The organism is Pseudoalteromonas marina, assembly GCF_000238335.3.
Taxonomy (GTDB): Bacteria; Pseudomonadota; Gammaproteobacteria; order Enterobacterales; family Alteromonadaceae; genus Pseudoalteromonas; species Pseudoalteromonas marina.
Genome location: NZ_AHCB03000005.1, coordinates 1,038,088 through 1,095,758 on the forward strand (window position 1 = coordinate 1,038,088; position 57,671 = coordinate 1,095,758).

At 39.1% G+C, this 57,671-nt stretch carries 51 protein-coding genes (1 of these 51 running past the window's edge); 31 read left to right on the forward strand and 20 right to left on the reverse strand.

Features of this window, described 5'->3' with window-relative positions:
• The 3 genes from PMAN_RS04955 to pabB all read right to left on the reverse strand — a co-directional run.
• Positions 1–542, reverse strand: the 5' portion of a protein-coding gene (locus PMAN_RS04955; protein WP_010557570.1) for an L-serine ammonia-lyase. The gene continues 835 nt to the left of window position 1, outside the view; the window shows 542 of its 1,377 coding nt (coding positions 1–542); it begins with the start codon at positions 540–542; its stop codon lies beyond the left edge, outside the window.
• A 101-nt stretch (positions 543–643) separates the two neighbouring features.
• A complete protein-coding gene (locus tag PMAN_RS04960; RefSeq protein WP_010557571.1) occupies positions 644–1,219 on the reverse strand; it encodes an NUDIX hydrolase in 576 nt (191 codons plus the stop codon).
• 2 nt (positions 1,220–1,221) lie between these two features.
• The gene (gene pabB / locus PMAN_RS04965; protein WP_010557572.1) at positions 1,222–2,571 is read right to left on the reverse strand and encodes an aminodeoxychorismate synthase component I; all 1,350 of its coding nucleotides are present in this window, start codon (positions 2,569–2,571) and stop codon (positions 1,222–1,224) included.
• 169 nt (positions 2,572–2,740) lie between these two features.
• Between pabB and PMAN_RS04970 the strand changes: the two genes are divergently transcribed.
• From PMAN_RS04970 to PMAN_RS04990, 5 genes are all read left to right on the forward strand, one after another.
• A complete protein-coding gene (locus PMAN_RS04970) occupies positions 2,741–4,267 on the forward strand; it encodes a fumarate hydratase (protein ID WP_010557573.1) in 1,527 nt (508 codons plus the stop codon).
• Positions 4,268–4,692: 425 nt separating this feature from the next.
• Entirely contained in the window at positions 4,693–5,733 is a 1,041-nt protein-coding gene (locus tag PMAN_RS04975) for a Leu/Phe/Val dehydrogenase (protein ID WP_010557574.1), read from the forward strand.
• A gap of 132 nt (positions 5,734–5,865) precedes the next feature.
• Entirely contained in the window at positions 5,866–6,504 is a 639-nt protein-coding gene (locus tag PMAN_RS04980) for a CatA-like O-acetyltransferase (RefSeq protein WP_168371075.1), read from the forward strand.
• 104 nt (positions 6,505–6,608) lie between these two features.
• Complete coding sequence (locus PMAN_RS04985) at positions 6,609–7,433, forward strand: M90 family metallopeptidase (protein WP_010557576.1); 825 nt, start codon at positions 6,609–6,611, stop codon at positions 7,431–7,433.
• A gap of 99 nt (positions 7,434–7,532) precedes the next feature.
• Entirely contained in the window at positions 7,533–10,718 is a 3,186-nt protein-coding gene (locus tag PMAN_RS04990) for an amidohydrolase family protein (protein WP_010557577.1), read from the forward strand.
• A gap of 119 nt (positions 10,719–10,837) precedes the next feature.
• Here the strand turns inward: PMAN_RS04990 and PMAN_RS04995 are convergent, their stop codons facing one another.
• Positions 10,838–11,206, reverse strand: coding sequence for a hypothetical protein (locus PMAN_RS04995; RefSeq protein ID WP_008127699.1), 369 nt, complete (start codon positions 11,204–11,206; stop codon positions 10,838–10,840).
• A 150-nt stretch (positions 11,207–11,356) separates the two neighbouring features.
• Between PMAN_RS04995 and PMAN_RS05000 the strand changes: the two genes are divergently transcribed.
• Both PMAN_RS05000 and PMAN_RS05005 read left to right on the forward strand, forming a co-directional pair.
• On the forward strand, positions 11,357–12,109 hold the full coding sequence (locus PMAN_RS05000; RefSeq protein ID WP_006792373.1) for a Nif3-like dinuclear metal center hexameric protein: 753 nt from the start codon (positions 11,357–11,359) through the stop codon (positions 12,107–12,109).
• Positions 12,110–12,481: 372 nt separating this feature from the next.
• Positions 12,482–13,054 (forward strand): DedA family protein, encoded by a 573-nt coding sequence (locus tag PMAN_RS05005; protein WP_006792374.1) that lies wholly within the window; start codon positions 12,482–12,484, stop codon positions 13,052–13,054.
• Positions 13,055–13,198: 144 nt separating this feature from the next.
• On the opposite strand, the gene PMAN_RS05010 is transcribed toward PMAN_RS05005, so the two are convergent.
• The 3 genes from PMAN_RS05010 to PMAN_RS05020 form a co-directional block, all read right to left on the reverse strand.
• On the reverse strand, positions 13,199–13,975 hold the full coding sequence (locus tag PMAN_RS05010) for a YdcF family protein (protein WP_033035821.1): 777 nt from the start codon (positions 13,973–13,975) through the stop codon (positions 13,199–13,201).
• A 41-nt stretch (positions 13,976–14,016) separates the two neighbouring features.
• Positions 14,017–14,904 (reverse strand): LysR family transcriptional regulator, encoded by an 888-nt coding sequence (locus tag PMAN_RS05015; RefSeq protein WP_006792376.1) that lies wholly within the window; start codon positions 14,902–14,904, stop codon positions 14,017–14,019.
• Positions 14,905–15,454: 550 nt separating this feature from the next.
• Positions 15,455–17,824 (reverse strand): bifunctional diguanylate cyclase/phosphodiesterase, encoded by a 2,370-nt coding sequence (locus PMAN_RS05020; protein ID WP_010557579.1) that lies wholly within the window; start codon positions 17,822–17,824, stop codon positions 15,455–15,457.
• A 200-nt stretch (positions 17,825–18,024) separates the two neighbouring features.
• Here PMAN_RS05020 and pyrC point away from each other — a divergent pair, with 200 nt between their 5' ends.
• From pyrC to PMAN_RS05065, 9 genes are all read left to right on the forward strand, one after another.
• Positions 18,025–19,080, forward strand: a complete 1,056-nt coding sequence (gene pyrC / locus PMAN_RS05025) for a dihydroorotase (RefSeq protein WP_010557580.1) — start codon at positions 18,025–18,027, stop codon at positions 19,078–19,080.
• Positions 19,081–19,577: 497 nt separating this feature from the next.
• On the forward strand, positions 19,578–19,781 hold the full coding sequence (locus PMAN_RS05030) for a cold-shock protein (RefSeq protein WP_006792379.1): 204 nt from the start codon (positions 19,578–19,580) through the stop codon (positions 19,779–19,781).
• Positions 19,782–20,822: 1,041 nt separating this feature from the next.
• Positions 20,823–21,593 (forward strand): DUF3450 domain-containing protein, encoded by a 771-nt coding sequence (locus PMAN_RS05035; RefSeq protein WP_010557582.1) that lies wholly within the window; start codon positions 20,823–20,825, stop codon positions 21,591–21,593.
• Positions 21,594–21,599: 6 nt separating this feature from the next.
• Entirely contained in the window at positions 21,600–22,964 is a 1,365-nt protein-coding gene (locus PMAN_RS05040) for a MotA/TolQ/ExbB proton channel family protein (RefSeq protein WP_008131371.1), read from the forward strand.
• Positions 22,964–23,488 (forward strand): MotA/TolQ/ExbB proton channel family protein, encoded by a 525-nt coding sequence (locus tag PMAN_RS05045; RefSeq protein WP_004588135.1) that lies wholly within the window; start codon positions 22,964–22,966, stop codon positions 23,486–23,488. Before PMAN_RS05040 ends, PMAN_RS05045 begins: the two co-directional genes overlap by 1 nt.
• A gap of 14 nt (positions 23,489–23,502) precedes the next feature.
• Positions 23,503–23,907 carry an ExbD/TolR family protein gene (locus tag PMAN_RS05050; RefSeq protein WP_006792384.1) on the forward strand — a complete coding sequence of 135 codons (405 nt, stop codon included), beginning with the start codon at positions 23,503–23,505 and terminating at the stop codon, positions 23,905–23,907.
• Complete coding sequence (locus tag PMAN_RS05055) at positions 23,907–24,518, forward strand: energy transducer TonB (protein WP_010557583.1); 612 nt, start codon at positions 23,907–23,909, stop codon at positions 24,516–24,518. Before PMAN_RS05050 ends, PMAN_RS05055 begins: the two co-directional genes overlap by 1 nt.
• A gap of 11 nt (positions 24,519–24,529) precedes the next feature.
• A complete protein-coding gene (locus PMAN_RS05060; protein WP_010557584.1) occupies positions 24,530–25,789 on the forward strand; it encodes a tetratricopeptide repeat protein in 1,260 nt (419 codons plus the stop codon).
• A 61-nt stretch (positions 25,790–25,850) separates the two neighbouring features.
• Positions 25,851–26,897 (forward strand): hypothetical protein, encoded by a 1,047-nt coding sequence (locus tag PMAN_RS05065; RefSeq protein ID WP_010557585.1) that lies wholly within the window; start codon positions 25,851–25,853, stop codon positions 26,895–26,897.
• A 318-nt stretch (positions 26,898–27,215) separates the two neighbouring features.
• Here the strand turns inward: PMAN_RS05065 and PMAN_RS05070 are convergent, their stop codons facing one another.
• Together PMAN_RS05070 and PMAN_RS05075 are read right to left on the reverse strand one after the other, a co-directional pair.
• Positions 27,216–27,557, reverse strand: a complete 342-nt coding sequence (locus tag PMAN_RS05070; RefSeq protein ID WP_010557586.1) for a TraR/DksA C4-type zinc finger protein — start codon at positions 27,555–27,557, stop codon at positions 27,216–27,218.
• Between the two features lie 61 nt (positions 27,558–27,618).
• Positions 27,619–28,599 carry a tRNA-dihydrouridine synthase gene (locus PMAN_RS05075; RefSeq protein ID WP_010557587.1) on the reverse strand — a complete coding sequence of 327 codons (981 nt, stop codon included), beginning with the start codon at positions 28,597–28,599 and terminating at the stop codon, positions 27,619–27,621.
• 233 nt (positions 28,600–28,832) lie between these two features.
• Between PMAN_RS05075 and PMAN_RS05080 the strand changes: the two genes are divergently transcribed.
• The 12 genes from PMAN_RS05080 to adk all read left to right on the forward strand — a co-directional run bounded on the left by PMAN_RS05080 (position 28,833) and on the right by adk (position 41,064).
• Positions 28,833–29,318, forward strand: a complete 486-nt coding sequence (locus tag PMAN_RS05080) for an HvfA family oxazolone/thioamide-modified RiPP metallophore (protein WP_010557588.1) — start codon at positions 28,833–28,835, stop codon at positions 29,316–29,318.
• A gap of 66 nt (positions 29,319–29,384) precedes the next feature.
• Positions 29,385–30,242, forward strand: coding sequence for an HvfB family MNIO-type RiPP peptide maturase (locus tag PMAN_RS05085; RefSeq protein ID WP_021032454.1), 858 nt, complete (start codon positions 29,385–29,387; stop codon positions 30,240–30,242).
• Positions 30,243–30,278: 36 nt separating this feature from the next.
• Positions 30,279–31,031 carry an HvfC family RiPP maturation protein gene (locus PMAN_RS05090; RefSeq protein WP_010557590.1) on the forward strand — a complete coding sequence of 251 codons (753 nt, stop codon included), beginning with the start codon at positions 30,279–30,281 and terminating at the stop codon, positions 31,029–31,031.
• A gap of 71 nt (positions 31,032–31,102) precedes the next feature.
• Entirely contained in the window at positions 31,103–31,225 is a 123-nt protein-coding gene (locus PMAN_RS19210; RefSeq protein WP_008132255.1) for a hypothetical protein, read from the forward strand.
• A 169-nt stretch (positions 31,226–31,394) separates the two neighbouring features.
• Complete coding sequence (gene apt, locus PMAN_RS05095) at positions 31,395–31,940, forward strand: adenine phosphoribosyltransferase (RefSeq protein WP_006792394.1); 546 nt, start codon at positions 31,395–31,397, stop codon at positions 31,938–31,940.
• 3 nt (positions 31,941–31,943) lie between these two features.
• Complete coding sequence (gene dnaX / locus PMAN_RS05100; RefSeq protein WP_010557591.1) at positions 31,944–34,439, forward strand: DNA polymerase III subunit gamma/tau; 2,496 nt, start codon at positions 31,944–31,946, stop codon at positions 34,437–34,439.
• A gap of 59 nt (positions 34,440–34,498) precedes the next feature.
• Entirely contained in the window at positions 34,499–34,825 is a 327-nt protein-coding gene (locus PMAN_RS05105; protein ID WP_006792396.1) for a YbaB/EbfC family nucleoid-associated protein, read from the forward strand.
• Between the two features lie 6 nt (positions 34,826–34,831).
• Positions 34,832–35,440, forward strand: a complete 609-nt coding sequence (recR, locus tag PMAN_RS05110) for a recombination mediator RecR (RefSeq protein WP_010557592.1) — start codon at positions 34,832–34,834, stop codon at positions 35,438–35,440.
• Between the two features lie 173 nt (positions 35,441–35,613).
• The gene (locus tag PMAN_RS05115; protein ID WP_010557593.1) at positions 35,614–37,515 is read left to right on the forward strand and encodes an MFS transporter; all 1,902 of its coding nucleotides are present in this window, start codon (positions 35,614–35,616) and stop codon (positions 37,513–37,515) included.
• Positions 37,516–37,520: 5 nt separating this feature from the next.
• A complete protein-coding gene (locus tag PMAN_RS05120; RefSeq protein ID WP_010557594.1) occupies positions 37,521–38,228 on the forward strand; it encodes an RluA family pseudouridine synthase in 708 nt (235 codons plus the stop codon).
• A 103-nt stretch (positions 38,229–38,331) separates the two neighbouring features.
• Complete coding sequence (gene htpG / locus PMAN_RS05125) at positions 38,332–40,245, forward strand: molecular chaperone HtpG (protein WP_008127682.1); 1,914 nt, start codon at positions 38,332–38,334, stop codon at positions 40,243–40,245.
• Between the two features lie 174 nt (positions 40,246–40,419).
• Positions 40,420–41,064: an adenylate kinase gene (gene adk, locus PMAN_RS05130; RefSeq protein WP_006792401.1), complete on the forward strand. Its 645-nt coding sequence runs from the start codon at positions 40,420–40,422 to the stop codon at positions 41,062–41,064.
• Between the two features lie 55 nt (positions 41,065–41,119).
• On the opposite strand, the gene tpx is transcribed toward adk, so the two are convergent.
• Entirely contained in the window at positions 41,120–41,701 is a 582-nt protein-coding gene (gene tpx, locus PMAN_RS05135; RefSeq protein WP_006792402.1) for a thiol peroxidase, read from the reverse strand.
• A 228-nt stretch (positions 41,702–41,929) separates the two neighbouring features.
• On the opposite strand from tpx, the gene PMAN_RS05140 reads away from it, so the two are divergent.
• The gene (locus PMAN_RS05140; protein WP_010557595.1) at positions 41,930–42,934 is read left to right on the forward strand and encodes a response regulator; all 1,005 of its coding nucleotides are present in this window, start codon (positions 41,930–41,932) and stop codon (positions 42,932–42,934) included.
• 3 nt (positions 42,935–42,937) lie between these two features.
• Positions 42,938–43,909 (forward strand): sensor domain-containing diguanylate cyclase, encoded by a 972-nt coding sequence (locus tag PMAN_RS05145; protein WP_010557596.1) that lies wholly within the window; start codon positions 42,938–42,940, stop codon positions 43,907–43,909.
• Between the two features lie 46 nt (positions 43,910–43,955).
• Here PMAN_RS05145 and PMAN_RS05150 read toward each other — a convergent pair whose 3' ends face one another.
• From PMAN_RS05150 to PMAN_RS05165, 4 genes are all read right to left on the reverse strand, one after another.
• The gene (locus PMAN_RS05150) at positions 43,956–45,470 is read right to left on the reverse strand and encodes a SpoVR family protein (RefSeq protein WP_010557597.1); all 1,515 of its coding nucleotides are present in this window, start codon (positions 45,468–45,470) and stop codon (positions 43,956–43,958) included.
• 17 nt (positions 45,471–45,487) lie between these two features.
• Entirely contained in the window at positions 45,488–46,771 is a 1,284-nt protein-coding gene (locus PMAN_RS05155) for a YeaH/YhbH family protein (RefSeq protein WP_010557598.1), read from the reverse strand.
• Between the two features lie 30 nt (positions 46,772–46,801).
• Positions 46,802–48,724: a PrkA family serine protein kinase gene (locus PMAN_RS05160; RefSeq protein WP_010557599.1), complete on the reverse strand. Its 1,923-nt coding sequence runs from the start codon at positions 48,722–48,724 to the stop codon at positions 46,802–46,804.
• A 208-nt stretch (positions 48,725–48,932) separates the two neighbouring features.
• Complete coding sequence (locus tag PMAN_RS05165; protein WP_010557600.1) at positions 48,933–49,514, reverse strand: superoxide dismutase; 582 nt, start codon at positions 49,512–49,514, stop codon at positions 48,933–48,935.
• Between the two features lie 265 nt (positions 49,515–49,779).
• Here PMAN_RS05165 and PMAN_RS05170 point away from each other — a divergent pair, with 265 nt between their 5' ends.
• Positions 49,780–50,118 carry a Grx4 family monothiol glutaredoxin gene (locus PMAN_RS05170; RefSeq protein ID WP_010557601.1) on the forward strand — a complete coding sequence of 113 codons (339 nt, stop codon included), beginning with the start codon at positions 49,780–49,782 and terminating at the stop codon, positions 50,116–50,118.
• Positions 50,119–50,208: 90 nt separating this feature from the next.
• Here PMAN_RS05170 and PMAN_RS05175 read toward each other — a convergent pair whose 3' ends face one another.
• The 6 genes from PMAN_RS05175 to PMAN_RS05200 all read right to left on the reverse strand — a co-directional run bounded on the left by PMAN_RS05175 (position 50,209) and on the right by PMAN_RS05200 (position 57,470).
• Complete coding sequence (locus tag PMAN_RS05175; RefSeq protein ID WP_010557602.1) at positions 50,209–51,522, reverse strand: sensor histidine kinase; 1,314 nt, start codon at positions 51,520–51,522, stop codon at positions 50,209–50,211.
• Positions 51,522–52,853, reverse strand: a complete 1,332-nt coding sequence (locus tag PMAN_RS05180; RefSeq protein WP_010557603.1) for a sigma-54-dependent transcriptional regulator — start codon at positions 52,851–52,853, stop codon at positions 51,522–51,524. Before PMAN_RS05180 ends, PMAN_RS05175 begins: the two co-directional genes overlap by 1 nt.
• A 79-nt stretch (positions 52,854–52,932) precedes the next feature.
• Positions 52,933–54,141, reverse strand: a complete 1,209-nt coding sequence (locus tag PMAN_RS05185; protein ID WP_010557604.1) for an ABC transporter permease — start codon at positions 54,139–54,141, stop codon at positions 52,933–52,935.
• An 11-nt stretch (positions 54,142–54,152) separates the two neighbouring features.
• Complete coding sequence (locus tag PMAN_RS05190; RefSeq protein ID WP_010557605.1) at positions 54,153–55,466, reverse strand: ABC transporter permease; 1,314 nt, start codon at positions 55,464–55,466, stop codon at positions 54,153–54,155.
• Between the two features lie 3 nt (positions 55,467–55,469).
• Complete coding sequence (locus tag PMAN_RS05195; protein WP_006792414.1) at positions 55,470–56,180, reverse strand: ABC transporter ATP-binding protein; 711 nt, start codon at positions 56,178–56,180, stop codon at positions 55,470–55,472.
• 36 nt (positions 56,181–56,216) lie between these two features.
• Positions 56,217–57,470 carry an efflux RND transporter periplasmic adaptor subunit gene (locus PMAN_RS05200; protein ID WP_010557606.1) on the reverse strand — a complete coding sequence of 418 codons (1,254 nt, stop codon included), beginning with the start codon at positions 57,468–57,470 and terminating at the stop codon, positions 56,217–56,219.
• Positions 57,471–57,671: the final 201 nt, after the last annotated feature.

Here is a 57,671-nt window from a genome sequence, read left to right on the forward strand (position 1 = left end):
TTTGCGCTACTAAAAGGGTATGGCGCTGGGTTTTCTTCTCTAATATCGAGCGCTGCTTGCTTTTCGTTTTCAAATTCTTCGTCGGTAACAATAAAGCCGCCGCCGATAGAGTAGTACACTTTGCTATAAAGCTTTTCACCATTATTTGAAGCAATAATCTCCATTGCATTAGAGTGCTTTGGGAGCGTTTTACGACGATGAAAAACAATAGCACCTTGCTTAGGAAAGTTGGCTTTGTGTGTTTGGTTTAAATAAATAACTTGTTCTTGCTCGATAGTTAATAAAATATCATCGACTAAATCGGCATCGATTGTTTCTGGGTCATAGCCTGCTAAGCCAAGTACAACAGCTTTGCCAGAACCATGACCTATACCTGTTTGACCTAACGATCCATATAGCTCTACTTTTATATCGGTAACACTTTTCAATAGCTGTTTTTCATGGAGTTCATTAACAAATAAGCGTGATGCGCGCATTGGGCCAACGGTGTGTGATGACGAAGGGCCAATACCAATGCTAAACATATCAAATGCACTGATCATAGTGTGTGTCTCTTATTAATTTACTCAGCCCGAGGCTGCTCTTTGAACGGTCGAGCATAATAACGCGGAATTGTTAGCATGTAACTATTATTAACGAAGATTTAAACTGGTAAGGCTAGTTGTTTTGTAAAGTTTTTTATAATGCTAGCAGTTGCTCCCCAAAGTAACCCATGGGGGGTAACAAACCCCTGCAGGGTGATTTCTTTACCAAAACGTTGAAATGGCAAAGGTTGCCAGTTAGCTTCAGTACTTAATTCATCCAAGGAGAGTAAAAAGCTAGCCTGTACTTCATTGTGATCGTTTACCCACTGCGTATTTTTATTCAAAACACATACGTAGGGACGAATACTAAACCCAGTTAAGGTGGAGTACTCTGGTAAATTGCCAAGGATATTTACATCTTTGTGCGCAATGTTTAATTCTTCTTTCAATTCACGTAGTGCCGTTGTACGAAGCGTTTTGTCGCTTGCCTCAAATTTACCACCGGGTAAGCAAATTTCACCTGGGTGATGATGCAAATAAGTAGGGCGCTTACACAGTAAAATATGTGCATGCCCAGCTACATCTATAATGGGCAGCATAACGGCACTGGCGCGTTTATTTCGAGAGTCTTTTATTTGATTTGGCGCAGCGGTTGGGCTTAATTGAAAACGCGTTTTAATAAAGTCACTATTCAAGATCACCTACTCTTTAATAAAGGTAAAATTTTATTTACCTTATCGTAAGTCTCTTGGTATTCCAATTCGACTTTAGAATCAGCGACAATTCCGCCTCCGGCCCAACAGTAAATATGCTGCTCATAACAAACTAAAGTTCGAATAGTAATACTTGTATCCATATTACCACAGGCACTTAAATAACCTATAGAGCCACAGTAAACACTGCGCTGATGAGGCTCTAGTTCTTCTATAATTTCCATCGCGCGAATTTTGGGTGCTCCAGTAATGGATCCACCAGGAAAAGCAGCCTCGAGTTGATCAACTGCTGTTTTATTGATATCGAGTTCGGCGGTCACTGTACTTACTAAATGGTGTACGGCCGGAAAACTTTCAATTGCGAATAAAGAAGGCACTTTAACGCTGCCGGGTTTGGCTACTTTACCCAAGTCGTTACGAAGTAAATCTACAATCATCACGTTTTCTGCGCGATCTTTGGATGAGTTTGCAAGTTTTAACGCTTGTGCATTATCTTCGTGGGCGTCAGCTTTACGTGCAAGTGTCCCTTTTATTGGTTTAGTTTCTACAATATTGTTTTGAATCGATATAAAGCGCTCAGGCGAAATTGACAAAATAGCGCCTGCAGGATGATTAATAAAACTTGAAAAAGGCGCTTTATTAGCTTCGCGTAATTTAATATACGCTGACCAAGGATCACCGCTATATTGGGCTTTAAAGCGCTGCGCTAGATTAATTTGATAACAATCACCGCTTTTTAAATAGTCTTCAATTACAGCAAACTTTTTGGCGTATTGGGTTTGGCTCATATTAGAAAACCACTCAGACGTTAACTCAAATTTGGCGTCAATCGGAGTTGATGCTAGATATTTCTCGTAAAGCGCGCGTCTTTCAACATGTGGCTGTGAAACATAAAACCACGCATTTTGCTGTCTATCAAAAATGAGTGCATCTAAATAAAGGCCTACAGCCATTTGCGGTAAGTGTATATCTTGCTCTGCTATGGTTGGCATTTTTTCAATTGTACGACCCAAGTCATAGCCGAAATAACCTAGCCAACCTCCATTAAAGGGCAATTCAAAAGGTGCTTTTGTGTTACTGAGTTTGAGCAAATGGGTATTCATTATCTCAAAACAGGTTAGCTCACTTGGCTCGCCATTGAATAATGTTTTGTTATCGCTCACTTCAAGCAAGTGTTCAGGTTCTATGGAAATTATGTCGTAGCGACTATTTACATGGTCGCTATTAGCAGAGTCGAGCAGTATGGCATGAGGCAGATGAGAAAAATGCGAAAATACATCAATACAATTTTGTGTTATTGATAATTTTATACAATTATTTTTATTGTTTAGCATTTACTACCCCTATAAGAACTGGCTCCAAACGGGCTGGGAGGGTATCATAAGTCAAATTTTTTTGGCAGCGTTTAGTATAAAATCAACGTTGTAATTAAAACAGTACAAACCACCGTCACCGGTTTGGTATAGATTACGCTTAAGCGTAAAGCTAACTTAAGGAACCATTATGAGTACAATCCGTCAGCAAGACTTTATTGATAGCATTGAAGATGCATTGCAATATATTTCGTTCTACCATCCACTTGATTTTGTTCAAGCATTAGAAAAAGCTTACAACAAAGAACAAAGTAAAGCTGCTAAAGATGCTATTGCGCAAATTTTAATTAACTCGCGTATGTCGGCTGAAGGCAAGCGTCCGCTTTGTCAAGATACAGGTATTATTACGTGTTTTGTAAAAGTGGGTATGGATGTTAAGTGGGATAAAACAGACTTAACAGTTCAACAAATGGTTGATGAAGGTACTCGCCGTGCGTATTTGAATCCAGATAACCCGCTTCGTGCTTCTATTGTTGCAGACCCTGCTGGTACTCGTAAAAACACAAAAGATAACACACCTTCGGTTGTTCACATCGATTTGGTAGCTGGTGGCGAAGTAGAAGTCATGGTTGCAGCAAAAGGTGGCGGCTCTGAAAACAAAAGTAAAATGGTTATGTTAAACCCTTCAGACGATGTTGCTGCCTGGGTAGAAAAAACACTGCCTACAATGGGTGCTGGTTGGTGTCCGCCAGGCATGCTGGGTATAGGTATTGGTGGCACAGCAGAAAAAGCTGCAGTAATGGCTAAAGAGTCATTGATGGATCCGGTTGATATCCATGAGCTTATGGATCGTGGGGCGGAAACTACAGAAGAAAAGCTTCGCCTAGAAATATTCGAACGTGCAAACAAACTAGGTATTGGTGCACAAGGCCTGGGCGGGTTAACAACGGTTGTTGATATTAAAATTAAAACCGCTCCTACCCATGCAGCTTCAAAACCAGTGGTGATGATCCCTAACTGTGCAGCAACTCGTCACGTGCACTTTACTTTGGATGGTTCAGGTCCTGCTGATTTAAAAGCGCCAAAGCTTGAGGATTGGCCTGAAGTGACTTTTGAAGTAGGCGAGGGGACACGTCGTGTAAATTTAGACACGCTAACGAAAGATGATGTTCAAGAATGGAAAATGGGTGAAACCGTTTTACTTTCAGGCACCATTTTAACTGGCCGTGATGCAGCGCATAAACGTTTGCAAGACATGATCAACTCTAGCGAAGGCTTACCTGAAGGCGTTGATTTTGATAATAAATTTATATACTACGTTGGCCCTGTAGACGCTGTTGGTGATGAAGCAGTAGGCCCTGCAGGCCCAACTACAGCAACACGTATGGATAAGTTTACCGATATGATGCTAGAAAAAACTGGTATTGTAGGCATGATTGGTAAAGCAGAGCGCGGCCCTGCAACGGTTGAATCAATCAAAGAGCATAAATCTGTTTACTTGATGGCTGTAGGTGGTGCTGCGTATTTAGTATCTAAAGCGATTAAAAAAGCGCGTGTAGTTGCGTTCGAAGATTTAGGTATGGAAGCGATTTACGAGTTTGAAGTTGAAGACATGCCTGTAACGGTTGCTGTAGATAGCGAAGGTGCTAATGCACATACGCAAGGTCCTGCGATTTGGAAGGCAAAAATTGCTGAGCTTGATAGCAAATTAAAGTAATTGTTATCTTTGTTTATGAAGCGAGCCATGTGCTCGCTTTTTTATTTTAAAATCATCAATATTGAGTGAAAACTGATCTTACCAGTTGTGTGGTAATTGTTTATATAAATATAAATCATTAAATAACAATTGCTTGCGTGTTAATGGTGGATGTATTAAAAACTTTACGGAAAAATCAATGGTTACGCTAACGTAAACGTAAAGAGGTGTACCCTTGTGTTATTTTAGTTTTAATGTCTATTTTTGTAATTTATTTTAAATTTTTTATTTGTTAATAAGTTATAAGTTGATTATTTAATTTAATCACTTGGTGTTTGTTAGCTTTATCATCTTGATGTGTGGCGAACACTATCTTGAAGTGGTAAAGTCTCGACAATTTCCAGCGCGTACACCCTCTCACGGGTCAATTTTTCGGAGTATTTTAAGTGGCTGTGTTTAATCAAGTTGAATTTGATAACCATGAACAAGTAGTCTTTTGTTCTGACAAAGAGTCAGGTTTAAAAGCAATTATTGCTGTGCATAGTACCAAGTTGGGGCCTGCTGTTGGTGGGTGTAGAATGTGGGATTACGCTAAAGATGAAGACGCAGTGTATGATGTTTTGCGTTTATCAAAAGGGATGACTTACAAAAATGCGGTTGCGCGCCTTCCTTTTGGTGGTGGAAAATCTGTCATTATTGGTAACGCCAAAGACATTAAATCGGAACAACTTTTTCGTGCATTTGGTCGCCAATTAGAGCGTTTAAATGGTAGCTATTACTCAGCAGAAGACGTCAATATTACGTGTGCCGACGTTGCTTTAATGAACAAAGAAACAAATTACGTTCTTGGCCTTGAAGGCAAAAGTGGAAACCCATCTCCCTTTACTGCATACGGTACTTTTTTAGGTATTAAAGCTGCACTGCAGCATCAACGCGGCCACCAAGACTTCTCGGGCATAAAAGTAGCTGTACAAGGTTTAGGGGCTGTTGCTTACGGCTTGTGTAAGCACTTAGCTGATGCAGGTGCTAAGTTGTTTGTGACAGATATAAACCAGGTTGCAATTGATCGTGTTGTTAACGATTTTGGTGCAACAGCTGTTGGTATTGATGACATTTATGACTTAGATGTAGATGTGTATGCACCCTGTGCATTAGGCGCAACCATAAACGATGACACTATACCTCGTATTAAAGCAACCATTATTGCTGGTTGTGCTAATAATCAGTTAGCACAATCACGCCATGGTGAAATTATTCGTGAAAAAGGCATTTTGTATGCGCCAGATTACGTTATAAACGCAGGGGGTATTATTAATGTTTATTACGAAACTGCCCCAGAAGGTTATACCGTTGAGGCCTCTAATAAACACGTTGAGGGTATTTTTAATACGCTAACAGAAATTTTTGCTCGCAGCGAAAAAGAGCAAAAATCGACGCACTTAATTGCAGATGAGCTTGCTCAAGAAATAATACAAAATGGCCTTTAGATTTATATTTAGGTCTTGAAGAAAGGGGATGCATTTGCGTCCCCTTTTTTGTTATTAATGCTATTTTTATGAAACAACGTTACACTTTATTTTTAATTAAGTGTGGTATGTATAATGACGTCAACTTCGAATATGCAGCCTATCGACTTTGATAGCTGGCCTCGTAAACAACATTTTGAACTATTTAAAAATTTTACCCAGCCATACTTTAATGTGTGTGTTCAGCTAAACGCACAAACACTGTTTGATTACTGTAAGGATCAAAATATATCGTTTTTTCAAGCCTATGTTTATTGCACACTAAAAGCTTGCTTCGCTTATGAACCAATTATGTTACGAATTATAGAATCCAAGCCCTGGTTACTTACAAGCATCCGTGCAAGTGTTGTTGAACTTGATGAAGACGAGTGCTTTGTATTTAGTTATTTTGATTATTTGGGCTCTTTCAAAGAGTTCTCAGCCAATAGCGACAAAGTAAGTAAACAATCTAAGTCAAACTCACTATTTAGCGACGCATTTGCCAATACAGAGGGGCAAGCTGATTTAATTCATATATCTGTTTTACCATGGCTTAATTTTAGCGCTTTTTCACATGCATTTAGCGAAGGGCAAAGTTTAGGGATCCCTAAATTTGTATTTGGTCAATACGACAAACAAGCTGGCACGATGCCACTGTCTGTTGACGTACATCACTCTTTAATGGATGGTCTACACGTTGCGCGCTTTGTAAAGGTGTTACAAGCTGAGTGTGATCATTTTAAATGTAAATGACGGTAGTAAAAAAAGTATTTTAAAAATCTATAATAACCACAGCAGTTGAAAATTCATCCCGGTGAACATATTTATAAAGGCATATATATGTTTAGGGTATTGCCATGATAAATGGACTGTTAATTGGTGTTTTAGTGTTATTTGTGGCGATACTTTGGCAATGGCCTTCTATCCAAGCCTCCCTTTGGCGCAATAAGTATCAACGTATGGGTTTAAGCTCTCAGCAAAAAGATATCTTACTGCGCTGTATGCCTATTTACCGAAAGATGACGGATGCTGATAGAGCCAAACTTGAGAGACATATTGTTTGGTTTTTAAATGAAAAGCGCTTTATTGGCTGCGATGGATTAAAGCTCACACCTGCCATGAAACTTATTGTGGCTGCTGATGCCTGCGTACTCGTGCTTAACAAGCCGTGGCCTCTTTATATTAATGTAAAAGAAATACTATTGTACCCAAGTGCTTATTACGCACCGCAAACCACGCACGATAGTGCTGGTTTAGTCAGTTATCATAATACGGTGAGACAAGGTGAATCGTGGCCTGGGGGAACATTGGTACTCAGTTGGCATGATGTATTAGAAGGAAGCCGCTTACCCAGTGATGGGCATAACTTGGTGTTTCACGAATTTGCTCATCAGTTAGATCAGGAAACAGGTAAAACAACAGGTACGCCACTTTTAAAAAGCTCGGCGGATTATAAAGAGTGGGCAAGGGTATTTAGTCGTGCCTTTACGCAGCTTAAAAGTCATGTGGCGTATAGTATGCCTCACGTTATTCATAGTTATGGCGCAACAAACGAGGCCGAATTTTTTGCGGTGATCACCGAAACCTTTATTGAAAAACCAGCAGAGTTACGGCGCTACGATCCAGAAATATATAGAATGCTGGTTAACTACTATCAATTTGACCCCATTTCTTGGCATTAAACGTAATAAACTGCGCTTTATCAAATAACGCTGGTAACTTTTGGTTGTTTTTGTTGCAATCGGTTAAAACACACAGCAACAATAATAAGCGAGAAAGTTATGAAGAAATTGCTGCATACGGCGTTGGCTTTGTCAGTGTCATTAGCTCTTGGGCAAGCACATGCTGAATCAACCGATAAAAAAGATGAACAAAAATGGCAAGTAGATTCTCCTAAAGGGCAATTTGTTGACGCTAAAATTAGCGTAGAACAAGGCACATGGATGAATATTGATATTAGCCCAGATGGCAAAACCATTGTATTTGACTTACTAGGCGACATTTACACAATGCCAATGAGTGGCGGTACTGCAACACAATTAACCTCTGATATAGCATGGCAAATGCAACCTCGTTTTAGCCCCGATGGTAAACACATTGCGTTTACTTCTGATCAAGGTGGCGGCGACAATATTTGGGTTATGGATTTAAACGGTGAAAACCAAAGTGCAGTAACCAACGAAACGTTTAGACTGTTAAATAGTCCAGCGTGGAGCCCTGATGGCGATTTTTTAGTGGCGCGTAAACATTTTACGGCTAGTCGTTCACTTGGTGCTGGTGAAGTATGGCTATACCATAAAGCGGGTGGTAAAGGGGGTCAGCTGACTAAACGCGAGAACGACCAAAAAGATTTAGGTGAGCCAATGTTTTCACCTGATGGGCGTTATGTGTATTTTTCTCATGATGCTACACCAGGCAAAACGTTTCACTATTCGAAGGATTCTGTAGCGGGTATATATAAAATTAAGCGCTACGATCGTGAAACAGGTGAAATAGAAACAATTATTGATGGTATGGGTGGCGCAATTAGACCAACTCCATCGCCAGATGGAAAAACGCTTGCTTACATTAAGCGAGACGACTTTCAAACTAGTTTGTATCTTTATGATTTAAGCACGGGTGAGCACACTCAGGTATACGATAAGTTAGAGCGTGACATGCAAGAAACGTGGGCTATTCACGGCGTATATCCTACAATTGCCTGGACACCCGATAATAAAGAATTGGTATTTTGGGCGGGTGGTAAAATTCAATCTGTTGACGTGACTGACAAATCAGTTACCCCGATTGCATTTAAAGTAGAAACCACTAAAAAGATTCAACCAGCGCTTCGTTTTACTCAAAATTTAGACACTGATGAATTTGACGTAAAAATGCTACGTAATGTGCAAGTAAGCCCCGACGGTGAAACCGCTATTTTTGAAGCGTTAGGTTATATTTATAAACGCGATTTAGAATCTGGAAAAATTAAGCGTTTAACAAAACAAACAGATCATTTTGAATTATTTCCGCAGTATTCTCGCGATGGTAAAAAAATAGTTTACACCACGTGGAACGATAACAAGCAAGGCCAAGTGCGCGTTGTATCTTCTCGCAGTGGTCGAGGCGACACAATTACACAAGAACCAGGCAAGTATGTAGAACCAACGTTTAGCCCGAATGGTAAAACGGTTGTCTACCGTAAAGCTAGCGGTGGCAGTATTTTAAATCCTAAATGGTCATTGAACCCAGGTATTTATAGCGTTAGTGCAAAAGGCGGTAAAAGTGAGCTGATTTCTAAAAGTGGATATCAACCACAGTTTGGGGCTGACAACGACCGTGTATTTGTAATGAGCCCATGGCCAAAACCATCGCTGAGTGTTGTAGAGCTAGAAAGCAAAAAAGTATCTAAACTTTATGAATCTGAGCATGCTACTGAATTTAGAGTATCTCCAGATGGGGAGTATCTTGCTTTTGCTGAGCGATTTAAAGTGTATGTAACGCCATTAGTTGAAAGTGGGAAGGCCATAAATATTGGACCTAAAGACAGTAAATTCCCTATAGAGCAGCTATCTGTGCGTGCTGGTGAAAGTATTAGCTGGAGTGCCGATAGCAGCAAACTTTATTGGACACTAGGGCCTGAGCTTTACCATGCAAGTTTAAACGGTGTATTTGCGATTAATAGTAAAAGCGACGCTGATTTTAAAGTTAAAAATGGCGAAAACATCGGATTCAGTAAGAAGGTGAATGAGCCAAAAGGCATGATTGCTTTAACTGGCGGTAAAATTATTACGATGAATGGTGATAAAGTCATTGAAAACGGAGTAATAATTACTGATGGCAAGCATATAAAAGCTGTGGGCCCAGCTTCTGAGTTAAGCATACCAAAAGATGCAGAAGTTATTGACGTTACTGGTAAAACTATCATGCCGGGTATTGTTGACGCCCATGCTCATGGTTCTCAAGGGAGCAATGAAATAATTCCTCAGCAAAATTGGAAAAACTTTGCAGGTTTAGCTTTAGGTGTTACGACCATTCATGATCCCTCTAACGACACCACCGAAATATTCACTGCAAGCGAAATGCAAAAAGCAGGCATGATTGTTGGTCCGCGTATTTTCTCTACAGGAACTATTTTGTATGGGGCTAATATGCCGGGTTATACCTCGCATATTGATTCGTTAGAAGATGCTAAATTTCACTTAGAACGCTTAAAGAAAGTCGGTGCTTTTAGTGTTAAATCATACAATCAACCCCGTCGTGAGCAGCGCCAACAAGTCGTTGAAGCAGGTCGCGAACTTGAAATGATGGTTGTGCCAGAAGGCGGTTCGCTACTGCAACATAATTTGAGCATGGTGGTTGATGGGCATACAGGTATTGAGCATTCCATTCCTGTAGAAAACATATACGATGATATAAAACAATTATGGTCACAAAGTGATGTGGGTTACACACCAACGCTTGTTGTTGCCTATGGTGGTATATGGGGTGAAAACTATTGGTATGATAAAACTGACGTGTGGAATCACCCTCGTTTAAGTAAGTTTGTGCCTCAAAATCAGTTGCTGCCGCGTTCTATGCGTCGTGTTAAAGCACCCGATCATCACTATAATCATTTTAACAACGCACGTGTGTCGGCTGAGCTACAAGACTTAGGTGTTTTAGTTAACTTAGGAGCGCATGGTCAACGTGAGGGGTTAGGCGCACATTGGGAAATGTGGATGTTTGCCCAAGGCGGCATGACGCCACTAGAAGCCATACGCGCATCAACACTCGATCCAGCTAAGTACTTAGGGCTTGATAAAAACGTAGGCTCGCTTGAAGTGGGTAAACTGGCTGATTTAATGGTGATTGATGGTGATCCGTTAATTGATATTCGCAGCTCTGATAAGGTTGATTATACAATGATTAATGGTCGTTTATTTAATGCAGAAACGATGAATGAGGTTGGCAAAAAAGCACGCCAGCCGCTTTATTTTGAAAAGTAAGAATTTTAATTAACGTCTTTAAAAAGCGGCTTTTATGCCGCTTTTTTATTTTACAAATTATAAACAGCAGGCATAAAAAAACCGCTTAACGCGGTTTCTTTTAAAATCATTAATGTTGATTAAACAACACCGCGCGGTAGGCGACAGTCATGATCTTTACGCGCTAGGATTACAATCCACAATTCTTCTGCGGTGTAACCATCTTCACTTTGTGTAACCACAGTGAATGGCGCTTTTTTCTGAGCAGTAACAGGCGCAGCTTTTTTGGTTTTAGTTTTTTTAGCTGGCGCTTTTTCAGCAGGTGCCGGTGTTGCTTTACCACTGCTTAATTCTTTAGTTAGCTCAGCTACGTCAGCTAGGCGTAAGTTTTTTCCGCCATCGATGCTGTACCAGCCTGGTTTAGTTGTAATTTCAGGTTTTTTACCATTAGCAGCTTCATACGCTGCTTCAAAGGCAGATAGTACTTCTGTTTTGTCTAGTTTGCTCATCAGAGACCCTATACGTTGTGAACACAGATAAAGAGAAGCTATTTATACCTATTTTGAATCAGTTTTTCAATTTTTTGCGATTTTCCTTCCATTTTAAAGCAATAAACGCCAAAATTTGCACAAAATTCAGTGCAAAGTAAGGTTACGCGTATGCAACGTCAAGAATTTAACCAATTATTAAATGATATTTTAAAGCCTCACAATATTAAGGATTTTTGCCCAAATGGATTACAAGTTGAGGGTAAAAATGAAATAAAAAAAATTGTTACCGGAGTAACAGCGAGCCAAGCTTTAATTGACGCTGCAATTGATGAGCAAGCAGACGCTATCTTGGTCCATCATGGTTATTTTTGGAAAGGCGAGTCTCAACCTATTACCGGGATGAAAAAGCGGAGAATAGGCGCCTTATTGGCTAACGATATTAATTTATTTGCTTATCACCTCCCTTTAGATATTCACCCAGAGATTGGTAATAACGCGCAGCTTGCAAAATTATTAGATATTGAAATTCAAGAAGGCCTTGAGCCTGTTGCTAACAGTGTAGCAGTGAAAGGGCGCCTTAAAACAGCGCTAAGTGGAGATGAATTTGCATCAAAAATAGCTAAGGTGCTTAATCGAGCCCCTCTCACAAGCTTAGTTCGTTCAAGTAAAATACAAACTATTGCGCTGTGTACTGGTGGAGGTCAAGGTTATATTGATTTAGCTGCGGAGCAAGGTATTGACGCTTATTTAACAGGTGAAGCGTCTGAGCAAACTATTCATAGTTCACGAGAACAAAATATTGATTTTTTTGCAGCAGGGCATCATGCAACCGAACGCTACGGTATAAAAGCTCTGGGCGAGCTACTTGCCCTGGAGTACGGTTTTGAGGTTAGCTTTATTGATATTGATAATCCTGTTTAAGCTACTGTGATATTTAAGATTATTAATTTTAGTACTCGTTATATTTTAAAATTTAAAGCCTTGAATTTAACGCCAGTTAAATAGGGGCGACAACGGATAGTGTACAAGCTCTGCTCTAATAGACTTTATTTACTTATATTGAAGTGAGGGCGTGTTTAAATTTGTTGTCTAGCGAGTTGAGTATAAATTGAAAGTGTTCAGAGCAAGGGAAGTAGACACGCTTTCTTTATATACACTGCTTAAATGAAAGCGAATAAAATAAATCGGTTGTAAAAGTAAGGTAAGTGGTTTGGTCTCTCATAAAGAGCTTTTAATTTACTTAATTCGTTATGTATTTCTAGTTTTATTAAAAATGACCTTATAAGGACCGCAATGGAAGGTGTTTTAGCTCTACTTGAGCAGTACGGCTTATTTGTTTACCTATTGCTATTTGGCTATTGTGCATTGAAAAGCGGCTGGTTACCTTTATTTGCAGGTTATGCTGCTCAGACCGGCGCGCTTGATATTAAATTAGTTATTTTAGCTACTTTTATGGGAGGGTATATTGGCGATGAGATACGGTTTGCTCTTGCAAGAGCTTATGGCACTTCATGGCTTGAAAAACCTAATAAAATTGGTCAACTATTTCAAACAGCGAGTGCGCTTGCTAACCGTTACGGCATGGCTTACATTTTTTTATATCGATACCCTAAAGGTATGCGCACAATTGGAGCGCTCCCTGTAGGGCTAACCGATATATCTTGGCCCCTATTTAGCACCTTAAATGCCTGTTCAGCTGCTTTATGGGTCATTATTTTAGTTGGCGGAGGCTATACTTTTGGAGCTACATTTGAGTCTATAGGTGTAGAGAGCTTAACCGCACTGAGTATATTATTGTTGGGGATATTTTTAGTTATACTCTATCGGCTTTGGACAAAACACCCACCTACAAAACAACGACAGTAAAGTGACGTTATTGTTTAACAAAAAATCTAGTGAAGAGCTTTACCCACATATCTTAAAGTATTGATATTTTATTTTCTTGCTCGACAAACATTCATTGTAAACAAATCAAATTTACGAGTTAGCAGGTGGCTTTTTGCAAGTTGTTTAAAGTGCCTCAGGGTCTAGCCATCGACGGACTTTTATCCACGTTGTTCCTATAACTTCATGGCTGTATTGCGTTACGGCTAGTAGTGCTTGCGCATTTGGAACGAGCTGTTTATGAAAAGGAAGCGCTGCAAAATTGTGAAAGTCAGTTGCTGCAGGAATGCTTGTTACACCTTGGGCCGAAAACAAGTCCTGGGCTCTGGGCATATGCAGTACCGAAGTTACTAACGCTACTTTAAAATCAACTAGCTTAGGCGCTAGTAGCGCAGCTTCTTGCGCTGTATCCATTGCCTTTGGGTTTTGCAAAAGCCTATTTTTATTGATGCCTAACTCAATGGCAGTTTGATACATCAAGCTGCTGTTAGTAATATTCTCATAACCGCCGCCAGAAACAATAAGCTGTGATTTTGGGTAGTATTTAGCGAGTTTGACTCCTTCAACTAGTTGGGTTAGCGCGCAATTACCTAATTGGTTATTGGCACTTAAGACAGGGTTAGGATTTATATCGCAGCCAAGTACTACTATTTTGTCTAATTCTGGGTGTTTTGAAGGGTGAAAAGAAAGGCTTGTCGGCTCGTTGTTTTTTAAAATCAGGTTAGCAACAAACGGTGTACTGATTGCCAACAATGTTGAAAGTCCAAAAAATGCAATTACTAAAGAAAACTTGCGACCCTTGAATGCTAAAAACAAAGCTATAAATGTAAAAAGACCAAGTAAAGGGAGCGGCATAAGCAAGCCGCCAAGTAACTTTTTCAAAGCGAACATAATGAGCAACATAAAAGCAATAATTTAAGTTATGTTACTCATTAACGGGTAGTTTATCGACCGTTATTTAACTTACACGTATTTAAAAAGTGGCGATATACAGGATTATCTTTCATATCTTTTTTCATCGCTAAGTACATTGGTCGAGTTAAACCTAGCGCACCTAGTGGAATCGATTTGATGAGTCCTTGGCTTTCATATGGTGTAACCAACCAATCAGGTAATGCAGCTACACCCATTCCAGCACTGACTAGCTGAAAAATTAGTAGTCCTTGATCTACGTTTTTTAACGTCCCATCAAAACGTGCATTTTGAATGAAATGTTTAAATATATCTTGGCGTTCGCGCGGAATAGGGTAAGAAATAATGGTTTCATTCTTTAAGTCTAACGCTGTAACGTATGCTTTTTTAGCAAGATCGTGATCAGGTGCAACAATTAATTTTAACTTAAAGTCGAATAAATGGGCATACTCTAGCTTATCGGGTTCACGAATGTCTGATGTGAGTACTAAGTCTAATTCATCGTTAAGTAAGTCTGGAATTGCGTCGTAACTAAAACCACGTTCATAATCAATTTTTATATCTGGCCAAAAGTTATTAAAATCTTTAATTGTTGGAAGTAGCCAGTGAAAACAAGCATGGCATTCAACACTTAAGCGTAATTGTGAAATTGGCTGATTAAGGCTCTCTTTTAAACGACATTTAGTTGCTTCAATTTTCGGCAGTATTTCGTGGGCTAACTCAAGCAATAACATGCCTTGCGGGGTAAAACGCACAGGCTGCGTTTTGCGTTCAAACAGCTGGCAGTCTAACTTGTTTTCCAAGTCTTTAATTTGATGTGATAAAGCCGACTGAGTTAAGAATAATTCGCGGGCAGTATTCACTAATGAACCGGTTTCTTTAAGGGTTGCAATAGTTTTTAAGTGTTTTATACCAATCATCTTTAATAATTCTCATGGAAAATTTGAGTAGTGCTCATTATTTTTCAATACTACGCTTATATAAAAAACGTTTCAACGTCTAGACGTCTAAATTAAGCTAATAAATATAGTTTTACTGATTAATGTTTTTATAGTTTAGCGTAAGTAACTAGATTAAAGCCGATTTTTTTACTACTTGTATTAATTTACTTCATGTTTAAAGGTAAAGGGGCTGGTATAAAAAATTTTTAACTTGCTTAGTTAACTAACGCTAATAGATAGAAAAGTAGTGACCTTTGTAGAAAATAAAAATACTTTGGAGTATATGAAGGTTGATCTTTGGTGATTGACTTTACAGCTGTCAGTTTGTCATGCAAGCAAACATAATTTATGTATTGTGGTCATTCCTAATAAATAGGCAATAACGAACAACAAACCCAAAAGTATGCTGCCCTCTGGGTTATTTATGGGGCTATTTGCTCTTTGTTGCTGGGTATTTATTTATCCCACTGGGTTATATACCTCGCGCCGCGCTCTAAGTGCCCCAAGCCTTAACTTTACAGATGTGGGGCTAAAGTGGTTGATTAATTAGTAATATAGCTTCTTTTGCTGGAACTGGTTTTGACATTAAATAACCTTGTCCGTATTCACAATGCGTAGTTTGCAAAGTCTCTAGCTGTCCGGTGGTTTCAATTCCTTCAGCAACAACTTCAAGTTTTAACGACTTAGCAAGTGACAAAATAGCCTCAACCAAGGGATTTGTTGAATCTTGTACATGATCGATGAAGCTTTTATCGATCTTCAGAATATGAATGGGGAGCTGGTGTAAGTAGCCTAGCGCAGAGTAACCTGTTCCAAAATCATCAAGACATAGTTTTACTTTTAGAGGTGAGAGCCCTTCGATAATTTGTGTGGCGAGCTCTAAGTTTTCTATTAATCCAGATTCGGTTATTTCTAAGCACAAAGAACCTAAAGGCAATTGGTATTTGTTATAGATAGCGTGGACCTGAGCTACAAAATCTAGGCTTGCAAAATGACGCGATGATACATTTACTGTCACTTTTAAGAAACGATGACCTTGTTGGTGCCACTTTGAAATATGCTGTGCAGCTAAGTCGAGTAGATGTAAATCCAGGTTGATTATTTGGCCTGTTTTTTCAGCAATAGGAATAAAGTCATTAGGTGAAACAAACCCTTTTTTAGGGTGGTGCCAACGAACAAGTGCTTCAAAGCCAATAACGTGGTTATCTAAGATTGTAAAAATTGGCTGAAAGTAGAGTTCAAATTCGTTGTGTTCAATACCGTGCTGTAGGTCGTTTTCTATGTCGGCGTGTGTTTTAAGCTTTTTTCTCATTGTGTTGTTAAAAAACTTAACTTGTCCGCGGCCTGTTGATTTAGCCTCGTACATAGCGGCGTCTGCTTGTTGCAGTAACAGGTATGCTTTATCGTCAACATTATCAGTATAGGCAATACCTATGCTGGTAGAGGCTTGCAATAAATGGCCATCAACATTTATTGGTTTAGAAAGTGCTTCTTTTATGCGCCCTAGTGCCTCTTTAACTTGATTACGATGTGTAATGTTTTCCATTAAAATAGCAAACTCGTCGCCACCCAAGCGTGAAAAAGTGTCGGTGTTACGAACTGTACCTTTGATCAACTCACAAATTTTAATTAAAAAGTGATCGCCAACTTCGTGGCCGAGCGCATCATTGATGCTTTTAAAGCGGTCAAAATCTAAATAAAGTAGGGCATGAACAGTGCCTTTTTTTACACGCGTTAAGCGTAAAATTGCATGCTTTATTCGTTCAATAAGTAATGAACGATTAGCAAGCCCAGTTAATCCATCATGTAAAGCTTTGTGTTCAAGCTCCTGCCTAGCTAACTGCCTATCTATTGCCATACTTATTTGCCTGCTCACATAGGTAAGCAAAGCACTATCGTGCTCATTATAATGATGTGCCTCATGATAACTTTGCACAACAATGACACCACTCATACGTTCATTGGCTTTAAATGGTACACCTAGCCAAGATTCGGCTTGACGACCAATTAATTTAAAATGACCTTGCTCTATATGATCAATGTAGTCTTGTTTTGTCAATAACATCGCTTGGTCAGTTTGCAATAAAAAGTAAGACGCGGTGTCTTTGAGTTGCTCTTTAGAGATTTTTTGATGTGTGTTTGTTTGTATTCCAGCTTCAACAATGTAAACAATATCAAGGATGTCGATTTGTTTATCGTAAAGGCCAATAAAGAAGTTATCAGCCCTTAATAAGCTATTAATAATAGTGTGCAAAGATTCGAAAAATGTATCTAAGTCACTGGCTTTATAGGTTAAGTTGGCTATTTGAAGAAGACTATTTTCAAGCTTTTGCGCGTCATTTAACTGCTCAACAGTCGATTGCAGGCTATTTACCATGTTAACTTGGTTTATTTTAGCGCTTAAAAGGTGTGCCACTGTTGTTAATATTTCAAGGTGTGCATTAGTAAAGTAGTTCATAGCTGGGTGTTCACAATCAATAACACCTAGAATGCGGTCTTTGTATACAAGAGGCACGCAAAGCTCTGATTGAGCAGGGCGTTCGTCTGCAATATAACGGCTATCTTTTGTGACATCGCCTAAAATTATTGCTTTTTTTGTTGTTGCAACAAAACCTGATATACCTTCATTAAAATCAATTACTTTTCTTTGGGCTTTGTACTTATATCTTTGGCGATCGATTCCCATAGAAGCAACAAGATTGAGTTTAGAGGCTGATTCATCAGCGAGATAAATAACACAGTCAACAAACCCAAGACGATTTACAACTTGAGTCGTTACATATTCAAATAGCTCATCTAAGGTGTCTAGCTGTAATAGGCTTGATGAAAACTGATTTATGATACTTAGCTGATCTGTTTTTACTTCAAGCGCTTTAGAGGTATCGATACTGTTCGACATAGGCAAAATTTATTATTCTTTTTTTATAAACACAACATTAAGTTAACCTAATATCAACTGTTCTACAAAATAAAACGATAAACGTTTTAACTAAGCTGTAAATAAAATAGGGCAAATTAGTAACCGATTATTTTAATAAAATCTTTACTCGAAAACATCATATGCCTATGATCACATAAATTCAGCTGTGGAATGAAGTGATGACCAGTAATAATACAAACTCTGTAAAAACGTTAACAATTACCCGACCTGACGATTGGCATGTGCATTTACGCGATGGTGATCAGCTTAAAGACACTGTGCGCGATATTAGCCGCTATATGGGGCGCGCTATTATAATGCCAAATTTGGTTCCTCCAGCGACCTGCACGGACACCGCTTTAGCTTACAGAGAGCGTATAATGGCTGCTAAGCCACAAGGTAACTTTGAGCCCTTGATGGTGTTATACCTTACTGATAAGACAACACCTGAAGAAATAATTAAGGCTAATGCATCAGGCAAAGTATTTGCTGCTAAACTATACCCTGCCGGCGCAACAACCAACTCTGATTCTGGAGTAACGTCCGTCAAAAATATATATTCAGTGCTTAGCGCTATGCAAGATGTTGGTATGCTTTTGCTTGTACATGGTGAAGTGACTGATTCTTCAATTGATATTTTTGACAGAGAAAAAGTATTTTTAGATACGATTCTGGGTGATGTAGTTAACGACTTTCCAGAGCTTAAAATAGTACTTGAGCATATAACGACAAAAGATGCGGTTGATTTTGTCAATAATTCGCCAAGTAATGTTGCGGCAACGATTACTGCCCACCATTTACTGTATAATCGAAACCACATGTTAGCAGGGGGGATTCGTCCTCATTATTACTGTCTGCCTATACTTAAACGTAATATTCACCAGCAAGCACTTATGGCTGCAGCTACGAGTGGCAGTAAAAAGTTCTTTTTAGGTACTGACTCAGCGCCTCATTATAAAGACAAGAAAGAAGCTGCGTGCGGTTGCGCAGGGGCTTACACGGCTCATGCTGCTATTGAGCTTTACGCAGAAGCATTTGAAGAAGCTGGTGCATTAGATAAGCTAGAGGGCTTTGCAAGCCACTTTGGGCCAGACTTTTATGGTTTGGCGCGTAATAGCGATACAATTACACTGCAAAAGTCGCCTTGGACTGTGCCTGCAAGTTATACGCTTGGTGATTCTGAAGTCGTACCAATAAAAGCAGAATCCGTAATTGATTGGGCTGTTTTAAAGTAAAATTAAGTATTTGAAATCAAAGCCGCTTACTTAAGCGGCTTTTTTTATGTAAATATTTAGGCTCACGGCTTGTAAAAAAAGCTGTAAATTGGCTTGTTACTTAATCATTATTTCTTGTTTGTTTTAGTATGAACAGAAATCAGCCTGCTAAGAGTTAACAATCGCTGTATTTTTATTAGGATTTTATAATAAATATTACAATAATATTTTATTTTTATTTATTTTAATCAATACCTTATCTGTTTTTAATCACGGAGTAAGTTTTTTTAGAAATTATTTTCAATTAATAGAGCGAAAAAAAATAGAATGTGTTAATCTTACTTTGCTTTGAGTTTTTATGAATTGAATTTACGGATATTGTGCTGCGTTTAAGGTTACCAGTTAGGTTATTACTTGTTCCTGTACTATACCTCTATTTTATGAGCATTGACTCAAGGAGGCTATTGCCACAATAACGTGGCAGAATTTTTAATTATTGACTTACAGGAAAATTTAGTATGTCGGTTTCTGGTAAAGTAAAGTTTTTCAACGAAGCTAAAGGCTTTGGTTTCATTGAACAAGAAAACGGTCCTGACGTGTTTGTACACTTCAGCGCAATCTCTGGTTCTGGTTTTCGCACTCTTAGCGAAGGTCAAGCAGTGACATTCAGCATCAAACAAGGTCAAAAAGGCCCTGAAGCTGAGAACGTTGAAGCAGCATAATTTTAATTATGTGAACTCATGTTCATCTTGGTGAAGCAGGTCTCTGTTTCACCATTATTCCTTAAAACTTCTCACATACTCAGAAAGTTCCTCATATATCCATAAACCATAATACCTCCAATTATTAATAGCGTTCATTTCTTATATCTAAACTCCAAAAGACCATAATATGGTTTAATTTTTCTAGAAACCTAATTCCAATTAAATATGCTAAACAGAATTCTATGTATTATTAATTTTGTGCCTACTATAAAGTTCTAATATTTTCATAATCCTTCTAGGTTAACTTGCAAGTTTTAAAGTATTAATACTTACAAAACTCAGCTTCAAACTGGATTATATGGGTAGTCGCCAAAACTTTGAGTTTGGATAGTGAGCTAATAAGTAATTTACAGTGAGCTTAGGCAAGACTCGGTTTGAACATCATAAGAATAATTAACTAAAGTAAGCTTTTTTTGATTTTGATTGTGCCCAAGCCATTAATGAGGCCTTATTTCGTCTATCAGTGTAGAGCGTTGCTTGATTGTAATTGAGTGTCAGAAAACCTTCACAAATTTGATATTGAAACCCTTCTATTAGCTTTACAACTTTCAATATGTGTAACGTTTGATTTTTGTGCGTTAAACCGTTCCTTTTTTGAGTTAAAGTGCTTAAAAATGATAAAAAACCGTCAAATAGAGCCCCTAAAAGAGTTTTTTTTTAAATGTTTTTATTTTTTTTTTATATACATCAAGTTTGAACTAAATGTTGCATTTATGTTGTTTGTTTAGAGGTCTATCCAGCTAAACATCAACCTTATTGGGGTTTGCTAGGATTGTTGATAATACAGTTGGTTGCAATAATGTTAACATTTTATTGGTGCTACTTTAATGTAGTCCATCGGCAGGTGATTTATTTGCTAATTACACCTAACATCAAGTTGACAGCGCTTATTGCATTTAGCATTATTGAAAGGTTGATATCTATTAAAAGATATCAGGGTTGTTCTCCTCGGAGGATAATTAAATTATAAAAGTAACATTACTTAATTGGTTGGGAACTATGTCTGTTAAAATCAGAAAGAGTCTTGTAGCAACAGCGTTGGTTGGCGCTTTTGCATTTGCAAGCAGCAATGTGATTGCAGATCCTTTGAATGACGTGCAAAAAGCAGGTCAACAAATTCAAAAGGCTGCTGTTAAGTCTCAAACTAAAATTGACAATGTATATGGTCAAACTCAAGAGCTAATCGCTGAGTACCGTAGCATCGTTGATGAGACTGAACTTATGAAAGTGTATAACGATCACGTTGCACGTTTGGTCGCTGACCAAAATGCATCGATTGAGTCGTTCGATCGTCAAATTGCGACTATCGATAACACTAAACAAAACGTTGTGCCTTTGATGTATCGCATGATCGATACGCTTGAGCAATTCATCAAAGCGGACGTTCCATTTAATCTTGAAACGCGTCTAGGCCGTGTAGAAAGACTTCGTGACATCATGGCATCTGCCTCTGTTACTACGTCTGAAAAATTCCGTCAAGTTCTTGAAGCATACACAGTTGAAACAGCTTACAGCTCTGCAGTAACTGCTTCTCAAGGTACGCTTGAAATTGATGGCAAAAATATCAACGTAGATATCGGTCGTTTAGGTCGTATTACTTATGTTGCTCAGTCTTTTGACTTGAAACATGCTTGGGTGTGGGATAACAACACTAAACAGTGGAAAGAATTAGGTGAAGAATACCTAAAACCTGTTAAAGAAGTGATCCGCATGGCACGTAAGCAAGCGACACTAGAACTTGTTAAACTACCAATCTTTGGCGCGGAGTAATCAATAATGAAGAAACTATTTAAAGGTTTTGCTGTTGCAGCAGTACTATCTGTTTCTGCAGGTACCGCGCTTAACGCACACGCAAACACTGACGCTTTAGACAAAATTCTTGAGCAAGTTAAGCAAGAGCGTATCTCAGAAGGTAAGATCAATAAGCAACGTGAGCAAGAGTTCTTATCAGAACGTGCTGACAAGCAATCTTTACTTAATAAAGCTAAAAGCCAGCTAGCTGCTGAAAAAGCACGTGGTGAATCTTTAGCTAAGCAATACGCACAAAACGAAAACACTTTAGCGGAAAAAGAGCAAGCTCTTCAAAATGCTCAAGGTACTCTAGGTGAGATGTTTGGTGTTGTACGTCGTGCAGCGCAAGACGCTATCGGTTCTATCGAAGCATCTTTAGTAAGTGCTGAAAAGCCAGGTCGTGCTGAAGTACTTCGTTCATTAGCAGCAGCTAAAGAACTTCCAACAGTTCGTGAGTTAGAAGAGCTTTGGATTTCACTTCAAACAGAAATGACAGAATCAGCAAAAGTATCTACTTTTGAATCTGAAGTTGCTGGCCTTGACGGAAACACTGCGGTTAAGAAAATCACTCGTATTGGTAACTTTAACTTAGTTGCTGACGAAGGTTACTTAATCTACTCGCCAGAAACAAAGTCTATCCAGCCTTTAGGTAAACAACCTGATAGCTACATTTTAGATGGCATTTCAAACCTAGAAGCAACATCTTCTGATAGCTACGCGGGCGTTTACATTGACCCTACACGCGGCGCAATCTTACGTATTAATACGCAGAAGAAAACGCTAATGGAATACTACGAGCAAGGTGCTGAAGTTGGTTATATCATCACTGTACTACTTGCTGTAGGTCTATTAATCTTCTTAGTTCGTTTCATTGACTTAGCGCTTACTACTTCTAAGATCAAATCACAACTTAAGAACTTGTCTACACCGAATACAAACAACCCACTGGGTCGTATTCTTAAAGTGTACCATGACAACAAATCTCAAGATGTTGAAAACCTTGAACTTAAACTTGATGAAGCTATTTTACGTGAAACTCCACGTGTTGAAGCTGGTATCAACATCATCAAGATCCTTGCTGCTATCGCACCATTACTAGGTCTACTAGGTACAGTAATCGGTATGATTTTAACGTTCCAAACAATCACATTGTTCGGTACGGGCGATCCGAAGATCATGGCTGGTAACATCTCTCTAGCACTTGTAACTACAGCGTTAGGTCTAATTGCAGCACTACCACTTATTCTACTTCACTCTATTGTTGCAGGTCGTAGTAAGTCGGTATTACATATCCTTGATGAGCAAAGCGCTGGTATCATCGCTACTCACGCGGAGAAGGAGAAAGCCTAATGCTAGTCCTGATGGAGATATGGGAATCTATCAGGGATTTTGTTGGCACAGGCGGCCAGGTTTTATACGTGGTCGCGATAGCACTCTTTCTGATGTGGGTTTTAATGATTGAGCGCTATTGGTTCTTACTTGCAGAGTTTCCTCGTTTAACGAAGGATATTGTTGCTAAGTGGGATGCCCGCCAAGACACTACGTCTTGGTACGCACACAGAATCCGTGAAGCATGGATTTCTGAAGCGTCTGAAAAATTAGATCAGCGTATGTTGTTGATTAAAACATTAGTAGCTGTTTGTCCTTTAATAGGCTTACTTGGAACTGTAACGGGTATGATCGCGGTTTTTGAAACCATGGCAACCCAAGGTACTGGTAATGCACGTTTAATGGCATCAGGTATTTCAATGGCAACAATCCCAACAATGGCTGGAATGGTTGCGGCACTATCTGGAGTTTTCTTTAGCTCACGCCTTGAGGCAAGAGCGAGAATGGTGAAAGCCAAACTTGTAGATAGCATGCCTCATCACTAGAGAGAGAATTAAATATGGCACGTAAACAACGTTTTCGTGAAGAAGAAGAAGCAGCGGTAGATATGACACCAATGCTTGACATCGTATTTATCATGCTTATTTTCTTTATCGTAACTACATCGTTCGTTAAAGAGGCTGGTATCGAGGTCAATAAACCTAAAGCTGCCCAAGCTACGAAGCAAAAAAATGCAAACATTTTTATTGCTATACGCAGTGATGGCGCAATCTGGATTGATAAGCAGCAAGTTGACGTTGAACGTGTTTCAGCGAAAATTGAAAGCTTACTAGCAGAGCAACCTACTGACGTTGTAATTTTGCAAGCTGATAAAGAAGCAAAACACGGCACAGTGGTTAAAGTTATGGACCAGATTAAAGCAACGGGCGATAACCTAAGAATTTCAATAGCTGGAGATCAGTAATGATTCGTTTTCTGTTTTCACTGATTGCAGGTGGGGCAGTTACTTTCGGCTTGTTCTACTTCATGGCTTACCTCATCTCTGGTGGGGCTGACCGTAATACGGAACAAAAAGAGCAGATCATAGTCGAAATTATGACGAATCCGCCTGAATCTAAGGTGCAGGAGAGGAAGCGTGTACCGCCTCCACCTCCGCCACCGCCAAAGCAGCCGCCTAAACCGCAGCCGCCACAGCCGGATACTAATCCTAATCCAGGTGCAATGTCATTTAACATGCCAAGCATCGACGTAGGGAGTTCTGCTGGTGGACTAAGTGGTCCGGGTGCATTTGGACGAGATGGTGATGCGACACCTATCGTTCGTATTGAACCAAAATATCCAACGCAAGCAGCACGTGATGGTAAAGAAGGTTGGGTACAACTTTCGTTCACAATTGATGAGTTAGGTGGGGTTATTGACGTTGATGTAATCGACGCTGAGCCTAAACGTATCTTTGACCGTGAAGCTAAACGTGCACTTCGTAAGTGGAAATACCGTCCGAAAATTATTGACGGTAAGCCACAAAAACAAGTTGGTTTACAAGTTCAACTAGACTTTAAACTTAACCAAGGCTAAGGAGGCGAGTAATGAGAAATTTATCTAAAGTAACTGCTCTTGCAATTCTTATGTCTGTGTCAGGTGCAACTTTAAGTTCAACTGTATTAGCGGCGCCAGATTACGCAAAAATTGAAGAGCGTAAGAAAGCAAAAACTAAGATCATGGGCGAGCGTACTGGTAAAAAAGTAATTAAAGCATTTGACTTGTATAACGAAGAAAAAGTTGACGAAGCAATTGTATTGCTGAGAGAGATTGACCCTTCAGATGAGTTTGATAAAGCGACTGTAAATCGTTACTTAGGTAGCATGTACGCGCAGAAAGAAAACTACGCTGATGCAATCAAATACAGCAAGCTAGCAGTAGCGCCTGATATTTTGAACTTTGCAGACCATGAACAAACACTTAAGTTATTAGGTGATTTGTACGCGGGTACTGAGAAATACAAAGAAGCAAAAAAAGCATACACAGCTTGGATGGACTTCACAGGTGAGGAAGATCCAACTGTATATACTCGTATTGCGCAAGCTAACTTTCAGCTAGAGCAATTCAGTGATGTTTTTGAGCCTGCTAACAAAGCAATAGCTCTTCAAAAAGAGCCTAATAAAGGTCCTTACCAGCTTAAACTTGGCGCATACTTTGAAACTAAAGATTATGCAAACATGGTTAAAGTGGGTGAAGAAATTGTTAGAGTTTGGCCTGATGATAAAAAAGCTTGGGTTGGTTTAGGTAAATATTACCTACAAACCGAAGAATATCAGAAAGGTCTTGCAACAATGGAAGTGGCTTTCAAAAACGGTTACTTTGAAAACGAAGTTGAATACAAAGTACTTGCTAACTTTTACTCTTTAAATGAAATTCCTTACAAAGCAGCAGTAACGCTTGAAAAGGCAATTAAAGAAGACAAAGTTAAACGTACTAAGCAAAATGTCAACGCTGTTGCAAGTAACTATCATCGCTCTAAAGATATAGAGAAAGCTGCTAAGTATTATGAAGAAGCTGCTAAATTTGATGACGACGCTGAGCTTTACCGCAAAGCAGGTTCATTACTTTTACAATCTGAGAAATTCAGTGCTGCCGTTGTTCGCTTGAACAAGGCGTTAGAGCTTGGCTCTGACAAAAAAGGTACAATTTATTCAGATTTAGCTGAGGCGTATTACTACCAAGGCAAGTACAAGCAAGCTTATGCTGCTATTGTTAAAGCTATGGACGACCCACGCACACGTAAGTTTGCAAAAGGTTGGTCTACCTACATTAAAGATAAAGCCGCTCGCAACGGTGTTAAAATTTAATATTAGCTAACATTAGCAATTTTTAAAAAGCCCCTCTGGGGCTTTTTTTATTAGGATCACTATGTATAAAACGTTTTTTTTATCATTGTTATTGTGTTTAAATCTTGTTGGTTGTACTGATAAGAGTGATAGTTTTAGTTCTTTTGATGAGGCACGCAGCGCTTTAAAGTCTTTAAATACTGTGTTGATATTAGGTCAAGAATCAAACAATAAAAAAATTACAGAAGAAAACATTGTTTACTCGAACGAATATCTTGATAAACGTCATGCTATTTATCAGCAATTGATGACGATGAAGTTAACACCTAATCAAATTACCCAAGTTAATTATTTGGTTATTGCAGAACGATTTCCTGAGCGTTTTTTTCCTTGGCCAGCCCAAGTAGACGTTCTACATAATATGAGTTTATTTAACCGTTCAACTAGCACCGTTGAGCAAACTATTAGTTGGCTTAAATTTACACAAGCTAAGTTAGACATTGCAAAGCAAAGTAATCTAAAACTAAATAAGTTAGAGTATTCTTTACTACAGGGATATGTAGCGCAAGCTAATAAAAGTAAGGCTACACAAGGTGCAATTAAAAGCCACATCAGGGCTTTTTCTAACTATTTGGATAATTATAAGCCCAGAGGGAGTGTTGGTTTAAGAGGGCTTTCTAATGGTTCAGAGTGGTATCAGAGTAAACTCAATTATTATGGCAACGCGGTTAACTCGCCTTTAGAGTGGGTTGTTATTATTAACGAACAAATTAAAGCGCTTGAAAGTGCAGTTATTAATGTCAAATTTAAACAAAATCACACCAAATCATTTGTTGTGCAATATTTATCTAAAGAGCCATTGATTAATGGACTTGACTGGCAAACACATTACTTAGACTTGCCTGCTATGGCCAGCAATACAAAATTGTCTAATAAGGACAAGTTGCTCATGCTTACAATGATGGAAACAGATATAGGTATTCATTACCATGCATGGACGATTGAACAGGCTAAAGTTAATTTGTCAAAGCGTCTTAAAGTGTCAGAACAAACCGCGCAATATTTAGTTGAAGATATTATTCTTTATCCAGGTCAATCGTTTAGTTTTTGTGGTCAGATTTGTTATTAACCCAGGGGTTGTTTATTTGCCGAGGCTTATGGGAAGGCAAAGCCTCGATGTGTAGATACATGTTTTTTAATACGTAATTACGCAGAGTATATTCTAACATACCCTGTTATTTTTTTGAGTTCCGGCCGGGGCAGTTTATGTTTAGCTGCCTCTAGTCAATATAGGTAATGGGCATGAGTAATGAGAAGGGTGCAGGGGGTTTGCTCTGTTTTTACTTGTCTACTGGCTCAAAAACTCCGCACCTCAGTTAAACCAATTTCAAAACTAATATGTTTTCAGGCATTAGCTATAGAAACTTATAACTAAGACTTTATAAAGTTAGTTAGATCCCCGCTTAATTGCGCATTTTGTACAGCGCTGTGTTGCAGGGTCTTTTTGAAGTAATGCGGTTGCAATTTTTTCTTCACAATCACAACAATAGCCGTATTGACCTATGTCAATTTGACTCACTGCGGCCTCTAACATAGTCATACGATTAATTAAGTTGGCATACTCAGGGCCGAGCCTTTTTGCAGCAAGATCTAACCATTCATTATTTGCTGTATGCTTTAATGTGGTGATCAAGCCTTGATGGGCGGGGTGGGGCGATTTAGAAAGCATAACAAGTATGTTTGATTTAACTTGTGTTAGTTCATCATGTAAGCGCTTTTGTTGGTTCATTATCAGTATAACCCTTTTACATTAACTGCTCGTTATACTGATATTATCTAATTGCTTTTAATTATCTGTCATGATTTGAATCAAGTTGTGGTGCTTTTGCATATTTTTTTAAAACGGCAGATACGTCTTCTTTGGTTTTTAACCTACGAATTTCATCAAACAATGTTATTGCTTGCGGATATTGACGCTTTAAATAACCTAGCCATTGCTTAGTTCTAGATGCAAAATATTTTTCATCTTTAGCTGGGTCATGATGAATAGCTGAGTGTATTAAGTGATAAAGAACATGCTCCCATTCTAAACCCTCGTAGTACTCATTGTTGACATGCGCCTTTATTTTTTTTGCTAAATCAGGATGAGATAGGGCGCCTCTGCCAAGCATTAAGTCACTGCAACCGCTTCTTTTTTGGCATAGCATCGCATCTTCAACTTGCCATATTTCACCATTAGCAACTACATCAATATTTTTACCTTTTATTATAGGAGGTATCTTTTCCCAATATGCAGGCGGGTTGTATCCATCGCGCTTTGTTCTTGCATGAATTGCTACGCTATTAGCGCCCGCACTTACAACCGCATCAATAATTTCTTGGCTGTTACTGTCGTCATCAAATCCTAAACGTATTTTTGCACTGACTTCATGTTTTGAATCTACCGCATCTCTAACCGCTTTAATTATGGTATACATATGCTCGGGATCTTTAAGCAAAACGGCACCACCGCGGCTACGGTTAACTGTTTTCGCAGGACACCCAAAATTAAGGTCAACACCATGGGAACCCAAATCAATCGCTCTCACTGCGTTTTCAGCTAATGGATTAGCTTCTTGCCCAAGCAATTGTATACGCACCGGCGTGCCTGCTCGGGTATAGCCATTATTATTTAGTTCAGGGCAGTATCGATAAAATACTTTTTCAGGTAAACGTGCTTGAACAACTCTTACAAATTCGGTCACGCATAAATCAAACCCGCCAAGGTCAGTTAGTAATTGGCGCATTTTAAAATCTACAACACCTTCCATAGGTGCTAAAACAAGTTTCATAAAGCGATTATATTATTAAAAATAAGGTCGCTAGTTTACCTGTAAATTGCATATTGATAAATCTGTAATTGTTACTCATAGTTAAAGTGAGAGCGCAGGGGGCAAATTTTTTCGATTAAATAAAAATAAAATGAAAGTTTTTATTTCATCACAGGTCTACTTAAACATACACGCAATTTAAAACGATATTTACATTGCAATGACTTACACATTGAGTATAGAGAGTAAAGATAATGAATACAGTAAAAAATAATACAATCGCATTAACGTTAGGTGCAGTCGTCGTGGGTTCTGCGAGTTTAGTATCTGCTGATGTACAAGCAAACCCGTTTGAATTTCAGCAGCTTGTTTCAGGTTATCAATTAGATGCTGCCGAAGGCAAGTGCGGTGAAGGCAAATGTGGCGGTGACGCAAAAGGTAAAAAAGAAGGCAAGTGTGGCGAAGGTAAATGTGGCGGCGACGCAAAAGGTAAAAAAGAAGGCAAGTGCGGCGAAGGTAAATGTGGCGGCGACGCAAAAGGTAAAAAAGAAGGCAAGTGCGGCGAAGGTAAATGTGGCGGCGATGCAAAAGGTAAAAAAGAAGGCAAGTGCGGCGAAGGCAAATGTGGCGGCGATGCAAAAGGTAAAAAAGAAGGCAAGTGCGGCGAAGGCAAATGTGGCGGCGACGCAAAAGGTAAAAAAGAAGGCAAGTGCGGCGAAGGTAAATGTGGTGGCCGTTAATTTCTTAATTTAATTAAGTTATGCTAAAGGGCCACGGGCCCTTTTTTGTTAATAGTAGAGGCAGTTATGACACAAATGCACAGTTCGGAATTTGGAATGGTTGGCTTAGGTTTGCGCCGTGAAATGCTAGATGAGTTATTAGAACACGTTCCAAAGCAAATTGATTTTTTAGAAGTTGCGCCTGAAAATTGGTTAAAACTGGGCGGCCGATTTAAAAAGCAGTTTAAAACATTAACCGATGCTAATAATTTTGTATGTCATGGCTTGTCTTTATCAATAGGTTCGCCAGAGCCGCTTGATATTGAATTTATTAAATCGCTAAAAGTCTTTTTTGATCAGCACAACATTAAAATGTTTAGTGAGCATTTGAGTTATTGCTCTGGTCAAGGCCATATGTATGATTTAATGCCCATCCCTTTTACCAAAGAGGCAATAGCGCACGTTGTCCCCCGAATTAAGCAAGTTCAAGATATTCTTGAACGACCTGTTGCGATGGAAAATGTATCTTACTACGGTGCGCCAGGCCAAGAGTTAACTGAACTCGAATTTACTACTGAAATTTTAGAGCAAGCAGATTGTAAATTGTTGCTTGATGTAAATAATATTTATGTTAATTCTATAAACCATGGTTATGACGCAAATACTTTCTTAGCTGGCTTACCTACAAAACGTATCGCTTATGGGCATGTTGCGGGACATTATAATGAGGCTAATGATTTGATAGTCGATACTCATGGCGCCGATGTTATTGATCCAGTTTGGGAGTTACTTGATAAAGCTTATAAGATACATGGCGTATTTCCAACGCTTCTTGAGCGAGATTTTAATATTCCAGAGATAAATGTACTCACTAAAGAGCTTGATATTATTATTCAGTTGCAACAAAAGTATCTAAATCCTGAGCTTTCAAAACAACGAGCTTAAAGTTAACGCGAATCACACAGTAATGAGTATCAAGCTATGAGCTTTATAGATGTTCAAAATGAATTTATGGCGCACATACGTGAGCCAAAAAAAAATAAAAAGCCAACTGATATTGAAGATAGACGCATGGCTATATATCGCGACTTATTCTTTAATAACATAGAGGGATTCATTTCTTCTGGTTATCCAGTGTTAAAAACGCTTTATAGTGACAAACAATGGAACAAATTGATTAGGCAGTTTTTTAGTGAATATAATTGTCAATCACCATACTTTTTAGATATAGCAGGGGAATTTATTAATTACTTATCCAGTAGTTATGAAATGAAAAGCTATGATCCTGCTTTTATGTTAGAACTTGCGCATTATGAATGGATAGAGCTTGACGTTTCAATAGCAAACGAAGACCCCAATGAGAGAAAACTACAACAAACAGCGTTAACTAAAAGTCCATTATTTCTATCAAGCGTAGCGAGAAATTTGAGTTATCAATATCCAGTGCAAACTATAAGTGACCAGGTCCGGCCAAAAGAACCATCGACTGTACCTAACTATTTTGTTGTTTATAGAGATGAAGAAGATGAAGTACAGTTTTTAGCAACTAATGCAATGACGGCTTTATTACTCTCTATCATTGAAAGCGTTGAAGGCATTACATTTGATAATCTATGCCAACAGGTGATTATGCAGGCTCCTCAGTTTAACGAAGAGCAAATAACACAAGGGGCCCTTGTGACACTCAATGCGCTGATTGAACGCGGTGTAATAGTGACAAAAAATCAAGATTAAGGCCTTTATTGATGTTTTTACATCGTCTATCATGGCAGCCTTATTTATCGTGCTTAATAAAAGGTTGTACCATGTCAGATGATAAAGATTTTAAAGATCCGTTTAACGCTACTTATTTTATTGCTTTTCTAGCGGTATTTGCAGGTATTGGTTGTTTAAATGCAATTTTAGGTTGGATCACCAGCTTAACCTAAAACGTATTTATAGTTTAAGGCTGTTGTCAGCATCAGCCTTAATGCTTTGCTTTTCTATCCTCTATAACTGTTCAATATTTTCGTTAAAGTCACAGCAAACTCGCAATTAAAGTTCACTTAAGGTTATAATCACCTGCTTTGTAATATCAACCATTGAGCAGTAAAACTTATGACTCAAGTAACACCAGCAATTATTAAAAACAGCATTGCAACAATTGCTGATTATCCTAAAGCGGGCATTATGTTTCGCGATGTAACTACATTAATGGCCAACCCTGAAGCGTTCAAGGCTACTATTGATGCGTTTATAACCGAATATAAAGACCAAGGTTTTACAAAAATTATTGGCACAGAATCACGTGGCTTTATTTTTGGTGCGCCTTTATCTTATGCTTTAGGTATTCCTTTTATTCCAGTGCGTAAGCCTGGCAAATTACCGCGCGAAGTTATTCGCCAAGATTACCTATTAGAATACGGTGAAGACACGCTAGAACTTCATGTTGATGCAATTGTACCCGGTGATAAGGTACTCCTTGTTGATGACCTTCTAGCAACTGGCGGTACTATTGAAGCGACTGCTAAACTAGTTAATAAGTTAGGCGGTGAGGCTACTGATGCAGCATTTGTTGTATCATTGCCTGAATTAGGTGGCGAACAACGCATTGAAAAAATGGGTATCAAAATCTTAAAGTTGGTTGAATTCGAAGGCGAATAATCGATGAGTTATCAGGTTCTAGCGAGAAAATGGCGTCCACAAACCTTTCATGAATTGGTTGGGCAGTCTCATGTTAAACAAGCGCTTGTTAATGCGCTTACACAAAATAGACTGCACCACGCGTATTTATTCACTGGAACCCGAGGTGTTGGTAAAACAACTATTGCGCGTATTTTTGCAAAAAGCTTAAATTGCGACGAAGGTATTTCGGCATCTCCTTGTGGGCAATGTAGCAGCTGTACAGATATTGAAGCAGGGCGCTACATTGACTTGCTAGAAATTGATGCTGCCTCTCGTACTAAAGTAGAAGATACGCGTGAAATACTTGATAACGTTCAATACGCACCTACGCGCGGGCGTTACAAAGTATACCTAATAGATGAAGTTCACATGCTTTCAAAGCATAGTTTTAATGCGCTTTTAAAAACGCTTGAAGAACCGCCAGAGCATGTGAAATTTTTACTCGCAACCACCGATCCCCAAAAGTTACCCGTTACTATTTTATCGCGATGTTTACAGTTTAATTTAAACGCCTTATCGCAAAGTGAAATTAAAACACAGCTTCAACACGTTTTGACGCAAGAGCAACTGCGCTTTGATAACGATGCACTTAGCGTTATTGCAAAAGCTGCAGATGGCAGTATGCGCGATGCGCTTAGCTTAACCGATCAAGCTATAGCACAAACGAATGGTGATATTAATAATCAAGCGGTTCAAGCTATGCTTGGTTTAATGGATACACACTACAGCCAAAGTTTATTAGCAGCATTACTAAGTCAAGATGGCGCTGCGCTCATGAGCGAAATAGCAAATGTAGCGAGCAAAAACCCAAATTATATAGCTTTACTTGATGATTTAATTTCATTAACGCACTTAACCCAGCTTACCCAATTAGTGCCTCAAGCTGCTGGGCTTGATGAGACCAATGCAGATTACATAAAGCATGTTGCAGAACACACAAGTGCACAGCAAGTGCAGGTTTATTACCAGTTACTTTTAAACGGTAAAAAAGATTTACAATGGGCCCCTGAGCCACGTTTAGGGTTCGAAATGATTTTGCTGAGGTTACTTGCATTTCAGCCTGCAGGAAACGAAAATCAGCAGGACGAGATAAGCACGCCTCAATTGCCGGCACGTAACACTGAAAGCCGAGCCAATGCACTGCGCGATATTTTAAGTAAAAATAAGCCTGAAAGTACTAATAACGCTGCTAATCATAGCGACACAAACATTGTACAGCAACCAGCTGAAAAATCGATTATAAGTGCAGAACAGCATGAGCAAGTAACCCCCACGGCTACTGACACGCCTGTTGATTCTGCTCACGTAGAGCATTTACAGGTTGAAAACGAAGAGGCTCAAACTGAAACGAGCCAAAATACACCTGCGAAGCAAATAAGTGATGAGCAAGCACAGCGTAACAGCGAAAATGAAGCGTACATGCAGCACAATGATGTAGAGCAAACATTAGCTGCACAATTCGATGATGTAATGAGTAGCGCGCTAGATCAAGGCTTTAATCCTCAAGCTCAAAGTACATCGCAACAGGCTGAATCTCCAAGCGCTCCAGTCTCTTTGGATGCACCTTCACTGCATGATAAAGAGTCTCAGGCACAATCGGCCATTGCACGCATCTTACGTGACAGAAATATATCAGGTTCAGGCAGGTTATCGGGTAATAATATAGCTCAGCCGCCAGTGTCTGAAAAACCTGAAACTGCTAATAATGAGCAAAATAACAGGCTGGTTGGTTCGCCAATTGCAGAGCAAAGTGAAGCCACTAATAAAGATATACACACTCATTCTGAAAACGCAGAACACCCTCAAACGGCTTCTGTGCAATCTACTAACCCACCGCCGTGGGATGACTACAATACAGGCGAGCATGAAAAAAAGTCTGAGCTCCCTGTTAGCGGGAGCCAAGCAAAACGCCCCAGTGTAGTCGCTACAAAAGCACAAAAAGTTGATTTTAAAGCTAAGCATCAAACAATCACTGAAAATTTAGCGCCTGAGTTACTAGAACAAATTAATCCTCAAAGTGTGCCTGCTCCAGCTCCACAAGAGGAAAGTATTCCGGTTCCAGATGATTTTCAAAGCCCAATAAGTGAAATAAAGTTTGCTCATCAGCAAGACGAGTGGGCTTATTTGATAAAACGTATGGGGCTGGGTGGACGAATGCGCCAATTTGCGCTGCATTCAATTTTTACGAAGCAGGGAAGTAACTTACATATAGATGTTGATGAATCGCAAAAACACCTAGATACGCCAATGCTTCGTCAAAAACTTGATGCCGCATTATCGAGTATTTACGATCACAATGTGTCGCTGAGTATAAAATTTGCTCAAGGGGTTATCGATTCGCCTTATTTAATTCAACAAAAAATAGATGCAGGGCGCCATCAGCAAGCAATAGATGTGATCACAAGTGACGAAAACATAGTACAATTTCAACAGTTATTTAGCGCCGAAATTGACGAAAACAGTATTCAGGCATTGTAATTACATACAATCGCCCTTATCTTCATGACAATTAAAGATTAAAAGAAAGAGAGAAAATTATGTTTAAAGGTGGAATGGGTAACATGATGAAGCAAGCGCAGCAAATGCAAGAGCGCATGCAAAAAGCCCAAGACGAAATTGCAACAATGGAAGTTGTTGGTGAAGCAGGTGCAGGCTTAGTTAAAGTAACCATGCTTGGTAACCACAATGTTCGTCGCGTAGAGCTTGATGAAAGCCTTATGGAAGACGACAAAGACATGATTGAAGACTTACTTGCAGCGGCATGTAACGATGCTGTGCGCCGTGTAGCTGAAGAAACGCAAGAACGAATGAGCAAAGTAACTGGCGGTATGCAATTACCACCAGGTATGAAAATGCCGTTTTAACAAACAATGCAACTTTCAGATAGTTTAAATCAGCTTATTGAAGCATTGCGGTGTCAACCGGGTATTGGCCCAAAGTCTGCACAGCGTATTGCATTCCATTTGCTTGAACGTGATCGCAAAGGTGGTACACAACTAGGTAGCGCGCTTACTAAGGCAATGACAGCAATAGGTCATTGCCAAACGTGCCGAACTTTTTGTGAGCAACCTCAGTGTGACATTTGCTTGAGCACAAAACGCCAAGACAGCGGTAAGTTATGTGTTGTTGAGTCGCCTACTGATGTACTTGCCATTGAGCAAACGGGTCAGTATTTAGGTTTATATTTTGTCCTTATGGGGCATTTATCACCCATTGATGGTATTGGCCCTAAAGAAATAGGCTTAGATGTTTTAGAGCAAAAACTTTCTCAAGGCGGCATTAACGAAGTAATACTAGCAACTAATCCTAGTGTTGAGGGTGAGACGACTGCGCATTATATTGCCCAGCTTTGCCACAAAAATAATGTGGGCGCCTCGCGAATAGCGCACGGTATTCCGGTTGGAGGCGAACTTGATTTAGTTGATGGTAGAACCCTAATGCATGCATTTAGTGGTCGCCGCGTGGTTACACAAGAATAGTTCATTAAAGCGACTGTTTGAAAAGATATGTAAAAGCCTACGTAATTAATTTATGTAGGCTTTTTTGTTTTTAAGGTAAGCTAGCTAAAAATAGTATGCAGTTAATTTGACGGCTAAGTAATCAAAGCCCTTTTTGAGATAGGTTTATTTAGAGTTAAAACGTAAGGATCACAATGAAAACGCATTCAACAAATCAAAGCGGCTTACTTAATAGTAAGCGATTTTTACCTTTGTTTATTACCCAGTTTTTTTCTGCCGTTAACGATAATGTCTATAAGCAGTCGGTGCTTATTTTACTGGTTTTTCAAGCTGCAACATTGGCCGATGGTGCGCTCTATTCAAACATAGCAGCAGGCTTATTTATTTTACCGTTTTTTTTATTTTCGGGTATGGCAGGGCAGCTTGCTGAGAAAACAGAAAAATCAAAATTAATCAGGTTTGTAAAACTTTGCGAAATTCCTATTATGGTTGTAGGGGCACTATCTATTTATACCCAGTCTATTTGGCTTATGCTCACCACTATATTTTTCATGGGGTTTCAAAGTACATTTTTTGGTCCGTTAAAATATTCTATTTTACCGCAGCACGTTGCCCCGAACGAATTAACAAAAGCGAATGGGTTAGTTGAATCGGGTACCTTTGTTGCCATTTTACTAGGGACTATTTTTGGGACTTATTACATTACGCAAAACGTAGGCCCCGAAATTATTAGCATTGCAGTACTCGTGCTCGCAGTATTAGGTTATGTGAGTAGCCGCTTTATACCAATAAGTGCAGCGAATGAACCTAATTTAGCGTTTACCTACAATATTTATACATCTACAAAAAATGTGTTTTCAGCACTTAATTCGCAAACAGAGTCTGTTGGAAAATCAGTCTTAGGTATAAGCTGGTTTTGGTTAATAGGCGCCATTGTGCTAACTACATTACCAAACTATGTTAAGCACGTAATGGGCGGTAACGAATTAGTAGTAACCAGTGCGCTGGTGGTATTTTCGTTAAGTATTGCTATTGGTTCTTTATTATGTGAAAAGCTTTCGCGTTCGCGTATTGAGTTAGGCATTGTGCCCTTTGGTGCCATCTTAATTACCCTATTTTTATACTTGCTCAGTACAGAGCCCGCTATTTTAAGTTATGGTGTGCAAATCGATGAACTATTAACCTTAAAGCAGGTATTAAATACTGGCGATATGCGCTGGCACTTTGTGTGGATGGCCGGTATTGGTATAGCATCAGGTTTTTATACTGTTCCTTTGTATGCTTTGATACAACAAAGAACAGAAGAGGCGTGTCGGTCTCGTGTTATTGCCGCTAACAACGTACTTAATGCACTGTTTATGGTGTGCAGTGCCATTTTAAGTATTGTGACATTGTCTATTTTAGAGTGGAGTATCTCAGAATTATTGCTTTTACTTGCAGGGTTAAACTTACTGATTTCATTGTATATTTATACCAAAGTACCTGAGTTTTTCTTGCGTTTTATTATCTATATTTTAGCTATTTGCATGTATCGCGTGAAAACCAGAGGCGAAATAAATATACCAGAGGAAGGTGCAGCGGTTATCGTTGCCAATCATGTCAGCTTTGTTGATTGGATGTTTATTTTAGCAGCGTCACCAAGACCAATTCGTTTCATGGTTTTTGCGCCAATTTATTATTCTCCTGCTCTGCACTGGTTATTTAAAATGGCTAAAGCAATACCGATTGATAGCGAAAAAGCAAACCCTGAAGCTTTTAAAAAGGCGTTTGACGATGTTGCAGAGGCACTTGAACGCGGCGAGCTTGTAGGTATTTTCCCTGAGGGTAAATTAACAGGTGATGGCTGTGTTGATATGTTTAGAAGAGGTATAGAGAGAATAATTGAGCGAACGCCTGTTGCTGTTGTGCCTGTGCATTTAGGTGGGCTTTGGGGCAGTATGTTTAGCCGAAAAACAAAGTGGCAATTACCTCGTTTAAAATGGTCGCTAGTCTCTGTATCTGTTGGTGAGCCTGTTGCGGCAAATAAAGCAAAAGCGGATAATCTGCGTCAACGAGTGTTAGATTTAAAACTACTTTACTCTAAAGATAATGATTAATAGGCATGAAAAGCAGCCAATCAAACCCTATTGTCGATAATTTTATAGCGCCAAAATGCAAAGATACATTTAGTATTTTGTATCAAGATAACGATATTTTAGTCATTAATAAACCCAGCGGGTTGCTGAGTTTATCAGGGAAAAATTCAGAAAACTGGGACTCAGTACATTATCGTCTAGTAAATGGGCAAAAAGGGTTAACGCCGGCCTTTTTAAAGGCTAAATTAGTTCATCGATTAGATTTAGGCACATCGGGAATAATGCTTGTAAGCCTAAACGATGTGAGCTCAAAACATTTAAATAAGCAGTTTCAATTACGTAGTGTAAAAAAGCATTATGTAGCAGTGCTGCAGGGGTGTATAAGCGAAGATAGAGGGCAAATTGATGCGCCCATTGCTAAAGACACACAGTTATTTCCGCGAGTAAAAATTTGTAAACTAGAGGGGAAGCCAGCTGTTACCGAGTTTAACGTTATTAAGCGCCTTGCTAACCCTGTTAGAACTTATGTACGCTTTTCTCCTTTGACTGGGCGTACTCATCAGCTACGCATACATAGTTATTTTATAGGCCACCCTATTTTAGGGTGCGACCTGTATAAGAATGCACAAAGTGAAAAGCTATCAAAACGTCTACAGTTGCATGCAAGCGATCTGTTTTTTGAACATCCCACTACAAATCAAGCAATTCACATCCATTGCCCAAGCCCATTTTAGTGTGAATTAACATTACATTTTTTAATTTTTTCCCTTGAAGTTCTATTAGCTCCCCCCATATTAAGTGCATAACGCAGACACTTTGCTAATTGGAGATATATAAATGACTGCAGCACAAAAAGAAACATTAGGCTTTCAAACAGAAGTAAAACAACTATTAAACTTAATGATTCATTCTCTTTATTCAAACAAAGAGATTTTTTTACGTGAGCTTGTATCAAACGCATCAGATGCAGCCGACAAGCTACGTTTTTTAGCGCTTTCAAATGGTGATCTTTACCAAGGTGATGCAGACCTTCGCGTTCGTATCAGCGCAGATAAAGAGGCCAATACCGTTACTATTTCAGATAACGGCATCGGTATGACGCGTGAAGAAGTGATTAACTCTTTAGGCACTATTGCAAAATCGGGCACTGCTGAGTTTTTCAAAAACTTAACGGGCGATCAGAGCAAAGATTCACAACTTATTGGTCAGTTTGGTGTTGGTTTTTACTCTGCATTTATTGTTGCTGATTTAGTGACTGTTCGCACACGTAAAGCGGGTGAAACAACTGCTTATGAGTGGGAGTCTAAAGGTGAAGGCGAGTACACGCTGCAAGAAATTGAGAAAGAAGGCCGTGGTACCGAAATTACTTTACACCTTCGCGAAGACGAAAAAGAATTTGCAGACGAATTCCGTTTACGTAGCATTGTGACTAAATACTCTGATCATATTTCTACGCCTGTACAAATGTACAAAGCAGAAGTACCAGAATCTGAAGGCGAAGATGGCGAAAAGATTCCAGCAGTACCTGGTGAGTGGGAAAGTATTAACCGCGCCACGGCATTGTGGACGCGTGATAAATCAGAGCTTTCTGATGAAGAATACAAAGAGTTTTACAAGCATGTGAGCCATGACTGGGAAGATCCGCTAAGCTGGGCACATAATAAAGTTGAAGGTAAAACTGAGTACACTAGCCTTTTATATATCCCTAAAAAAGCCCCTTTCGATTTATGGAACCGTGAGCGTCAAAGTGGTTTAAAACTATACGTTCAACGTGTGTTTGTAATGGATGATGCTGAGCAGTTTATGCCAAGCTACTTACGTTTTGTGAAGGGTTTATTAGATTCAAACGATTTACCATTAAATGTATCGCGTGAAATTTTACAAGATAACAAAGTAACCCAAGCGATTCGTAAAGGGTGTACCTCGCGTATCATTAAAATGCTTGAGCGTATGGCTAAAAACAAAGCTGACGATTACCAAGTATTTTGGAATGAGTTTGGTCAGGTGATGAAAGAAGGCCCAGCGGAAGACGCTGCAAATAAAGAAGCGATTTGCAAGTTACTTCGTTTTTCTTCTACTCATACAGATTCACAGACGCAAGATGTGTCGCTTGAGCAATATGTTGAGCGCATGAACGAAGGGCAAGATAAAATATATTACGTGGTAGCCGATACCTTTACCGCTGCTAAAAACTCGCCGCATTTAGAGATTTTCCGCAAAAAAGGCATTGAGGTATTATTACTAAGCGACCGTGTTGACGAGTGGATGATGAGCCACCTAACTGAGTTTGCAGATAAGCCACTTCAGTCAATCACACGTGGTGACTTAGACCTAGGCAAGCTTGATGATGAAGAGACAAAGAAAGCCCAAGAAGAGTCTGAAAAAGAGATGGCCGGCTTAGTAGAACGCATTAAAACAGCCTTAGGAGATGATGTTAAAGAAGTGCGTTTCACACACCGTTTAACTGACTCTCCAGCATGTGTTGTAAGTGATGACAACGACATGAGTTCGCAAATGCAAAAGCTAATGGAGTCTGTTGGTCAAGCGGCGCCAGAGGCTAAGCCTGTGTTTGAGCTAAACCCAGAGCATCAACTTGTGAAACATTTAAATGACGAACAAGATGAAGATAAATTTTCACAATGGTCACATGTACTATTAGACCAAGCATTACTTGCAGAGCGCGGAACATTAAAAGACCCAACAGGGTTTGTTACACGCCTAAATAAATTAATGTTAGAGCTAAGCAAATAAATTTATATTAAGTTAATAAAAGTATAAATATTGTACATATTAAAAAAGGAAGCCGAGGCTTCCTTTTTTTATGCGCTATAAACTAGGCAATTAGTATAAGTTGCTTGAGTATCAGCGGCGCTTATGGAAGAATTCAGGCTTTAAAAATAAACTCTCATACTAGGGGACAATGATATGCGCATTATTCTTTTGGGCGCGCCGGGTGCAGGTAAAGGTACTCAAGCTCAGTTTTTAATGGACAAGTACGGTATTCCACAAATTTCGACTGGCGATATGCTACGTGCTGCAATTAAAGAAGGCACTCCACTTGGCTTAGAAGCAAAAAAAGTAATGGACGCAGGTCAGCTAATTTCTGACGATATCATTATTGGTTTAGTTAAAGAGCGTATTGCTAAAGCTGATTGCGAAAAAGGTTTTTTACTAGATGGCTTTCCACGTACCATTCCACAAGCAGATGCAATGAAAGAAAATGGCGTAGTAGTTGATCACGTTATTGAATTTGATGTTGCTGATGAAGTAATTGTAGAGCGTATGGGCGGACGTCGTGTTCATCCTGGCTCGGGTCGTGTTTACCATGTTGTTTACAATCCACCAAAAGTGGAAGGTAAAGACGATGAAACAGGTGAAGAGTTAATTGTGCGCGCTGACGACACAGAAGAGACTGTGCGTAAACGTCTAGGTATTTACCATGAGCAAACTATGCCGTTGGTTGATTACTACCAAGCTGAAGCAGCTGCAGGCAACACGCAGTACCATAAACTTGACGGTACACAAGCCGTAGAAGTTGTAAGTGCACAGTTAGGTGAGCTTTTAGGTTAATTTAAAGCGTACAAAAAAACCGCCAGCTGGCGGTTTTTTTGTTTTACAGAAAGACCTATAAGGTTTTAAGCTTTTCTATTACGCTGTCATATTCTGGCTCGGTAGATAGGTTACTCACTAATTGCTTATAAATCACTTTGTGACTCTTATCGAGTATAAAAATAGAGCGCGTTAGAAGTCCCATATCTTTTATAATCACACCATATTTTTGGCCAAAATCACGCCATACCGAATCAGATAATGTGATGACTTTATCTATACCTTCTGCTTTACAAAATCGTTTTTGGGCAAACGGTAAATCAGCGCTTACAGTCAATATTTCAATACTTGGAAATTCTAGCGCCACTTTTTCGTTAAAGTGCTTAGTTTGTAAACTACACACACCGGTATCTAAACTTGGTACTACGCTAATTAGTAATGCTTGCCCTTTGTAGTTTTTGAGCGTTACAGGCGTAAAGTTACCATCAACTACTTTAAAGTCAGGCGCACTTTCACCTACTGAGACACCTTCACCCATTAAAGTAATTGGTTTGCCCTGTACTGACACTTTTCCTGCATCTAGTGTATTTTCTGGGTAATCGGCTGCCATAGCAACGGAGCAAAATGCACTCAGCACAAACGCGAACGTACGATACATAAGGTATTCCTTTTAAATTAACGCAATAAGCGACAGTGTATTATACTGCGTATGAGTAACCAAGCGATTATGCGTTCTTGCTTGCTAAGAATTAGTTATGAGATTTATAAATTGTAAACCGCTGAAACTTTGATTAACATATAGTTACAAAAAATATCTTAAATAATAAAAATAAAAGCCACTATCATTTTGTGATGTTAATACTTGGTTTAAAAATAGAGAGATAGTATGCCAACATCAGTATTAGTATGTGATGATTCCAAATTAGCGAGGCGCCAGTTAGCTCGCTCATTGCCGGAAGACTGGGACATAAAGGTTGAGTTTGCAATTAACGGTGTTGATTGCATAAAGCAAATAAAAGCGGTTGACCCAGAAATTCTATTCCTTGATTTAAACATGCCTGAAATGGACGGGTATGAAGTGTTGATGGCAATAAAAGAGTTAGGCTTAAATGTGCTTACTGTTGTGGTATCTGGCGACATACAACCTAATGCCCACCAACGAGTGCTTGATTTAGGCGCTATCGATTTTATTCAAAAACCCTGCTCACCAGAAAAGCTTGCTGAAATAATAGAGCATCATGGAATTAAAGACAAAGCTATGCGTGAACGCTTGTCCCATGCATTAGGTGAGCAAGTTGACCCTGACGTTCGAGACATCTACCAAGAACTGACGAATGTCGCAATGGGGCAGGCTGGTGACTTACTAGCAAGGTTACTCAATGTATTTGTCGAATTACCAATCCCTAATGTAAATATTCTCGAGGTGAGTGAGCTAGATATGGCACTTCGCTCCATAGATAATAATGCGTCTACTTCTGGTGTGTGCCAGGGCTTTATAGGTGGTGGTGTATCTGGCGAAGCATTATTATTACTCAACGATTCTAGTTTTAAAGAAATTGCGTCTTTAATGAATTATGACGGTGTACTCACCGATAACGTTGAGCTTGAGCTACTAATGGATATTAGTAATATCCTTATTGGTGCAATTCTTACGGGTCTTTCTAAGCAGCTCGACATGTCATTCAGCCAAGGACACCCAATTGTGTTAGGTCAGCATAGAGATGTGTCTGAACTGGTAAAAGCAAACAAGTCTCGTTGGCAACGCACTCTTGCAATTGAAATTAGCTATGGCATTGAAAATCACAACATAAACTGTGATTTAATGTTGTTATTTACCGAAGACTCACTAAAAACTTTGAAATACAAAGTTGCTTACCTATTAGAAGATTAAGTTATGGCTGCTGATTTAGATATGAATGAGATCCATTGGTTAATGGATATGTTTAATACCGTTGATGTGGGTCTTGTTGTACTTGATAGAGATTACCGAGTGTGTGTTTGGAATGGGTTCATGGAAAACCATTCCGGCTTATTACCAAGTGCGGTAAAGCATAAAGATTTATTTGATTTGTTTCCTGCAATAGACGAAAAATGGTTTAGAAGTAAATCTGAATCAGTATTTGTTTTAAAAAATCGCTCATTCACAATATGGGAACAGCAACCTTATATATTTAGGTTTAAAAATTACCGTCCTATCACTGGTAAAGCCGAGTATATGTATCAAAATGCAACCTTTATACCTTTAACTAATATTCGTGCAGAAGTCAGTCATATATGTATTATTTTATATGATGTAACTGATATTGCGGTAAATAAAAAAGAATTAGAGGATTTAAATGCCCGCCTAGAGCAAGTAAGCCAAACAGATAGCCTCACTCAATTGTATAACCGTGGTCATTGGGAGAGTACGCTCAAGCAAGAGTTTTTGCGTACTAAGCGCAATGGCGGTTCTAGTGCATTGCTGATGTTTGATATCGATCGATTTAAAGTCGTAAATGATGAATATGGCCACACGTGTGGTGATGAAGCACTACGCCACTTGTCAAAACTTTTAAAAACGACACTACGCGAAACGGACATCGCAGGAAGGTACGGTGGTGAGGAGTTTGTAGTTACTTTATTAGATACCGATGAAAAGGGGGCTGAAATTTTTGCTGAACGCTTAAGGGTATTAATTGAGCAAAGTCCTGTTATGTATAAACAACTTGAAGTTAAAGTAACAGTAAGTATTGGTTTTGCCTGTTTTAATAATGAGTTTAAAGACCATGAGCGCTGGATAGAAGCTGCAGATAAAGCTATGTATCAATCTAAAAAGAATGGACGAAATAAAGTAACTGCCTATGCCGATATAAAAAATGACGCTTAAGCGTCATTTTTTATTAATTATTTTTAGTCTGCCGCTCTGAGTTTAATCACTCGGTTGTATGTCGAGAGTCATCTTTAGGGCATTGCCCAACTGCTGTTACTTGTTCATTATTGTCGAGTTGTTCAAGTTTTACTTTAAATCCCCATAATCTATAAAGATGCTTAAGTACTTCCTCATGTGTATTTGCTAAAGGTATATTATTGTGCGGCACATACCTAAGCGTAAGCGCTCTATCCCCTCTGATATCAACATCGTACACTTGAATGTTAGGTTCATGATTACTTAAGTTATATTGAGCCGAAAGCGCTTCCCTTACCGCTTTATATCCATTGTCGTTATGAATTGCGCCTATTTCTAAATGCGGAGCGCTTGCGTTATCAATAAGTGTAAAAAGCTTAAAGTCGCGAATTAATTTAGGGGATAAAAACTGGCTTATAAAGCTTTCATCTTTAAAGTTTTGCATAGCAAAATGAAGGGTATCAAGCCAATTACTTCCGGCATATTCAGGAAACCACTTTTTATCTTCTTCCGTTGGGTGTTCGCATAGTCGCCTAATATCAACCATCATATTGAAGCCTAAAGCATATGGGTTGATACCTGAATAATACTGACTATTGTAAGGTGGTTGATAAACAACATTTGTATGGCTTTGTAAAAATTCCAGCATAAATGAGTCGGTAAGTTTACCTTCATCATATAGGTGATTTAAAATGGTGTAATGCCAAAAGGTGGCCCAGCCTTCATTCATTACTTGTGTTTGTTTTTGTGGGTAAAAATATTGTGATATTTTACGCACTATACGAATAACTTCACGTTGCCAAGGTTCTAAAAGTGGTGCGTTTTTTTCTATAAAATACAAGATATTTTCTTGCGGCTCTTGAGGAAAGTGGCGTTCTTTCTTTTTTGCTTCTTGGTGATGTTCGGGGATTGTTCGCCATAATTCGTTCACTTGAGATTGCAAATAAGCCTCGCGTTCTTCTTGGCGCTTTTGCTCTTCGAATAACGAAATTTGTTGCGGGCGTTTATAACGATCAACGCCATAGTTCATGAGTGCGTGGCATGAGTCTAGTAAGGTTTCTACTGCTGTTACACCGTATTTTTCTTCGCAGCGACGTATATAATTTTTAGAAAATACCAGGTAATCAATGATAGAGCTGGCATCGGTCCATGTTTTAAATAAATAATTACCTTTAAAAAAAGAGTTGTGGCCATAACATGCGTGCGCCATAACTAGTGCTTGCATCGGTAACGTATTTTCTTCCATTAAATATGCAATACAGGGGTCTGAATTAATCACTATTTCATACGCCAAGCCCATTTGCCCGCGTTTATAGTTTTGCTCTGTTTGGATGAATTTTTTCCCGTAAGACCAATGGTTGTAACCAATAGGCATCCCAACACTTGAGTACGCATCCATCATTTGTTCGGCGGTGATCACCTCTATCTGATTAGGGTAAGTGTCTAACCGGTAAAAGTCTGCAACGCGGGCTATTTCTGTTTGATACTCAGTTAACAAATCAAAAGTCCAGTCAGGGCCGTCACTCATTCGTTTAGTATTCATATTAATACCTCGCTTGGTTATGCAGCCCCTTGTTGTTGCCGACCTTTTTTAAAAAGCTCCCTAAATATAGGGTAAATGTCTTCAACACTTTGAATGTGCTGTATGGCAAAGTTGGAATGTGTTTGCGTAATATTTAAATATTCTCGCCATAGGCTTTGATGAGCACGTGTTGTGATTTCAATGTAGGCAAAATAGCGAACAGCATCTAAAAGGCTATTACGTAATATTTGTCCGCAATGAGGAGTATCGTCAGCCCAGTTATCACCGTCAGATGCTTGTGCTGCATATACATTCCATTCGTCTGCGTTGTAACGCTCTTTAATTATTTTATCCATCAGTTTAAGTGCGCTCGATACGATAGTTCCCCCAGTTTCTTGAGAGTAAAAAAATGTTTGTTCGTCTACTTCAGTCGCTTGCGTATGATGACGGATATAGACCACTTCAATGTCTTTATAACTGCGAGTTAAAAATTGATATAGTAAAATATAAAATCGTTTTGCCATATCTTTTGTGGCTTGGTCCATAGAGCCTGACACATCCATAATACAAAACATAACTGCTTTACTGGTGGGGTGGGGGAGCTTCTCATAATTTCTAAAACGCAAGTCGTAGTTATCAATAAAAGGCACAGCTTTAATTTGCTGTTTGAGTAGGTTTATTTCTTTTTGTAAAAGTGCAACAGCGGCTTTATCGCTATGAGGTTCGTGTATTAATATTTTTAGCTGAGTTTCTAACTCGGCTAAGCGGCGCTTTTTTCCAGCGCTCATCGCAACACGTCGAGCAAGTGATCCTTGTAACGAACGAACAATATCAATATTACTTGGCATACCTTCACTGCAAAAACCGGCTCGGTGAGTTTTCATTTGTACAAGTTTATCAAGTTGATTTTCTTGAAGATTAGGAAGTTCTAAATCTTCAAAAAGTAAATCGAGGTACTCATCTTTTGAGATAGAGAACACAAATTCATCTTGCCCTTCGCCAGAGTCACTTGCCTCACCTTGTCCAGAACCATCACCTTGACCACCTTTTGGTCGCTCTATTTTATCACCTGTTGCAAACTGATCGTTACCTGGGTGTATTTGTTTTTTATTCCCGCCTTTACCTTGATGAAAGATAGGCTCGCTGATATCACGTTGCGGAATAGATATACTTTCCCCCGATGTAGAGTCGGTTACACTGCGTTTATTTATTGCATCTGACACCGCTTCTTTTATCTGTTTTTTATAACGCCTAATGAAGCGTTGACGATTTACGGTGCTTTTATTTTTACCGTTTAAACGTCTGTCTATGAAATGCGCCATAATGACCTCCTAAAACCACAACTATGAAGGTTATTGTGATTTTCTAACACGTAGGTACCACTCAGATAACAATCTGACTTGCTTTTGTGTATAGCCTTTCTCGACCATGCGATTAACAAAGTCTTCGTGTTTTTGCTGATCTTCAGCTGAGGTTTTAGTATTAAACGAAATAACAGGCAACAGATCTTCTGTGTTTGAAAACATTTTTTTCTCAATGACAGTGCGTAATTTTTCATAACTCGTCCACAGCGGGTTTTTGCCATTGTTATGAGCCCGTGCGCGTAGTACAAAATTGACTATTTCGTTACGAAAATCTTTAGGGTTAGAAATGCCCGCTGGTTTTTCAATTTTCTCAAGCTCTGCATTGAGTGCAGCTCGGTCAAATAATTGGCCTGTATCAGGGTCACGATATTCTTGATCTTGAATCCAAAAATCGGCATAAATAACATAGCGATCAAATATGTTTTGCCCATATTCTGAGTATGATTCCAAATACGCAGTTTGAAGTTCCTTACCAATAAATTCAACATACTGAGGGATTAAATAGCCTTTTAAAAAGCTCAAGTAGCGTTCTTCAACATCGCTGCTGAATTGTTCACGCTCTATTTGTTGTTCAAGTACATAAAATAAGTGAACAGGGTTTGCGGCCACTTCTGTGTTATCAAAATTAAACACCCGAGATAAAATTTTAAATGCAAAGCGAGTAGAAAGGCCCGTCATGCCTTCATCCACCCCTGCGTAATCGCGATACTCTTGATACGACTTTGCTTTTGGATCAGTGTCTTTGAGTGTTTCACCATCGTACACTCGCATTTTAGAATACAGGCTTGAGTTTTCAGGCTCTTTTAATCGTGAAAGAGTTGTAAATTGTGCCAAAGCTTTTAAGGTGCCAGGCGCGCAAGGAGCGCTATGAAGTTCACTATGCTGAAGAAGTTTGTCGTAAATTTTAATTTCTTCAGTGACACGCAAACAATAAGGTACCTTGACTATGTATACACGGTCTAAAAAGGCTTCATTATTTTTGTTATTTTTAAAGGTTTGCCATTCAGATTCGTTTGAATGAGCGAGGATCATGCCATTAAAGGGAAGAGCGCTAATACCTTCAGTCCCATTGTAATTACCTTCTTGCGTGGCCGTTAGTAGTGGGTGGAGTAATTTGATAGGGGCTTTAAACATCTCTACAAATTCCATCAAGCCTTGATTTGCCATACAAAGTGAACCCGAGTAAGCATAAGCATCGGGGTCATTTTGCGCAAAATGTTCAAGCTGACGTATATCTACTTTACCTACTAATGCGGATATATCTTGGTTGTTTTCATCGCCAGGCTCTGTTTTAGCGATGCCTATTTGATTCAGAATAGATGGGTAACGTTTTACCACTTTAAACGCACTTATATCGCCATTAAACTCTTTCAGCCGTTTGCCTGCCCACGGTGACATAATTGTTTTTAAATAACGTGGCTTAATACTGTATTCTTGCTCTAGCACATTAGCGTCTTCAATGGGATCAAACAGAGATAATGGATGATCGTTTACCGGCGACCCTTTAATTGAATAGATGGGTACTTGTTGCATGAGGTACTTTAGTTTTTCAGCAATAGATGATTTGCCACCGCCGACTGGACCTAATAGGTAGAGAACTTGTTTACACTCTTCAAGCCCTTGAGCGGCGTGTTTTAAATAAGAAACAATTTGTTCAATGGCATCCTCCATACCATAAAAATCGGTAAAGGCAGGGTAGCGTGCAACTACTCTATTTGAAAATAACCGACTGAGGCGTGCGTCCGTTGCGGTATCAACCATTGTGGGTTCACCTATGGCCATTAAAAGGCGTTCTGGTGCACTCGCGTAGGCAGATTTATCGGTTTTACATATCTCAAGAAACTCGGCGATACTGTACTCTTCTTCTTGTGCCGCTTCGTAACGTGCTTGGTAATGCTCAAAAATCGTCATAATAACCTCCGAAACCCGCTGTAAAAGGTGCTTACATTTTAAAGTCTAGTCGCGAAAGTCTATGTTTGTGGAATAAAATTAAAAATTTAAGTGAAAAAAGATCATGTTGAAGAAGACTATTTTGTCAAATGACAGAGTTTAAAAGTATAAATAATAGGCATAAAAAAAGACGCTTTAGCGTCTTTTTTAAATTAGCGGTAAGTGCTAATTAAGCGAAGTTTGCGTTTGCAAATTCCCAGTTAACAAGTGACCAAAAACCTTTAAGGTAATCTGGACGCACGTTACGGTAATCAATGTAGTATGCGTGTTCCCATAAATCTACAGTAAGAACAGGTGTAACGCCGTCGTCAGTAAGTGGTGTAGCAGCGTTAGATGTATTAACGATGTCTAAAGAGCCATCGGCAAGTTTTACTAACCAAGTCCAGCTTGAACCGAAGTTATTTACTGCTTTGTCGTTTAATGCATCTTTAAACGCATCAAAAGAACCCCATTTAGCGTTAATTGCATCTGCAATTGCGCCAGTAGGCTCGCCGCCGCCATTTGGAGATAGGCTGTTCCAGTAAAACGTGTGATTCCAGATTTGCGCTGCGTTGTTAAATACCCCGCCTTCTGATGAACATACGATTTCTTCTAGAGATTTGTTTTCAAACTCTGTACCAGGGATCAAACCGTTAAGCTTAACAACGTAAGTGTTGTGGTGCTTACCGTGGTGAAACTCTAATGTTTCTTTTGAAATATGTGGCTCAAGTGCGTCGATTGCATATGGTAGTGACGGTAGTTCAAATGCCATTTTTTATCTCCATCTTTTTTAGTTGATAGTCCATTTGGTGATACGTAATGCCTGTTGAAACAGACCACTTACCTATACCAAGTGGGAATATAGTGTTACTATAATTGTTGAGTATTTTACTCAAGTTTAAGCAAACAGCAATGCTATTGCGAAAGACTATTTCAATTGTGGCTTTATTTGCCCATTTTAAGTTATATATTTATGGTCACGATGAGTTATTTTCAAGACCTAAGTATATTTAGCTATCGTTACTTTGAGGTTGTAGATGGAAACCATTGATAAAATTAAACAGCAAATTTCAGAAAACCCAATTATCCTTTTCATGAAAGGGTCACCTAAGTTACCAAACTGTGGTTTTTCTTCACAAGCTTCACAAGCACTTATGTCGTGTGGCGAACCGTTTGCATACGTTGATATTTTACTAAACCCAGACATTCGTGCTGAGCTTCCTGCGTACGCAAATTGGCCTACATTCCCACAACTTTGGGTTGAGGGTGAGCTAATTGGTGGTTGTGATATCATCATCGAAATGTTCCAACGTGGTGAATTACAACCGTTAATCACAGATACAGCGGCTAAGTACAAAGAAGCTGACGCTGAGTAATCTTATATTGCGAGCGCTATTTCTATAGTTCTGTGATAATAAAAGCCACGTTAAGTGGCTTTATTGTTTTTAGTATTTTTACAACACCACTTATCTGCACGGCAGGGTAACTTGCACGTTTAGACCACCACTTAATTTATTATGTAAGCTTATTTGTCCTTTATGTGCTTCAGCAATCTCTCTGCACAAAGCTAACCCCAAACCACTTCCTGTACTTTTTGTAGAGTAAAAAGGTACAAGGGCATTGGCCATAACCTGCTCACTCATGCCTTTTCCGCCATCGCTTACATCTACTACGCAAGTATTACTAAAGAACGTTACATCTATGTTTATTTTAGACGGACTTGAGCCTGACTCGTGTGCATTTTTGAGTAAGTTGATAAGCAGCTGTTCAAGTTGTGCCTGATCTGCATGTAATATGCTTTGGGTGCTGCTTACTGTGTAGCTAAACTGCCATTGTCTATTCAGATCATTTAATGTGTTTTGCCAATTTATCGCTGATTTTTGTGGTGTAGGGAGCTTTGCAAATTTGCCGTAGCCTTGAACAAACTCAGTCAAGTGGCTTATTCTTTCATCGATTGTTGAAAACACTCGTGCAAGGCGAGGCTCATCTACGCGGCTAGCTAAAAGCTGAGCGCTGTGCAGCATTGATGACATAGGGCCAAGAGAGTTATTGAGCTCGTGGCTTATTATTCGAATAACTTTTTTCCATACTGCTACTTCTTGGCGGCTGAGTTCACGGGTAAGTTGTTTAAATATGTATAAGTGATGTTTTTGATTGTTAAGCAAAAACTCGCCAGTCGATAAATGCCAAGTTTGAGAATCGTGACTATCTACTTCAATATTAAACAAGCCATCCACGCCTTGTTCAATAGCATTAGTAAGCTGAATAGGTGCATCAGACAATAATTGGTGAAGCTGCGTGCCTTCTAGTTGTGTTTTGCTATTAAATAAAGTGCGGCTGACTAAATTACTAAATACAACAGTTTTGTTATCGTTAACAAGTAAAAGTGCTTGTGGAGAGCTCTGTAATACTTTATCTAACATTAACTCTCGTTGATAAATCCACTGTTTTTCTTGCCGAAGTTGTTTTGCCGTTTGATTATAAAGCTGACATAGTTTTCCTAACTCATCGTTGTTTTTATAGGCTAATAAACTAGAAAGCTCACCATCTTTAAAATTAAGTAAGCCGGTTTCTAGCGATTGCAACCCTAGCTTAATAGGCTTTGTTAAGGCTCTAGCTAGCAAGAGGCTTATTAGCATAGCTGCTATGACCAATAACACAGAGTAATACAGCGGATGTTGTGCAATTATTGTAATGCTAACAACAGGTAAAACGCTGCATAAAACACATATAGCCATTATTTTTTGAGTTAACGATAAGCCACTAATAAAATTAAACATTAGTAATCAATACCCATTTTTTGTAAGCGCCTATACAGTGCTTGGCGGCTTAAACCAAACTCTCGTGCTACTTTGGCTATAACCCCCTGATTAGCGCGTATTGATTGTTCAATTTCGAATTTTGTAGGTTCTTTTTTTACGTCGTTATTTTTTATTAGCGACGACGGGGTTAGGCCAAAATCTTCAGCACTAAGCAAACCGTTAGGCTTTATTACACCAACACGTTTACAGGCGTTTTCAAGTTCTCTTACATTACCTGGCCATTGGTATCGATTAAGGGCTTGCTCTGCATCAATACTTAGCTCTCTATGTGGTAAAAAGTGATTAATGAGTGGCGCAATATCATCAACGCGTTCACAAAGCGCAGGTACGTTTAACTCAATAACGTTAAGGCGATAGTACAAATCTTCTCTAAAACGCCCTTCGGTTATTGCTTGTAATAAATTTTCGTTGGTGGCTGATATAACACGTACAGTTACTTTGCGCGTTTGTGTGGACCCTAACCGTTCAAATTCACCTGTTTGTAACACTCTTAGCAACTTCATTTGCCCAGAAAGTGGCAAGTTGCCAATTTCATCTAAAAATAATGTTCCACCATCGGCTGCCTCAAAACGACCTATACGTTGCTTGCTTATACCAGTATAAGCACCTGCTTCAGCACCAAACAATTCAGCCTCCAAAAGCTCTTGGGGTAGGGCGCCAGCGTTTACCTTTATGAAGGGTTGGTTTATTAGTGAAGAGTTTTTTTGAATAATAGTGGCAATACACTCTTTACCACTGCCATTAGGGCCTGTTATAAGTGCAGAAATATCAGATTTAGCCACTTGTAATGCCATTGTGACCAATCGCTCCATTGCGGTACTTTTAAAAATAAGGCCTGCTAAGTTAGCAGTGTTATATTTATCATCTCGCTCTTTTTGTTGGCGGTTGTGCGTGGCTACAAGTTGCTTAGTGCGCCCCAGCTCTATTAAATTATTAATGCACGTAAGAAGCTTGTGGTCATCCCATGGCTTTGGAAGGTAATCGGCTGCACCTGCTTTAACGAGTTCAATAGCCGTTGACAATTCAGTCCAAGCGGTTATTAGTATAATAGGGAGGTGTGGGTTCTCTTCACGCAGCGCATAAAACAAAGTTTTACCTTCTTCGCCTGAGGTAGTATCGCTGGTAAAATTCATATCTTGAATAACGAGAGCAATGCGTTGGTACTGCACAATTTGAATCGCTTCAAAGGGCGTTGTTGCGGTAACTACATTAAAGTTATGTATTTCCAGTAGTAATGATAATGCCTCTAAAACAGCCGGGTTATCATCAACGATAAGTATTTTTTCCATGTGAATTTAATCGCTGTTTATTATTATTTAGAAAATGCTACACCGTATTTTGCCAGTGTAGCATAGGTTGGGAGCAGCGCTATATGGTTCGGGTTGCGATACTTGGCGAAATATTTGCTGCACGCTTAGCAGGGCCAAATACAGCTAGAAGGCTCATGATAAAAACCATAACGGCAGTTGCTGCGACATAGCCTAAGGGTAATGCAGCTATTGAAAAGTGTTGCATTAGCAATTGCCCAAGTATGAGGGCAGCAATAACGCCTAAAACTAATCCAGCAATGCAAATCAATGCATTTTCAACTAAAAAGTAATTGATAATTGAAGATTTACGAGCGCCCAAAGCACGACGTGTTCCAATTTGTTTGGTGCGCTTACTTATATTAAATAAGGTTAAGCCAAAGATCCCTAAAGCGGTGACAAGTAAAAGTATAGTAATAAGCACAACTAACATACGCATCATCAATGTGTCTTCAGCCATATATTGCGCTTTGTCTTGATCTAAACCACGAATTCGAATAATCACACGCTTGTTATAATTTTTAAGCATAGCGTCTTCAATCTGTTTAGCTATGTCTGCACGCTCGTTGGACGCAGTGCGAACTAAAAAGTTGCCAGATATATTGGGATTAATGTAAGGAATTAATGCGATATTATTTGGGCGGCTGTCTTTTAACCAAGGCCCTTTTGCATGCTTAATTACACCAACAACTTTCAGTGGAATATCACCAAGAAAAATCGTTTTTCCTAAGCCCTCTTCATCAGGAAAAAGCTCATTGAGTAATGCTTGAGTGACAATTGTCACATTGGCTCGTTGATCATTATCGTTAGTGACAACGATTTCATCTTGAGTAAAATTTCGTCCTGCAACAAGCTCAACGCCAAGTGTATTAATTGCATGGTCATCCGTAAAAAAGTAAGCCGTTCTTGCAGAAAGCCCTGGCTCTGGTGCAGAGTTAATGCTGAAGTCAGATGAGCTGCCACTACCTGATAACGGTATGTTATTAATATATATGGCGTCTTTAACGCCAGGTAAAGCTCGAAGCATGGCTTCATCAAGTTCAAATTGCTGATGGCTTTGAACATCTTTACCAAAATGCATGACATGAAAAGCAAGTATTTCGTCTTCCGGGTAGCCAGTTTCTTGGTTAAGGTAGGTTACTCTGTCTTGAATTATAAATGCTGCGTTACTAACAATTGCAGTGGTAATTGCTATTTGTATAAGTAGCAAAATTGCACCCACCTTAGATCGACACAGCGCATGAAAAATAGGTTTAATTTCTAATATCATTGTGTTCGTCCTTATTGGCTTTTTAGATAAATGGCAGGGTTGGTTTTACACACCAGCCAAGCAGGATAAAGCCCGGCAATTACACAAGTACTGATTGCAATAAGTGGGGCGCTTAGTAACATACTTAAATCCATAGTCGCCAAGCTTTCGTAATAATTGTAGCTCTGACGAACACCCAATAGGCCAAACTGCGCAAATACAATCCCAAGTAGCCCGCCCAAAAGCCCTAACATAGCGACTTCAATGATATGTTGCATAAAAATCTGCCGTTTATTAGCACCAAGAGCACGGCGTACACCAACCTCTGGCGCTCGACGTAAAAATTTGGCAAGTAATAAGCCAAGTATATTAGCCAAACACACAGCCAAAAACATAAAACTCAGAGCCACTAAAATTTTGTTATCTTCACTAACCACATTATTGTAAGCCATCCATTGGTTAACATCTCGAAGTCCAAAAGCGAGCTCTTTACGATTAAATCGACCGAGCTTTTGCTGCTCTTGCATATAAGCTAATAAGTAATTCTCGTAATCATTTTTTTGTTGCTCGGTCGTTAATTCAACCCAGAATTGAATCCAAACCATTTCTGACTGTAATTTGGCAGTAAAACTTCGAACATCTTCATGCTTCCAACCATTAGTATTTCCCCAATTACCAAGTTGCTTTGCCTCAAGAAGGCTAAATGGCATAAAAAGTTGTTCGGGTTGGTTAAATGCACCATTGTTTAAGTCGTAATATTTGATGGTTAGTGGCCAGTTTTTTGTAACGCCAATCACTTCGTAACTAGCATCGTCAAGGTAAATAACCTGACCCACTGAATTTTTGCCAGCAAATAACTTATTGTTTAATTCCTCGCTAATGACAACAACGGGCGCTGCATTGTCTTCTTGTTGCTGTGACCACTTGCTACCATGTAAAAATTCGAGGTCAAACATATTAAAAAATTCAGGAGTGGTAAGTCTTGCACTTTGACTAAACGGTTTTACTTTGTCAGAGTCTATGTAAACAGAAAAGCCACTTCGTACCATTTTTAAACGTTGAGCACCTACTTGGGATTGATAAAGATTTGCAGCATCTTGATAAGTTAGTTGAAGAGGCTGGTTATCTGACGTCCACCATGTGCTTCCATCGTCCATTATCTGTAACTGCACACTAAAAAGTTGACTGCTCTTGTGCGGGATAGGATCGGCCGACATCATGTGATACACACTCAAACTAGTCATGGTGATGCCAATACCAATTGCTATGGCAAGTACCATTAAAAAGCTTACGAGTGGTGTGCGCTTAAAGCTACGCCAACTCAGATCAATATAATGAACCAGCATGAATTATACTCCTTGTGCGACTTTTATTGGCTGTGTACCTTGGTACAAAGTAAAGTCAGCAAGTTGTCCATCAACTACTTGAATGTTGCGCGGTGCACGGCGGGCTAATTCGCTGTCATGTGTCACCATTATAATAGTGGCGCCATCGCGATTTATTTGCTCAAGTAATTCCATCACTTGGCGAGCCATTAGGCTGTCTAAGTTACCGGTGGGCTCATCGGCAAGTAAAAAGCGTGGTTCGCCGGCAAGTGCGCGGGCTATAGCGACGCGTTGTTGCTGGCCGCCAGAAAGTTGTTGAGGTAAATGCTTAGCGCGGGAGGCTAAGCCTACTTGTTCTAAACATTGCTCTATTCTACGTTTACGTTCTTTTGCTTTAATACCTCTATAACGAAGAGGTACTTCAATATTTTCATAGAGGTTTAAATCTGGTATTAAATTAAAACCTTGAAAGATAAAACCAATTTTTTGATTTCGGCAATCGGCACGTTGGTTGTCGTTTAGGCTACCCACATTTACACCATCTAAAATATAATCACCTTCACTAAAGGGTTCTAACATACCGGCAATATTTAAAAAGGTAGTTTTCCCAGAGCCGCTAGGGCCTGTGACAGCTATAAATTCGCCTTCATTTACATTTAAATTAAAGTCTCTTAATGCGTGAGTTTGAACCATTTCAGTTTGGTATACTTTACTTATGTTTTTCATTTGTAACATGGTTTTTCCTTAAATTGGCGATGGTTGAGAGCGCTTCTAATTTAATAAAAGCGTGTCTGCTTGGTTAAATTGGTTGTAGCTAGAAATTATTATTTCGTCGTTTTCATTTAAGCCGCTTAAAATTTCTACCGCGTTAATGCTGGTGGCACCTACGGATATAGGTATACGTCTGGCAAAATTACCGTCTATTTTATATGCAACAATGCCACCTTGTTGCATAAAAGCGCCTCGCTTTACCTGCAGCACATTTTGGCGATTGTCGAGTAAAATACGCGCGGTTAAACGTTGATTTTGGCGAATGTTATTGCTGTTGCTTGTAAAGCGAACACGTGTGGTTACTTCGCGATTATTAACTTCGGGTGATATAGCCGATAGCACCCCCATTATTGTTTCGTTCCCTAGCTTAAGCTCTACGTCCATACCTAACCCGAGTTCGTTTGCGTAACTTTCTGGCACCTGCAACTGTGCTTCAAAATGACTTAAATCAACGAGTGTCATCAGAGGCTGACTTTGCGTGACGGCTGCTTTTTGTTGCACAAGCAGATTACCAACAATGCCTGTCACTGTGGCCCGAATTGACAGCTCATTTACTTTTCTATGTAATTCATCAACGACCAGCTGCTGACGCTCTACATCACTTTTAGCAGCTTGCAATTCAAATGCGAGTGTATCTTTAGCAAGTGCCACCTCTTGCTGTGCGTGTTTATAGGTAAGCTGTGCACGTGATAAGTCGTCTATTGCTTTTTCAAGGTCTATTTGGCTTATTAAATGCTTTTTAATTGATAGTTTTGCGCGACGATCTTCTCTTTGTGCTGCGTTTAATTCTACACTTGCCATATCGAGTGTTTTTGTAAGGGTTAAAGTGTCTCTTCTTGATTGCAGGTGTTGCCTTTTAAGTTCACCCTCTAAGCGTTGCAAAACAGATTGTTGTTGTTTTAATTCATTGGTAAGTTCAGGGCTATGAAGAACAGCAAGCTCGTCGCCTTTGGTAACTGTATCGCCAGCTTTAACGTGCAAGCTTACAAAGCCTCTCTCTGAGCTGTAGATATGTGGTGCATTGGCGGCAACAATTTTTCCACTTGCGGCTACATCGCGAATAAGCGTTTTAATTTCTACTTTTGCTATTTGCACCTTTTCTTGGCTAAATGATTTAGTTGCATCCGAGCCTGACATAACTCCATAAGTAGCAGCAATAATAAGTAACAACACAGCGATAATTAAAAGAAAACGTTTTTTATGGTTTGCGAGTGTTTTAACTTGTATGTCTTGAGCACTGGTATCTTTAATCATTATTCAACCCTAACTAAATGAATTTATATTTTTTTCAAACATGACATAAAGTAGTGCTGCAAAAATGGCGGCTAGCGGCGAGAGTAAAAATAAGCTTAAAGTGAACATAATTCTTCCAAATAATAATTACTAAATTACACTATACGATTAGCATGCCATAATTTAACTTGTTGATATTAAAGCACTTAGTAATTATTTTTT

What these genes read in the sequence shown, in the direction of transcription:
- pabB (WP_010557572.1), bottom strand. Translation starts at nt 2,571, where the DNA reads ATGCTAAACAATAAAAATAATTGTATAAAATTATCAATAACACAAAAT.
- PMAN_RS04970 (WP_010557573.1), top strand. Translation starts at nt 2,741, where the DNA reads ATGAGTACAATCCGTCAGCAAGACTTTATTGATAGCATTGAAGATGCA.
- PMAN_RS04980 (WP_168371075.1), top strand. Translation starts at nt 5,866, where the DNA reads ATGCAGCCTATCGACTTTGATAGCTGGCCTCGTAAACAACATTTTGAA.
- PMAN_RS04985 (WP_010557576.1), top strand. Translation starts at nt 6,609, where the DNA reads ATGATAAATGGACTGTTAATTGGTGTTTTAGTGTTATTTGTGGCGATA.
- PMAN_RS04990 (WP_010557577.1), top strand. Translation starts at nt 7,533, where the DNA reads ATGAAGAAATTGCTGCATACGGCGTTGGCTTTGTCAGTGTCATTAGCT.
- PMAN_RS04995 (WP_008127699.1), bottom strand. Translation starts at nt 11,206, where the DNA reads ATGAGCAAACTAGACAAAACAGAAGTACTATCTGCCTTTGAAGCAGCG.
- PMAN_RS05000 (WP_006792373.1), top strand. Translation starts at nt 11,357, where the DNA reads ATGCAACGTCAAGAATTTAACCAATTATTAAATGATATTTTAAAGCCT.
- PMAN_RS05005 (WP_006792374.1), top strand. Translation starts at nt 12,482, where the DNA reads ATGGAAGGTGTTTTAGCTCTACTTGAGCAGTACGGCTTATTTGTTTAC.
- PMAN_RS05010 (WP_033035821.1), bottom strand. Translation starts at nt 13,975, where the DNA reads ATGTTGCTCATTATGTTCGCTTTGAAAAAGTTACTTGGCGGCTTGCTT.
- PMAN_RS05015 (WP_006792376.1), bottom strand. Translation starts at nt 14,904, where the DNA reads ATGATTGGTATAAAACACTTAAAAACTATTGCAACCCTTAAAGAAACC.
- PMAN_RS05020 (WP_010557579.1), bottom strand. Translation starts at nt 17,824, where the DNA reads ATGTCGAACAGTATCGATACCTCTAAAGCGCTTGAAGTAAAAACAGAT.
- pyrC (WP_010557580.1), top strand. Translation starts at nt 18,025, where the DNA reads ATGACCAGTAATAATACAAACTCTGTAAAAACGTTAACAATTACCCGA.
- PMAN_RS05030 (WP_006792379.1), top strand. Translation starts at nt 19,578, where the DNA reads ATGTCGGTTTCTGGTAAAGTAAAGTTTTTCAACGAAGCTAAAGGCTTT.
- PMAN_RS05035 (WP_010557582.1), top strand. Translation starts at nt 20,823, where the DNA reads ATGTCTGTTAAAATCAGAAAGAGTCTTGTAGCAACAGCGTTGGTTGGC.
- PMAN_RS05040 (WP_008131371.1), top strand. Translation starts at nt 21,600, where the DNA reads ATGAAGAAACTATTTAAAGGTTTTGCTGTTGCAGCAGTACTATCTGTT.
- PMAN_RS05045 (WP_004588135.1), top strand. Translation starts at nt 22,964, where the DNA reads ATGCTAGTCCTGATGGAGATATGGGAATCTATCAGGGATTTTGTTGGC.
- PMAN_RS05050 (WP_006792384.1), top strand. Translation starts at nt 23,503, where the DNA reads ATGGCACGTAAACAACGTTTTCGTGAAGAAGAAGAAGCAGCGGTAGAT.
- PMAN_RS05055 (WP_010557583.1), top strand. Translation starts at nt 23,907, where the DNA reads ATGATTCGTTTTCTGTTTTCACTGATTGCAGGTGGGGCAGTTACTTTC.
- PMAN_RS05060 (WP_010557584.1), top strand. Translation starts at nt 24,530, where the DNA reads ATGAGAAATTTATCTAAAGTAACTGCTCTTGCAATTCTTATGTCTGTG.
- PMAN_RS05065 (WP_010557585.1), top strand. Translation starts at nt 25,851, where the DNA reads ATGTATAAAACGTTTTTTTTATCATTGTTATTGTGTTTAAATCTTGTT.
- PMAN_RS05070 (WP_010557586.1), bottom strand. Translation starts at nt 27,557, where the DNA reads ATGAACCAACAAAAGCGCTTACATGATGAACTAACACAAGTTAAATCA.
- PMAN_RS05075 (WP_010557587.1), bottom strand. Translation starts at nt 28,599, where the DNA reads ATGAAACTTGTTTTAGCACCTATGGAAGGTGTTGTAGATTTTAAAATG.
- PMAN_RS05080 (WP_010557588.1), top strand. Translation starts at nt 28,833, where the DNA reads ATGAATACAGTAAAAAATAATACAATCGCATTAACGTTAGGTGCAGTC.
- PMAN_RS05085 (WP_021032454.1), top strand. Translation starts at nt 29,385, where the DNA reads ATGACACAAATGCACAGTTCGGAATTTGGAATGGTTGGCTTAGGTTTG.
- PMAN_RS05090 (WP_010557590.1), top strand. Translation starts at nt 30,279, where the DNA reads ATGAGCTTTATAGATGTTCAAAATGAATTTATGGCGCACATACGTGAG.
- PMAN_RS19210 (WP_008132255.1), top strand. Translation starts at nt 31,103, where the DNA reads ATGTCAGATGATAAAGATTTTAAAGATCCGTTTAACGCTACTTATTTT.
- apt (WP_006792394.1), top strand. Translation starts at nt 31,395, where the DNA reads ATGACTCAAGTAACACCAGCAATTATTAAAAACAGCATTGCAACAATT.
- dnaX (WP_010557591.1), top strand. Translation starts at nt 31,944, where the DNA reads ATGAGTTATCAGGTTCTAGCGAGAAAATGGCGTCCACAAACCTTTCAT.
- PMAN_RS05105 (WP_006792396.1), top strand. Translation starts at nt 34,499, where the DNA reads ATGTTTAAAGGTGGAATGGGTAACATGATGAAGCAAGCGCAGCAAATG.
- recR (WP_010557592.1), top strand. Translation starts at nt 34,832, where the DNA reads ATGCAACTTTCAGATAGTTTAAATCAGCTTATTGAAGCATTGCGGTGT.
- PMAN_RS05115 (WP_010557593.1), top strand. Translation starts at nt 35,614, where the DNA reads ATGAAAACGCATTCAACAAATCAAAGCGGCTTACTTAATAGTAAGCGA.
- PMAN_RS05120 (WP_010557594.1), top strand. Translation starts at nt 37,521, where the DNA reads ATGAAAAGCAGCCAATCAAACCCTATTGTCGATAATTTTATAGCGCCA.
- htpG (WP_008127682.1), top strand. Translation starts at nt 38,332, where the DNA reads ATGACTGCAGCACAAAAAGAAACATTAGGCTTTCAAACAGAAGTAAAA.
- adk (WP_006792401.1), top strand. Translation starts at nt 40,420, where the DNA reads ATGCGCATTATTCTTTTGGGCGCGCCGGGTGCAGGTAAAGGTACTCAA.
- tpx (WP_006792402.1), bottom strand. Translation starts at nt 41,701, where the DNA reads ATGTATCGTACGTTCGCGTTTGTGCTGAGTGCATTTTGCTCCGTTGCT.
- PMAN_RS05140 (WP_010557595.1), top strand. Translation starts at nt 41,930, where the DNA reads ATGCCAACATCAGTATTAGTATGTGATGATTCCAAATTAGCGAGGCGC.
- PMAN_RS05145 (WP_010557596.1), top strand. Translation starts at nt 42,938, where the DNA reads ATGGCTGCTGATTTAGATATGAATGAGATCCATTGGTTAATGGATATG.
- PMAN_RS05150 (WP_010557597.1), bottom strand. Translation starts at nt 45,470, where the DNA reads ATGAATACTAAACGAATGAGTGACGGCCCTGACTGGACTTTTGATTTG.
- PMAN_RS05155 (WP_010557598.1), bottom strand. Translation starts at nt 46,771, where the DNA reads ATGGCGCATTTCATAGACAGACGTTTAAACGGTAAAAATAAAAGCACC.
- PMAN_RS05160 (WP_010557599.1), bottom strand. Translation starts at nt 48,724, where the DNA reads ATGACGATTTTTGAGCATTACCAAGCACGTTACGAAGCGGCACAAGAA.
- PMAN_RS05165 (WP_010557600.1), bottom strand. Translation starts at nt 49,514, where the DNA reads ATGGCATTTGAACTACCGTCACTACCATATGCAATCGACGCACTTGAG.
- PMAN_RS05170 (WP_010557601.1), top strand. Translation starts at nt 49,780, where the DNA reads ATGGAAACCATTGATAAAATTAAACAGCAAATTTCAGAAAACCCAATT.
- PMAN_RS05175 (WP_010557602.1), bottom strand. Translation starts at nt 51,522, where the DNA reads ATGTTTAATTTTATTAGTGGCTTATCGTTAACTCAAAAAATAATGGCT.
- PMAN_RS05180 (WP_010557603.1), bottom strand. Translation starts at nt 52,853, where the DNA reads ATGGAAAAAATACTTATCGTTGATGATAACCCGGCTGTTTTAGAGGCA.
- PMAN_RS05185 (WP_010557604.1), bottom strand. Translation starts at nt 54,141, where the DNA reads ATGATATTAGAAATTAAACCTATTTTTCATGCGCTGTGTCGATCTAAG.
- PMAN_RS05190 (WP_010557605.1), bottom strand. Translation starts at nt 55,466, where the DNA reads ATGCTGGTTCATTATATTGATCTGAGTTGGCGTAGCTTTAAGCGCACA.
- PMAN_RS05195 (WP_006792414.1), bottom strand. Translation starts at nt 56,180, where the DNA reads ATGTTACAAATGAAAAACATAAGTAAAGTATACCAAACTGAAATGGTT.
- PMAN_RS05200 (WP_010557606.1), bottom strand. Translation starts at nt 57,470, where the DNA reads ATGATTAAAGATACCAGTGCTCAAGACATACAAGTTAAAACACTCGCA.